Raw genomic sequence first — 57,479 nt, forward strand, 5'->3', positions numbered from 1 at the left:
GGGAGTTTTCATCATGAGCGAAAAAAACGAACAAGTATATGATCTGTCATTCTTTATGCCGGGAAAAACAGTCGAGGCTGAGGAGATTCGGGTTCCGCTTTCAAAGCGTTTTGTCGATAAAAAAGGAAACATCGTGCCTTTTATTTTTAAAGCAATTACGACGGAGCGCATTGATGAACTGGAGAAGGAAAGCACGACCTATAAAAATGTGAAAGGCAGAGGCCGGGTCAAAGACTTAGACAGCCAGCGCTTCTATGCACGGATCGCAGTTGAATCTACAATTTACCCTGATTTCCGGTCTAAGGAGCTCCGCGATGCCTACAAAACGGCAGATCCGGTCGAGGTGGCAAAACGCGTTCTTTCAGTCGGCGGTGAATATGCAAATTGGCTGAATAAAGCGATTGAGATCAACGGATTTGAAGATGAATTAGAAGACCTGGAGCAAGAAGCAAAAAACTGATAAAAGATGGGAATAAGGAAGCCGTGTATCTTTATTACGCGATGCACGAGCTTCATTATTCTCCATCAGAACTGAAAGAGTTATATGAAGCACCGAGACATTTTAAGGCGCTGCTGTACGGTTTAATCGGTTACAAGCTGGACATTCTTGAAAAACAAGCGAAGAAAGGGGGAGCGACATCATGGCAAAGCTGACCGCCCGTTTTGAATTGGAAGACCGGGTGTCGAAGAAAATAAGGAAAATCCAAAATGGCTTCAGAGCGCTTGAGAAATACAGGAAAATGACAAAACGCCAAAGTGAAATTGATATACGCAAAGAGAGTAAATCTGTTTTAAGAACAATTGACCGCATTCAGCGCTCTATGAAAAGAAAGCTGGGCGCACAAATGATCTCTATTTCAGCTGAAGACGGAGCCAGTGCCGTCATTAAAAAAGTGCAAGTCCGATCAGCGGGTCTGCCTGCGTCTTTAACCATTAAAATAGAAGCAAAAGATAGCGCGACAGCGGCATTTGAGAGATTGCGGAATCTGGCCGCCGGTTTCAAAGGATTTTCCGTTTCACTGTATGCGTCAGACGAAGTAACACCTGCCATGGAACGTATCAAACGCTATATGCAGTCTGCGTTAAAGAACGGGTACTCTGTCACTATACGCGTCATAGATCACGTCATGAAAACAGTCGGCCGAATCTCAGCGGGCATTGATTCACTGACGGGAAAAAACAATGTCATTCAATTATCGTTAAATGAAAAGGTGGCAGCACAGCTGGCTGCATTGCAAAAGAATATGCCGGACTTCGGAAAAGCACCTGCATCTGCTGCTCCTGCTTCGCCGAAAAACGATTTTTCAATGCTTGATTCCATTGCAGACACCTTCATGAAAAAAGTCAATGACATCGCATCCAAGTTCTATCCGGAAACGATTATAGCGGAATTGGACAAATTCGCCGCAAACTTTATGAAAAAAGCGGACGAAATCGCAAGCAAATTCAGTCCGGAAACAATTTTAACAGAGCTGGATAAATTCACGACCTCATTCATGGGGAAAGTGGACGAGATCGCAAGCAAATTCAGCCCGGAAACGATATTAACAGAGCTGGATAAATTCACGACCTCATTCATGGGGAAAGTGGATGAAATCGCGAGCAAATTCAGCCCGGAAACGATATTAGCAGAACTGGATAAGTTTACAACCTCATTCATGGGGAAAGTGGACGAGATCGCAAGCAAATTCAGCCCGGAAACGATATTAACAGAACTCGATAAGTTCACAACCTCATTCATGGGGAAAGTGGACGAGATCGCAAGCAAATTCAGCCCAGAAACGATATTAACAGAACTGGATAAATTCACGACCTCTTTCATGGGGAAAGTGGATGAGATCGCGAGCAAATTCAGCCCGGAAACGATATTAGCAGAACTGGATAAGTTCACAACCTCATTCATGGGGAAAGTGGACGAAATCGCAAGCAAATTCAGCCCGGAAACGATATTAGCAGAACTGGATAAGTTCACAACCTCATTCATGGGGAAAGTGGACGAAATCGCAAGCAAATTCAGCCCAGAAACGATATTAACCGAACTGGACAAGTTCACAACCTCATTCATGGGAAAAGTAGATGAAATCGCAAGTAAATTCAGTCCCGAAGCGATATTAGGCGAACTGGACAAGTTCACAACCTCATTCATGGGGAAAGTGGATGAAATCGCAAGCAAGTTCAGTCCGGAAACGATATTAACAGAGTTGGACAAATTCGCTGATTCATTTATGAAAAAGATAGACGGGATTGTTAGTAAATTCAGTCCCGAAGCGATATTGAAAGAGCTGGATAAATTCGCTGATTCATTTATGAAAAAGATAGACGGGATCGTGAGTAAATTCAGTCCCGAAACAATATTGAAAGAACTGGACAAATTCACTGATTCGTTTATGAAAAAGGTAGATGACCTTGTCAGCAAATTCAGTCCTGAAGCGATATTGAAAGAGCTTGATCATTTTACTGATTCGTTTATGAAGAAAGTCGACGACGTTGTCGGTAAATTCAGTCCTGATAAGCTAATCGACCGCGCCGAACAATTTGTAAATGACACGATCGACCGAATTTCTGAGAAATTCGATTTTCTCAATCCGGATAAGATTCTGGAAAAAGTAGATCAGTTTACATCCTCACTGTTTGGAGGCATTGATAAAAAGTTCGGCAAGTTCAGTCCTGATGCGATCATCGAAAAAGCTGAGGCATTTGTTGATAAAATAGTCGGGAAAATTGCAAAGAAATTTGAAAAATTCAGCCCGGATAAAATCATCGAAAAAGCCGGCGAATTGATCGAAAAAATAATATCAGGTATTGCTGAAAAATTAGGAAAACTCAATATCGGCGGATTATTAGGAGGCGGCACGAAAAAAGAAAAGAGTAAGGGAAGCATTTCTGCCGGCGGCTCCAACGGCCCGAAGCGTCCTGATCTGACAAAGGGTTCCCAGCGCACGGCAACAGCACCTAGATCTTCAGGAAAGTCAGCCAAAAAAACCGGCGGGGCTTTTGGGGGATGCTGCTGTTGTACTGGAGTGACGAGGGGCAAAAGCAGTAAAGTCGAAGAGCGGAATAAATCTTCAAAAAAAGGCTCATCCGTAAATGAAAGCAAACACGCATCTGTAAACACGCCGAAAGCAAAAGGGGCAGGTAAAGGAATCGGCGCCCTTTTGAAAGACTTAGGAGGTTCTAAGGCGCTTAAAGGCGGTATGAAAGGGTTAAAAGGTGCAGCTAAAGGAATTCCCGGCATAGGTGAATTGTTATCACTTACTGATTTAGTCGGCATTAATAAAGATAATGCAGGAGAGAAGGTCGGCTCAGCCGGAGGCGGTCTTGCCGGGGCCGCGGCCGGAGCGGCAATCGGCAGTGTTGTTCCCGGAGTGGGGACATTGATTGGCGGCGCGGTAGGCGGCATCGCCGGAAGTTTAGGCGGTTCCAGCTTAGGAGAGGCCTTTGATTCAGGGGCTTTGAAAGACACGTGGAATGATATATCCAAAGCAGCACAAAGTGCTTGGACAACGATACAAGATACTTGGGGAAGCGTTTCATCCTGGTTTATGGAAAATGTATGGACTCCGGTATCAACGGCTGTAGTCGGAGCGGCGACAAGCATCTGGTCAAATATCGTGAATGCGTGGACGACGATTCAAGGTGTCTTCAGCATAGTTTCATCCTGGTTTATGGAAAATGTATGGACTCCGGTTTCGACGGCTGTAGTCGGCGTGGCGACAAGCATCTGGTCAAATATCGTGAATGCGTGGACAACGATTCAAGGTGTCTTCAGCACAGTTTCATCCTGGTTTATGAGCACCGTCTGGGAGCCTGTAAAATCGGCTGTAGTCGGCGTGGCCTCTTCTATCTGGGGAAATATCACGGGAGCCTGGGATAAAATTAAGTCTGTTTTCAGTACGGTTTCCGGCTGGTTCATAGATACTGTCTGGAACCCGGTGAAGGACATGGTGAAAAATGTCGGCAAAGGAATATCAGACGCTTTCCAGACTGCTTTAGATACGGTAAAGGATATATGGAAAGGGTTAAGCGGCTGGTTTGAGAAAAACATAAAGGAACCTCTCGTAAAGGTAGGTACAGCCATATCAGATGCTTTTTCCGCAGCATTTGACTGGGTGAAAAAGATTTGGGATAAAACCGGCGGCGGCATGATCTCAGGCGTAATGAACTTTATCACAGGCGGCGGAGATAAAAAGAAAAAACCGGACAAACACGCTACAGGCGGCTACATTACAAAACCGACCATTTCCTGGATCGGTGAAGCCGGTAAAGAATTTGTCATTCCCGTTGACAACAACCGAGGCCGCGGGAAGATGCTGCTTTCACAGGCTGCGTCTAAGCTCGGCATGCGTGTTGTCGATGATATGGGCGCGGCTTCGGCTCAGTCTTCCGCTGCGCCCGCAGGAGCTGGCGGAGTTTCATCTTCGGCGTCTGTATCGGCCGCCGCGTCTGTGGATGCTTCCGGACTTGGCGGGACGGCTTCATCACTCGGAAAACAGTTTACAGCAGGCTTTGACAGCGGGATCAGCAAAAATGCGGTGGATATGGACGGCTGGAAAGAGAAGAATATCGGAACGCCGTTCAATGCTCTGATTTCTTCTTCACCCGATTACGGAAAGCAAGTCGTTACAGGATATGCTAAAGGACAAAATGCGGCGCAGACGGGAACCGATGCGTTTTTACAATCGAAAGTCAAAACGCCTTATCAATCTGCGGTCAATCAATCATCCTCTTGGGGCATCGGAACGGTCAAAGGATTTTCGGCCGGACAAAATGCGAAAGATACAGGAACGGCGCAATATGTGAGCACACATGTAGATAAGCCGTTTCTGCAATCGAGAGATTCTGCAAACGGATGGGGGTCAGGCTTAGTCGGCAGCTTCGTATCCGGCATGAATTCTAAAGGAAGCGAAGTCAAACAGGCAGCGAAAGATATGGCCAAAAAGGTTGAGGAGGCTTTCCGGGAAGAACTTGATATCCATTCTCCTTCCCGCGTCATGATGAGTCTCGGCCGCTTTGCTTCAGTCGGTGTCGTAAAGGGACTTGGTTCTGTTGATGTGAAAAAATACGCCGAAAAACAAGCAGGCTCGCTTGCGGCCGCTTTTTCAGGCATGGGCGCTGCCGGTGGAAACGTCAAGGAGTGGCTTTTGGCTGCAATGAGCGCTACACATACGCCATTAAGCTGGCTTCCGGGATTAATGACCATCGCTCAAAATGAATCCGGCGGCAATCCGAACGCCATTAACTTATGGGACAGCAATGCAAAAGCCGGCCACCCGTCACAGGGGCTCATGCAGACGATCCCGAGCACCTTTGAATCATTTAAAGCGCCGGGAATGAATAATATCAAAAACCCAATCCACAACGCCGCTGCCGCTATCGGCTATATTAAAAGCAGATACGGCTCGATCAACAATGTGCCCGGGATAAAGAGTATGGCCCGCGGCGGCCCTTACGTCGGTTATGCCAATGGCGGTCTCATTACCAAAGAGCAGATCGCCCGTGTCGGCGAAGGGAACAAACGGGAATGGATCATCCCTGAAGAGCGGGGCATCCGCGGCCGTTACCTGCTTCAACAAGCGGCTCAAGCGCTCGGCATGGAAGTGTCCGACCCGACACAGACGGAACCCGCGGCACTTTCAGCCGGCACGGTTTCCGCAGCCGTTAAAGGCGGCGGCCAAACCATTCAAAAAACGGGAACAAAAGAAATCAAAATCGAATTCAGCGGTGATCAGCATTTTCATAACGGACAGGACGCTGACACTCTCGCCGCCAAAATCAAGCAGGCGCTGATTGATGAACTGCAAAAAGATATTTATACCGGAGCAAAGGGGGCCGTTGCTTTTGACTAAATCTGTTTATGAATTTTGGCTGTCTCAGGGGAAGGACAAGCTCCGGCTTCCCGTTCTCCCTGAAGCGATTGATATCGCAAACAGCGTGCAGAATGATTCCGTGAAAGTCACCGGACTTGGAGAGGTGACGTTTATCGAAGAACCGGGGGCGAAAGAAATTTCGTTCTCTTCTTTTTTTCCGAAGCGATACAGCCCGATTGCCGAATATCAAAGTATTCCTTCGCCGGAAAAAGCCATTTCAGAAATTGAAACATGGATGAAAGCGAAAAAACCCGTTCAGTTTTTGATTACAGGAACAACAATCAATGTCACATGCAGCATTGAAAGCTTCAATTACAGCGAAGGTGACAATGAAATCGGCGACCGGAATTTTGACATCGTACTGAAAGAATATAAAACCGCTTCGCCAAGAAAAATCAAACAAAAGAAAAAAACGAAAGCGAAGCGCCCGTCCAAAGCCTCGCCCAAAACGTATACCGTGAAAAAGGGGGACACGCTTTGGGACATCGCCGGCAGGTTTTACGGAAACCATACAGAGTGGCGGAAAATCTGGAATGCGAATAAAACGGCCATGATAAAGCGCAGCAAACGGAATATCCGGCAGCCGGGACATTGGATCTTCCCGGGGCAGAAGCTGAAGATACCGCAATGAAACGGGTGAAAAGATGATTGAACTATTTGTCATAAAAGAAACGGAGTGGCTCGAGCTTGTAACAGAAAGCGTATCGCTGGAAGGCCACAGATATCAGGCGCCCCGCTCCATCGAAGCGACGATTGTCGTAAAGCAGGGCAGCCAGACGTATTACAGCGTGTCAGAGGGGGATACGGTTTTGTTCAAATGGGATGGAAAAGAACTGTTCCGCGGCATTGTCTTTGCAAGAACGCCGGATGAACATACCGTCGCCTTCACCGCATATGATATGCTCCAATATCTTGTGAAAAACCAGGATGTATACGTGTTTTCCAACCAGCGCGCCGATCAAATATTAAAAAGGATTGCCAGCGATTTTCAAATTCCCGTCACATCCATTGCCAATACAGGCCATACCATTAAATCACTCGTTTTTAAAAATGATACAAGCCTTTACGATATGATGTTAAAAGCGTTAAAGCAGACAAAAAGCCAGACGGGCCGCAATTATCAGCTCTATTCAGAAAAAGGCAGGCTCGGCTTGCGTGAATGGCCGGAGCCGTCTGACATATGGGTGCTGGAAACAGGCGTTAATATTACGGGGTATCAGTACAGCACCTCGATCGATGATACCGCAACCCGCGTCGTCATGCGGCTGCAAAAAGACAATAAAACGGTGAAGGCTACCGCCGCAGACAGCGCAGGCATGAAAACATTCGGCGTTTTGCAGTATACGGAAACGGTTTCTGATGATATTAACGAAGCCCAGCTGAAACAGCGCGCAAAAGTGAAGCAGGCTGAGAAAAAAGGCGTTAAGAAAGAGCTGAAAAATATACAGGCGATCGGTATTCCGGGGTTGGAAAGCGGATTGCCGGTGTATATCTCAATTCCGGAAATCGGATTGAAGAAAACCTATTACGTGGATACGGACCGCCATGAATTCCAAGGAACAAAACATACCATGACGATTGATGTCACAGAGAAAAACTCACTTCCGGAGGGAACATCCTGATGAGATTAAGCGATGCCATTAAACATTTAGCCGTCGGGGCGGTTGACGCCGAAGCGCCGGTGGAGCTGATGCCGGCTGAAGTGACCTCCGTTTCGCCGCTTGAGCTGAAGCTGAAAGATCACGATAAATTGTTGATTCCGTCTGATGCCCTCATTGTGCCGAAGCGGCTGAAGTCCGGGGGAGATGATCAGCTCCAGGCAGGAGACCGGGTGATGACCGCTGCATTAACAGGCGGACAGTCCTTCTTTGTGCTGGACAAAATTTAACCGCATTCCTGTATGATGAATGTCGGGAACGTGAAATGTTATCCGTTCCGCATGAGAGATCCGGATGGAAATGGAATAGAGAGAGAGGAAGCCGCTTCAGTCGCTGAAGAGGGCTTTTTTTAATGAACAATCAAAAAGGAGCGGGTGCAATGGCCCTGACACCGGAAATCGAATTTGAAGATTTGGAGGATGCGAGTGATGCCATTGAAACGTCACAAACCTACCGAATTGATTTTGAAAACAACAGGATTACCAATGAACTGATAAACGGACTGGACGCAATCAGACAATTTGTCTATATCGCTCTTCACACAGAACGGTATTCATACTCGGTTTTCAGTCATGATATCGGAAATGAACTGCAGGAAGTGCTTTCAGATCAGAACACGACGGATGCTTACAAAAAAATGGAGATTCCAAGATTGATAGAAGAAGCCTTGCTGTATGATGACCGTATTTTGGCCGTAACCAATTTTGAGATTGAGAAAAAAGATGATGCCTTCATCGTCTCTTTTACCGTTGAAGCCGATGAGGGCATGCTTGAGATTGAGGAGGTGCTGGGTGAGGATGTTTGAAGCTCAGACATTTGACAACATTATGGACAGAATGCTGGAGAAAATCACGGCAGATGTTGATACGAGAGAAGGCAGCGTCATTTACAATGCGCTCGCGCCTGCGGCCGCTGAGCTCGCAAAGTCTTATATTTGGCTTGATACCGTGCTGGAGCTTGTTTTTTCCGATACGGCTCAGGGCGAATTTCTGGACAGGCGGGCTGCTGAAGCAGGAATTGAACGAACGGCTGCCACAAAAGCGGTCAGAGCCGGAGAATTCACACCGGGAATCACCATTCCGCCAGGCTCCCGATTCTTCGTCGATAACCTGTATTTTCAATATACGGAGGATGGAACGCTTGAATGTGAAACGGCCGGTGATGCGGGCAATGCCGGCATTACAGGTCAAAACCTGCTGCCGCTTGATACGATTCCCGGGCTTGAGAAGGCTGTCATGCGCGATATTTTAATTCCCGGCCGTGAGGAAGAAGACGACAACAGTTTAAGAGCGCGTTATTTTACCCGTGTCCGCCGGGAGGCAGTCAGCGCGAATAAACTGCATTATAAACAGTGGGCCGAAGAAGTTGACGGTGTCGGCAGGGCGAAAATCTTCCCGCTATGGAACGGAGACGGAACGGTGAAGGTCGTTATCACAAACGCGAATTTGGAACCGGCATCAGATATTCTGATCAAGAAAGTAAAGGATTATATTGATCCGGATGAAGGACAGGGAGAAGGCCAGGCGCCGATCGGAGCCGCAGTAACGGTGGAAAGCGCGGTATGGAAAGAGATCGAAATTTCCGCTTCCGTGCTGCCTGAGCTGAACAGCTCGATCGATGATGTAAAAGCGGAGATTGAAAAAGGCGTCCTGAATTTATTTAAGAAAATAGCCTTCGAAGAAAACACCGTCCGTTTATCACAAATTAACAATATTGTTTATAACTCGGCATCCGTCAGTGACTACGCCGATATCAAAATGAACGGTGCGGCGGAAAATCTTGTGCTCAGTGACGTGGAAATTCCTACCCTCAAAGAGGTGATCATTCTTGAGCAGACTCGATGAGATGACGGCGTACCTCCCGCCTTTTTTAACCCGGCTAAAAGAGATGGCGGAAGTGCTTCAGGCGGAAGCTCCTGAGTTTGAGCGGCAGAATCACGATATTTTCGATTTGACAGATCAGCTCTTTATTACGACGGCGACGTGGGGGCTTGACCGCTGGGAAAAAATATTGAAAATACCGCGTGAATCAGGTGATACGGAGGACATGAGACGGCTCAGGCTGATCTCGAAGATGTCGAATATTCCGCCCATCACGCATCAAGCGATCGAACAGGCGTTAAACCGTTTTTTAAAACATCCGTCGGCTTACGTTCGGATGTTCCCGGGGGAATATCGTTTTTATGCCGATATAGAGCTTGACGACCTGCAGCACATGAACGAGCTGATTGAAACACTTGAAAAGATTAAACCCGCTCATTTGGCGTATATACTGAGAGCCGCATTAAACGAAACACTGGAAATCAAAGACCGGGTCATTCTCAACGATCGGAGATACCGAAAAGTCAGTGAACTGAAGGTCGGTTATTCCGTCACACTCAATAATAACGAGGTGGTCTTACCATGATATCAGCCGCATACAGACAGCGTGCCGCAGCCGATCTGAAAAACAGGATCACAAAAGTGCTGTTAAACGGCAAAGAAACACCGATTGCGGACATTTCTGTAAAAGAAGCCGCAGTCACTGTTCTCACACGCAGGGAAGAAGGCATCAAACATATTGAAACCGTGCAGATGCTTGACGAAACAGGAAGCGTCATCACAGAACGAAAAACAAATTTGGATCTCAGCAATAACAGAACGCTGGATTTAAGATTTACCTTTGAGGTGGTGTAACGATGGCTTACGAAGAAAAAACAGACTGGCTTCCGGACGATCCGATCAATGAAGACGACGTCAACCGCTGGGAAAAAGGCATAAAAGACGCCCACAAGGATCTGGCGGCCCATAAAAACGACATGAACAACCCGCACAAAACGACAAAGGCGCAAATCGGCCTCGGAAACGTGGACAACGTCCAGCAGGCAGCAAAAAAAGATTTCGATCAGCACAATCAAGATCAGGACCGGCACTTGACGAAAGAAGAGCGCCAGAAGTGGGATAACGGGCAGCTGTCTAAAATGACAAACGATAATGGCTCCGCTTTTATTAATATCTCTGAGGGACAGGATTTTCATCAGATTGCTGCCAGCCAAAATAAAACCTTTACTTTCTCGACAGCAACAACGGGAATAAATACTCCGCCTCAGCAGACAGACGGTATTTACCTATATTCTTCAAAGAATAACGGGGAGGCGGCCGCTTTTTCAAACGATGGAGGATTTTGGAGAAAAACACTGGAAAACGGCATTTGGACTGAATGGATACCGTATGAAACAGCTGCCGGAGCACAAGCAAAAGTAAACGAGCATGCCAAAAAAACAGACATTCATGTAACCAAGTCTGACAAAGACAAATGGAATGCAGGGCAGTTGATGAAATTGACGGCTGATAATGGAGCACCAACTATTTCTTTGGGCAGCGAAAGCGATATAAATTTGCTGGATGCCATTCAAAGTAAAGGCACTTCCATTGGAACTTTTTATGCTCATGGCACGAATTCGGGAGCACCTGATGGAGGAAAATCTATACGCGGATTATGGCAAATGACTAACCAAGATTCATCCGGTAAAGCTGTTTTTGGCTGGATTTACGCAACTGACTACGAGAATAATATCTATACTAATTATTTAAATAATAATTGGCTTGGCTGGCAAAAGCTCGGAACAGAAAGTGATGCTCAAAATAAAGCTGATCAGGCCCTGCAAAATGCCAAAACTTACGCGGATACTAATTTTTCAATTGAAAGATTGACTTGTTACCGTGATGGGGACGAAAAAACAATTGTTGATGCCAGAACACCTGGGACTGATTATCCAGAGGGAATCACTTTTATGGGGATTTATGAGGGAAACAGCACAGGATACCCTCTTGGATATGGCTTTGTGAAAAATGAAAATCTGAATAAATGGCGTTTCGTTCAATACTTTTACGGCAATGGTGATGAGAGAAACGGAAAGAATAATCAAACAGGTACTTGGATTCGTCAATGGTGGGATACTACCGGCTGGACAACATGGGAAAAAATATCGGGATTTGCTCACGCTAATATCGGTACAACAGGTCGGCAAGAGTTGAAAAAAGGTGAGGTTAATAAGATCCTTTTCAACCGTAAAATAAAAGATAGTGATAACTTATTTGACGTGAAAAATAGTAGATTTATCGCAAAGCATTCCGGTATGTACCTGGTCGGCGGCAGTATTTATATAGAAAACACACAGCAATATTCTAACTTTGAATTATACGTATATGTGAATGGAGAACAATACAAATTAATGGATCATTTTAGAATGCCTCCTCCGAAAGACAGTACAGATTCAAATGAATTCAATGCTACACTGACCGGAACAGTGACAGTGCCGCTTGATGCTGGTGATTATGCTGAAATATATGCTTATATCGGTTATAACGGCACCGTCACACGTTATGTAAAAGATGCCGATGGACGGAAAAATTATTTTGATATTTTGGAAATTGGCGGGAAGAATTACCCGACAGTATAGGGGGAATTTATATGGTTTTATTTGATGTAATCTTGTATAAGTATCCTGATGCAGTTCCGTTAAAAGACTTTGTTTTAAGAAATGACGGGAATGAATCTTATATTGAAAAATGGAACCTCAACGCTCCCATACCTACAAAGGAACAGCTTGAGGCGTGGTGGGAGGAGCTGCAAAAAAATCCGCCATATGATCCGCCTGATCACATAGAATTGCTTGCACAGGAGCTGTCAAGAGAAAAACTTGCGCGCAAGCAGCTGGAAGAGCTGAACGCTATGCTCGGAAATGAGCTGTCAGACGTTAAGCTTACACTTTTGTCATTGAAAGGAGAAAATGCATAATGAATTTTTGGGTGATTGCCCTTCATTATCAGTGGGCGACGGCAGATATGGTGAAACAAGCTCTGCATTATAAAGACTGTTCGATAGAAGATCTGCAAGAAGGGGTTCGTCAGTCGCTCATATCGTCCGATCAATACGAGGAGATTACAGGTAAAGCCATGTAAGGCTTTTTTATTTTGGTCTTTTTTGAAATAAGCAGAAAAAGGAGGAGGATTACCGTGAAATATCAATATGAGTTTCCCGCAGATCGGAGCGGAAAAGCAGGTGCGGTAAAGCCGTACAGAGGAGAAAAAACAGATTTTGTAACACCTGTATCCCATTTATCGGGAGTGGCTGAGCTCTTAACCAACTCGGCTTTGAAAGCGACAGAGGTCTACAATCAGTACGGACAGGACCGTCTTGGTGCAGTGCTTATTTCCAAAGTGAAAGGATTTGCCTATGCTGACCGGGGAGGCACGCTGTTTATTGAAGAAAGTGACAATAATTTTTCATGGTCAACCACTGTCGCAGTTAATGTTGCCCCTGGTGAGTTTTCTGCGTCTGAATGGGTGTATCTTACTAAAAGGTATTATCGTTTCCGATATGTGAATGGGAATTTGCAGCAATCTGAATTTGTCCTTTATCAATCACTTGGGGCGGGAGAAATCGATATTCACCTGCAAAAGACGAACCCTTTACCGGTAGACTTTATTCAAAGTCAGAGCGACTTTGTTTTTCATCATCAGACCGAAAGCGCCGCCGAAGGATCTGTTTTTTCTGTAACTAAAGAGAAAAAACTTCTCGTCGAAATCACCGGCACCGCCGAGTCAAGCGAAGTCGCGTTTTGGGGGAGATCCATCTCGGGGAAAAATGTGCCGATCAGAGGAATCAGATCTGACGACGGGACATCAGCAGCCGGCACGTCAGGCACAGAAGAAGTGTGGACTTTTGATATTGCTGGCTTTAAAGAAATCGTCATGGAAATCAAGAGCATTTCCGGCGGAAGCCTTTCTGTCAAAGGCACGGCATTTTCTTAAAAGAATCAAGCTTCCGAAGGGAGGTGAGAACAATGTAAGAGGAGGGAGCTGAAGTGCTTCTGGATGAACAAACGGTGCAAAAAGAATTCGCAGGCATCAAAGGTGAACAAAAGGTGCTTGAACAGCGGGTAGCCGCTTTAGAGCGGGTATCAGACCGGCAGGATCAGCAAATCATGACGCTGAATGAAAAGCTGAACAAAATTGAAGAGAATACAACATGGATTAAGCGGACCATTACAGGAGCCATCGTGACAGCAATCTGCACGGGCGTCATTGGCGGAGCCATCGCCATCATGTACAATCTGCTGCAAAAGTAAGGGGGAAACAAATATGAAATTCGCGGACAAAGGCACGGTCGTCAGGACGGTGCTTCTTTTGCTTGCTTTATTGAACCAAACACTGCTGATGTTCGGCAAATCGCCGCTGGATATTCAGGAGGATCAGGTCAATCAGCTTGCGGATACACTGTATGCCGCCGGGTCGGCTATTTTTACGATCGCAACGACTGCGGCCGCCTGGTTTAAAAACAATTACGTTACAGCAAAAGGGAAGAAACAGCAGGCTTTATTAAAAATAAACAATTTATCGAAATAGGAGAGATGAAAACATGGTGAAAATCACACAGGATTTCATTCCAGAGGGAAACAATAACCGCCCAGGCTATGCAATGACACCGATTTACATTACGGTGCATAATACGGCCAATACCGCAGCCGGCGCAAACGCCAAAAGTCACGCGAGCTATGTGAAAAATCCCGATACGCCGACAAGCTGGCATTTCACAGTCGATGATACGGAAATTTATCAGCATCTTCCGCTGAACGAAAACGGCTGGCATGCCGGAGACGGAAACGGGGACGGCAACCGTAAATCCATCGGTATTGAAATTTGTGAAAATTCAGACGGAAACTTTTCACAGGCTGTGGCAAACGCCCAATGGCTCATCCGCACATTAATGACGTCGCACGGCATCCCGCTTGCGAATGTCGTCGAGCACAAGCATTGGTCAGGAAAGCTTTGCCCGAGAAGACTGTTGGATACATGGGATGAGTTTAAAGCGGGAATCGGTTCTGAAAATAGACAGACGTATACTGTCCAAAAAGGAGATACGCTGTCGGCAATCGCACGAAAATTCGGCGTCAGTGTGGCCGATCTGCAAAAATGGAATAACATCGCTGATCCGAACTTGATTAAAGTCGGACAAGTGCTGATTGTCAGCCCGCCTGTTGAGGGATTGTATCCTCTTCCGGATGAGGTGATTCAGCTGACAGAGCCGTACACATCCGGTGAAAAGGTATACCAGGTGCAAAACGCGCTCGCCGCGCTTTATTTTTATCCTGAAAAAGGAGCTGCCAATAACGGCATTGACGGCATCTACGGACCGAAAACCGCAAATGCCGTTGCCCGCTTTCAATCTGTAAACGGACTGCCGTCAGACGGCATCTACGGCCCCGCAGTAAAAGCGAAAATTTTGCAGCAGCTTTAAGAAAAAAAGGCTGAGTCCCGAACATCCCGGGATTCAGCCTTTCTTCTTTTTTAATCGGTTTAATAGCCCGAGATTCCTCGCCCGCATCCTCAGCGAATAAGCGGAAAGCCCGAACCGTCCGTAATCCACAAACTTTACGCGCCTTACAATTTTCTTCACATCATCACCTGTCGCATCTCTTTGTTGGTATTATTATATGAAATATAAGGGAAAAAGGAATAAGGACAAGAGCCGTGTCTCCTGTCCTTAGTGTAATCAAGCTTTTTTTTGTTTATACTTGTCAATCAGCCGCTCATTTTCTTTGAAAATTCTGGCGGTGTGAGGGCTGACCTGGTAACTTGCGATACTTGTCATTGAGCGTTTTTTAAACATTTTGAACGGTTTCGCTCTTTGTTCCGGCTGCCCGTTTTGAAACGCCTGCTCCATTATCCGTCACCTTCCTCTTCTATTGGCAGCATTAAATCATAAATGCTCGTTAGCGATGTGAAAAGCAAATAATCGAATTCCGTCAACAGGTTTTCTGACGTGAGTTTGATCACATACTGGCGGTTCTGGACTGTAAACGGAATAAGCACAAGCCTTCCTTTTTGATCATAGTAGACGTCTTTCCGGTTAAGGCGGGACTGAACGTCTGCCGCATCAGGCATATGCTCTGTCAAGCGGTCCTTATCCGATTGTGCGGAATAGTCGCACAATGAAGCCGTGACATTCATTTTTTCTGCATAAGCGGCCAGCAGTCTGCTGATGCCTTCTGCATAAGCTTCTGTACTTCCATAATATACATGGATCGGTTCATTTTTCAACAGATATTGATAGGTTTTCAGTTTTTCAAGATAGGAGTGAAGCATTTCGTTATTTTCTTCCAATATTTCCCTCGTATCCGTCTCTAATTCATTGCCGGCGAGCTTTTTGATATACGCGCTCAAAAAGATAAACGCATCAATAAGGGCAAAGCAGACGGCAACAATCAAGTATTGCCTCCATGCGGCAAAGAGCGATTCGGGATCATATGTCCAATAGACCATGGCGCCTACTACAAATAGTAAATACCACGTTTTACGGATGGCAAACATTTTTTCTTTTACCTTTGCCTCATACCGCCAGGATGCATACACATATAAAATGAGTGCGGCCGCCATCGTCCACACCATGATTTGATAAAACAAAAGCATGAGCATCCCTCACAATTCGAAAAATGGTCTGCTATGTTCATTCTATGCTGTGGCATCATTTTCCTGTCACAAAAAAAACCGCTCCTGTAAAGAAGCGGATGCTGTAATCAGAAAAAGAGATCTAAGATAAAAAAGGCGATGGCGCCGAGTGTACCTGAAATCGGCAGGGTGATGACCCATGTAATGAGCATCCGTTTAGCCGTGCCCCAGTTTACGCCTTTTACGCGGTGGGAAGCGCCCACACCGAGAATGGAAGACGAGATGACGTGTGTCGTGCTGACAGGGAGATGGATAAACGTGGCCCCGAAAATAATGGCTGCGCCGGTTAAGTCGGCAGATACGCCGTTTACCGGACGGATTTTCATAATTTTTCCGCCGACGGTTTTAATGATTTTCCAGCCGCCGATGGATGTACCGAGACCCATTGCCAGAGCACAGGAGAGCTGCACCCAAAAAGGAATCGCATCACTTTTATGTAAATTGGCCGTCATAAGCGCCATCGTAATGATACCCATCGCTTTTTGCGCGTCGTTTGTTCCGTGTGTATAGGACTGAATGGCAGCAGTCAAAATCTGCACTCTGCGGAAGCGTTTATTTGTTTTCGCCAAATTGCTGTCTTTGAAAATCAGCTTCACGATCGAATATACGATAAAGCCGAGAACAAAGGCGATGATCGGTGAAAAAATAAGCGCTTCGATAATTTTAATAAACCCTTTATAATTCAGCGATGCAAAACCTGACGCTGCAATGGCCGCGCCGGCGATCGCTCCGATAATCGCATGTGAAGAGCTGCTCGGAATACCGAAGTACCATGTGATCAAGTTCCAGGCGATTGCGGCGATCAAAGCCGCCAGAATGACAACCGACCCGTTGTCTAATGTATAGGGATTCACAATATCTTTCGTAATGGTTTTCGCAACACCGGTAAATGTCATCGCTCCGAGAAAGTTCATGATGGCCGCCATGATAATCGCGTGCCGCGGCTTCAGCGCTTTTGTCGAAACTGAGGTGGCAATTGCGTTTGCAGTATCGTGAAATCCGTTGATGAAGTCAAATACCAAAGCGCATATGACAATTAATATCGTTAAAAGTAATAGAGTATCCATTATAACCCCTCGTTACGCGTTTTTCATAATGATGGTTTCAAGGTTATTGGCAACACTTTGGCAAGAGTCGGCAATTTCCTCAAGCGTTTCGTAAATCTCACGGTACTGAATCACTTTAATCGGATCGGTTTCTGTGCCGAACAGATTTTTTAATGATTTACGGTGCAGGTTATCACAGCTGTGCTCGTATTCCTTAATTTTAATGGCGTGAGGGTGAATGTCCTTTAATCGGTTTTCTGCAAGCAGTTCAATCGTGATTAAAATTTCTTTCGCGCACTCTCTGATGTATCCGCTGAACTTATCGATATGTTCGTCAGAAGAGGTGATCGAGAAAATTTCCATCATCGCTGAAAAATGTTCGATTCCGTCAAGCACGTCATCGAGGCTGTTTGTCAGCTCAAGGATGTCTTCACGTTCAATGGGAGTGATAAAAGCTTTGTTCAGCTCTTTGATCATGACATGAACATGATTATCTCCTTTTGTTTCAAACTCTTTTAACGTATCGGCAAATTCCTTTAAAGTCGTCTGGTTCGTCACTTTAAAGTTGACAAAATATTCTGCGGTTTCGTCTATGTTTTTTGCAATTTCTGTTAAAAGGAGTGAGAACTTATCTTTTTTTCTTTTTATCATTAAAAACCCTCCATTGTTTGAATGAGACAATGCACACATCAAATTATTATATAGCCTTTTGTCGAAAAAAAACAGATAAAGTCGAAAAAAACGCCTCTTGATTTTTTCGTAAAAACGTGTCTCATCCTGTTTTTCTTATGTTACCCACTTCGCCAAAAAAACGTAACATACTTCGAATTCAGACATCTTGCCTAAAAAGTATAACAAAAGATGTGAATTTGCTGTCAACTTTTACACGTGATTTTGCCGAAAAAAAACGGTTCCCGTAAAAGGAACCGTTTTTGTCAGTTTTTTCTATTGTTTTTCAGCCAAAAATAAAGCGGTAACCCGGCGAGGCCGATCAAGATCGACAGCCCGCAGCTCAGTGTATCTGTAATGATCGTGCTGATCAGTACAAACAGTGAACCCGCAATGGCCAAAACCGGAATGATCGGATACAGGGGCACGCTGTAGGCGCGCGGTTTTCCGCCGCTTTTTTTTCTGAGGATAAACACGGCGAAAAAGGCCATGACGTAAAAAATATAAATCATGAAAATAGAGATTTCAGACAGCTTATCGGGATTGCTGGCGATCATAAAAATGATGGCCAGCGCGATCTGAAATGACACGGCAATCCACGGAGTGCGAAATGTCGGATGCACTCGTGAAATCTGTCCGGCAAACGGAAGCTGTTTCCGTTCCGCCATTGCAAATGAGACACGCGGAAAAGCGAGAATCTTTCCGTTTAAACAGCCGAAGATGCTGACGATAATCCCGACGCTGATCAATTTCCCACCGATGTCGCCAAACAGCATTCCGGCAGCGGTGCCGGTCGCATTTTCACCGAGTTTCACAATATCGGTCGCGGGAAGAATGTGCAGCAGGGCAAAGTTAATGAAAAGATAAATAGCGGTGACGACCAACAGTCCGCCTGTCATCGCTTTCGGGAGCAGCTTTTCCGGATTTTTCATTTCCCCGCCGAGAGCCGCAAGAAGAATCCAGCCGTCATAGGCAAACAAAGTAGCCAGTATGGCAGCGCCGAAATTCATTTCCGACATGCTGCTTGTGACGGTTGTAAAAATATGCTGATCGCCTTTCCAAAGGCCGAACACAATCATGCAGATAATCGGAATTAATTTGCCGACAGTCGTAATTCCCTGAACGATGCCGCCGTATTTCGTTCCGATAATATTAATGATGCTTAAAAACAAAACGGCTGAAATCCCGATCAGTTTAGACCAGCCGGAATCCCAATTGAACAGATGGGCCATCAAGGAGCCGAAATACAAACCGATTGCTCCGATAATGGCGGGGCCGTAAATAATAATTTGAACCCAGCCGCACAAAAAGCCCCAAAATTCACCGTACACTTCTTCAAGATATGTATAAAGTCCGCCCGTTTTCGGAATCTGAGTGCCGATTTCCGCAACGGTCAAGCCGCCGGCAAGCGTCAAAATGCCTCCTAACAGCCACGCGATAAGCGCGGTTTTCGCATCACCGGAGTAGGCAAGCACGGCGCCGGGTTTCATAAATACGCCGGAACCGATGATGGTGCCGATAACAAGTGAGAGGGCGATGGTAAGGCCGATCTCTTTTTTTAGTCCGTTTTCTTCAATCTGCATATCCTTTCCCTCCAGATGTAAAATCGTCATGCTGAAAAAACTATTTTACATATTGTAAACCCTAATTGCTGAAACACGAATAAAATAAATTTTCTAATTTTAGTGTTTTTACCTGAAAAAGCAAGGTTTCTGCTTTTGAGAAGGAAAATATCCCGTTTTAAAAGCGAACATTAACGGATTTGTAACAACTATAGTTCGTTATTTTGAGGGGGGCAATCTGCTGACCGTCTGAGAAGCAGATGTATTGACTTTATGATCCGGATAACATAAATTGTATATAGAAAATATCTCGAAATCGAGATAATTGACTGGAGGATAACATAATGAAAGTTAACGGAATACACCATGTATCAGCATTGACAGCTGATGCACAGAAAAATTTAGATTTCTATCGGAATATTCTAGGGCTGAAGCTTGTGAAAAAATCCGTAAATCAGGATGAACCGACAATGTACCACTTGTTTTACGGTGATGAAACAGCCAATCCGGGATCTGAACTGACGTTTTTTGAAATCCCGCGGATTGCGCCGTTTCATGCGGGGACAAACAGTATTTCTTCGATCGGCCTGCGTGTCCCGGATACGCAAGCACTGCAATATTGGAAAAAACGATTTGAAGAGCATCAGGTCGCTCATGGTGACATCCGGAAGACAGCGGGCAGAGACACACTCGCTTTTCAGGATCATGAAGGACAGCGGCTTGTGCTGACGGCTGACGAAAAAGGAAAAGATATCGGTGAAGCGGTGAAGCAAAGCGGCATTCCGGAAGAATATTCTTTCCGCGGTCTTGGTCCCGTTGAATTAACCGTCCCGTATGCAGAGGCGACGCTGCGTGTGTTAACCGATGTGCTGGGCTTTACTGAAATCGGAAAAGAAACGCATGAAGACCGGGGCACTGTTACGGTGCTGGAATCCGGAAACGGAGGTGCGCGTACAGAAGTTCATCTGATTGAAAGAAACGACCTTCCGCGCGAGCGTCCGGGAAAAGGCAGCGTGCATCATGTGGCCTTCCGCGTTCAGAATGAGGAGGAGCTTGCTTTATGGCACCGCATAATCACGAAAGAAGGCTTCACCAACTCGGGCATTGTAGAGCGTTATTATTTCAAAGCGCTGTACTTCCGGGAACCGAACGGAATTCTGTTTGAATTGTCAACGGACGGTCCGGGATTTATGGTCGATGAAAAACCTGAGGAGCTCGGCAAAACAGTTGCGCTCCCGCCTTATCTCGAACACCGCCGTTCTGAAATAGAAGCGCGGCTGAAACCGATTCAGTAAATCAGAAATAAAGACAGATGCCTCCCGGCTTGACGGGGGCATCTTTTTTTTGCTTTTTTACCCGTTTTGTCATTCTTTTTACCTATTTGTAAACGGCAAAATAATTGTCTTTGTTTATTAATAAATTTTTCATATTTGGTTGTTACACTTGTTCAAAGTTAAAACAAAAGGAGTGAAAACACAGGTGAACATGAAAAAACGCGAGATAGACGCAGTCTTCATTCTCATTTTACTCGTTTCCGCATTCTTGAATATGTATAACATCTGGAATGACGATACGGTGAATCCATATTACACCGCGGCGGTAACGAGTATGCTTCAAAGCTTTCATAATTTCTTTTACGCTTCATTTGACGCAGCCGGGTTTATCACGGTGGATAAACCGCCTGTTACATACCAGATTCAAACGATCAGCGCGCTGATATTCGGTATGCACGGGTGGAGTGTCATCCTGCCTCAGGCATTGGCGGGTGTAGGCTCAGTTCTCTTTATGTATTTATTAATAAAGCCGACGTTCGGAAAAACGGCGGCGCGCATCGCCTCATTTGTCATGGCATGTACGCCGATCGCTGTAGCAGTCGCACGGACGAACAATGTTGATGCTTTACTGGTATTTTTCCTGTTGTTCGCCACATGGCTTCTCTTTAAAGCGATTCGAAAAGGCAGACTGATTTGGCTTCTGGCGGCGTTTTTTGTCGTCGGAGTAGGCTTTAATACAAAAATGCTTCAGGCTTATATGATTTTACCGGCCTTCTTGCTGTTCTATATGATTGCGGCAAACACGACCATTAAGAAAAAAATCATTTCATTGGTAAGCGCGCTGGCCGTATTAGCAGCCGTTTCATTGTCGTGGCCTCTCATTGTTGACAATATCCCGGCCGGCAAAAGGCCATATGTCGGAAGCAGCCAGACCAACTCCGTATTGGAATTGGCTTTCGGATATAACGGGATTCAGCGGCTGACAGGCCAAAATTCAGGCGGCGGCCAGGGCGGGCCGGACGGAAACGCTTCAAAAGGGATATCTTCTTCCGCCGGTTCTTCACGAATGCAAGCACCGCCCGGTCAGTCTTCAAGCAGCAGTTCATCAAGTGAAGGCAAATCACAAAACGGCAGCATGACGGCGCCTCCGTCTAACGGACAAATGCCAAGCGGAGGCGAAATGCCAGGCAGCGGTCAAGGAGGTCCTCCTAGCAGCGGAGGAAAAGGCGGTACAGGCACCGGCTCGAAAATGCAATCAGGTTCAGGAATGTTCGGGACAGGAACCCCTGGTCCGCTGCGGCTTTTCCAAACGGAATTATCTGATCAGATCAGCTGGCTCTTGCCGTTTGCGATTTTTGGAATGGCCGGTTTATTGATCGCCGGGGCGAGAGAAAGAAGAAGATTGTCAGAAGAACAGAAGGAAACGATTTTTTGGGCAGCATGGCTTGTGCCGATTGCCGGATTCTTCAGTGTGGCGGAATTTTTCCACCATTATTATCTCATTATGCTGGCGCCTCCGATTGCGGCACTTACCGGCGCGGGGTGGGTCGCCCTTGTTCATCTGTACCGCAAGCAGGCGGGATGGAAAACTTGGCTTCTGCCGGCAGCCATTCTTGCGACAACCGGATTTGAGCTGTTTATACTCAGAAACTACATTGATCAAATCGGTGCAGGCTGGAGCATCGGTATAGGCGTGATCGGCGCTGCGGCTGCAATCGCTCTGTTCGTGTTCAAACAGCGCCAAAAACCGCTCAGTTCTTATATTTCACTTGCAGCCCTTCTCGTCTTGCTGGTAATGCCGATTTATTGGGCGAGCACACCGCTTCTGTACGGAGGCAACAGCTCATTGCCTGAAACAGGCCCTCAGCTCGCCTCAACAAGCAAAAAAGGCATGGGGATGAATAACGCATCTGTAAATGAAAAACTGATCAACTATTTAGAGAAACATAACGCCGGAGCGGACTATCTGTTTGCAACAACCGATTCCAACACAGCGGCGCCTTACATTATAAAAACGAAAAAAGCCGTCATGGCGATCGGCGGATTCAGCGGATCTGACCCGGCCATCACGCTGACTCAATTTAAAAAGCTCGTAAAAGAAGGGAAAGTAAAATACTTCTTAACATCCGGAATGGGCAAAGGCGGAAACAATGATATTGTGCAATGGGTTGAGAAAAACGGCAAGAAAGTATCTTCAGATAAATGGCAATCAAGCAATGATCAGAAAACGAAAAATAATGATGCAGCTGATACTGAAACCAGTAAGGATTCAAGTGAAAACAACCGGATGGGCGGCGGCCCAGGCGGAATGAATCAGTCAGCCTCATTATACGAACTGCAATCTGATGAATAGGAGGAAAAAAACATGAGCAGACATATTCAATATTCAATTGTCGTCCCCGTTTATAATGAGGAACTCGTCATTCAGACAACCTATCAACGTTTGAAAGAAGTCATGGATCAAACAAAAGATCATTATGAATTGATCTTTGTCAATGACGGAAGCAAAGACCGCAGTATTGAGATATTAAGAGAGCACAGTCTGATTGATCCGAGAGTGAAAATTATTGATTTTTCCAGAAACTTCGGTCACCAGATCGCAATCACCGCAGGCATGGATTACGCAGAGGGGAATGCCGTCATCGTCATTGACGCCGATTTGCAGGACCCTCCTGAATTAATCCTTGATATGATTGAACAGTGGAAAGAAGGCTACGATGTGGTGTACGCCGTCAGAACGAAACGGAAAGGAGAAACCTTTTTCAAGAAACAGACGGCTTCTATGTTTTATCGGCTGCTGCGGAGCGTGACCGATATTGATATTCCGCTCGATACCGGAGATTTCCGCCTGCTGGACAGAAAAGTCTGTGACGAAATGAAAAGATTAAAAGAGAAAAATCCATTTGTCAGGGGACTCGTCAGCTGGGTCGGGTTTAAGCAGACTGCTGTTGAATATGAACGCGATGAAAGGCTTGCGGGAGAAACGAAATACCCGCTTAAAAAAATGCTGAAGCTTTCCATGGACGGTATAACAACGTTCTCCCATAAACCGCTCAAGGCGGCAAGCTATGCGGGAATGATTATGTCCGGAGCGGGTTTTCTTTATATGTTTGTCGTTTTATATATGAAACTTTTTACAGACAGCACCATTACAGGCTGGTCCTCACTGATTGTGATACAGCTTTTATTCAGCGGCATCGTTCTCTTAATTCTCGGTATGATCGGCGAATACATCGGAAGGATTTATGACGAAGCAAAAGACCGTCCGCTCTATATCGTGCAAAAAGCGTACGGCATTAAAAACGAAAAGGTTTATCGGGATCAGCATATGTCTTAACCGAAACACCCTGTCCTTCTAGCGGACAGGGTGCTTTTATGTCTGAAATAAAAAGCCGCCGGATCACTGAGTGTCCCGCGGCTTTTTCAATCATCTGCGGCTGGCTTGCATGTGCAAAGAGCGCATAATCAGTCCGGTTCCCGTCAGATTCAATAAAATGCTTGCACCCAGCGTCATGCCCCAAGCAATGTTTTGATGAGGAAGCTGAAAGCTCAGCTGCAGCAAGATCAGGCCGGTAACGACCAGCAAAAGTCCGGAATGTTTCATGTATGTATCCTCCTTTGTACACTATTCATACGGACGGTTTGCGCTGAAAGTTTCATTGATATAAAAAAATCCAAGGCCGCTGCCCTGGATTTTTGTTAAGAAGGTGTTTCTTCTTTTTGAGTCAATTTCATTTTTTTCGTCATTTCCTTGCCGTTTCTGATAATCTTCACGTCCACGGTGCTGCCGACCTTCGTATTCTTATAGAGAATATTGCGAAGTTCGCTGCCCGTGTCGGTTTCTTTCCCTTTTAAGCCGATAATGATGTCTTCTGCTTTTAATCCGGCTTTGGCGGCAGGCGATCCCTGCGCCACTTCGCGAATATAAACCCCTTTATTCAGCTGTTTGCCGAAGAGGCCGAGTGTGCCTTCCTGATAGTTTTGCGGCACTTGCTCCAAGTCGATCATGCTTACCCCGATATAAGGGCGCTCCACATGTCCTTTAGTGAGAAGCGCTTCAGCGATCGGTTTTACATCGTTGCTCGGGATTGCAAAGCCGATGCCTTCTACATCACTTTCACTGATTTTCATGCTGTTGATGCCGATGATTTTGCCGTCTGTATTTAAGAGCGGCCCGCCGCTGTTTCCGGGATTGATGGCGGCATCAGTCTGGATGACATTGATGCTTGACTCACCGGCTGATGTAGAAATCGAGACGGTTCTGTTTAAGCCGCTCACGATACCCTGAGTGACGGTGCGGGAAAGGTCTTTTCCGAGCGGATCACCGATGGCGATGACGGATTCACCCGTTCTGAGAGCGGATGAGCTGCCGAAGCTTGCCGTTTTTGTCACGTGTTTATCACTGATTTCTAAAACGGCCAAGTCCGTCAGAGAGTCTCTGCCGACGAGTTTAGCTGTTACATCAGTACCGTCATATAATGACACTTTAAGGGAAGAGGCGCCTTCGACCACGTGGTTATTCGTAATAATATACGCTTTGCCGTTTGCTTTCTTAAAAATAACGCCTGAACCCGACCCCGTTTCGGCATCTTCACCCGATGAATTTGAGTTCGAACCGGAACCGGATCCGAATCCGAATAAATCTGAACTGCTTTGCTGCTTTTGCAGATTGGTGATTCCGACGATCGCCGGTGAAATGTCTTCCACCATATTTGAAATGCTGCTTGAATTTGCTGATGAGCTGCTTGACGATTTGCTGCTGCCGGAATCAGAAGATGTCTGTTTAGCGGTTACAGATGACGTTTCCTGAGCGGGAGCCGGATTGGACGTATCTTGCGTCTGATGGTCTCCAAGCGGCGTAAATGTATAGATGCCAAGGGCGAGCCCTCCGCCGATCACCCCGCCGAGGAGCGGTCTGAACCAGCCGAAGCTTCGTTTTTTCTTGTCCTCGTCCGTCGCTGAATATCTGGCCGGCTGCGGATTTTCTTTTGCTAAAAGGACTTCCTGTTCTTTTTGGTCTGTCCGATTTTCATCACGATAGTTATCCATCATGTTCACTCCGTTTCTCTATTTCATCATAGCATGATTTGCCTATTATTACTGACTCCATCTTACACAAAAAGTGTGGGATAATAATGAAAAGATTGTGGGAAATTGTGAAAAAGACGTAATTGGACGGGGCGCTTTATATTGACAATTTCGATCGGATTTGAAATAATAAATGATAGATTATGCTCAATCCTTCACATGAAAAGATATGAAAATTCTGTCAAGCTAATGGGGGAAATCTGTTAGCTTTTTTACGTTGTCAAATTTAAGAAAGGAGCTGTCAAATGAAAGAAAAACATCACTGGATTATTTCTCTGCTTGCTGTGTTGGCGGTCGGGCCGGGACTGATGTCGAACACCGCTCTTTCGGCTGTCCAAAGCCTTGTCCGGCAGACGGTCGGCGGAGGAAACTATGATTCTTTTCATCCGATTATTATCGGTAATATGGCATTTGCCTTATTCGTGCCGGCTGGGCCGTATTTAAGAAAAAGGTTCGGCTCCCGGCCTGTCTATATGATTTCTATGGCAGCGGCTGTCATCGGAGCGCTGCTAGCTTTTTGTACGAATGATATTTACCCGCTCGCTGCGGGCCGTTTTTTACAGGGAGCCGCTGCGGGCACTATGCTGATGATTATGATTCCGATGCTGGTGCTTTCGTTTCCGATTGAGCGCCGCAATTACGCCTTATTTGTGTTAATCGGCGGCTTTTACGGGTCCGTCATTATGGGGACCGTATTAGGCACGGCCGCGGCAAGCGCCGGCCATTGGCATTGGCTGTTCGGCATTTTTGGTCTGCTGTCTTTTTGCGGCTTCATTTTCAGCTATATGTGGCTGCGGGATGATGCTCATAAAGGCGCAGAAAGATCTCCATTTGACGGCTTCGGTTTTCTGTTAGCGGGTGTATCAGCCGTGCTGGCTGCCTTTACATTTATTCATCTGCCGAAATGGGGTTTCTCGTCATGGCATACGTTGGCGGGATTTGGAGGAAGCTTCGTCATTCTGCTGATCTTGCTGATTATGCAGTACAGAAACGAACATGCGCTGATTTCGATTAAACTTATGCTGATTCCAAAGCCGATTCTGGGAGTTTTTATGATCGCTGCAGGCAGTATCTCAATAGCGGTCAGCCTTTCTGCATTTCGCGGGGAGCTTCAGGCGGCGTATCATATGTCACAAACTCATTTGATATTTTTATATGCGAGCCTTTTGGCAGGCGTGGCCATTGCCGCTGTCATCAGTGCATTAGCATATGATAAAGTCGGCCCGGGCATGCTCGGGATAACAGGCTCTATTATACTTGTGTTCGTGAATTTTCAATGGATGACGACGGATCATCATATGCCTATTATTCTATTTGCGGGGCTTTTCGTAATGCTGGCGGCCGGAACAGGGCTTATCGTGGCAGCCGGACTGATGGGAGCCGCGTTAGGAGGACCGCTTCCGGAACTGGTGAAACGCATGACGGCAGTTCAGTTTTTGCGGCTGTTCATTTATATGGGCGCCCCTGTATTAATAGGGTATTTTACCAAAAGAGATGCTTCCGGCATGCTTTGGGGCGCGCACGGCACACAATCGCCGCATGAGTTGCTGATGGGGACATACAGCGATCTGTTCCTTATTGCTTTCATCTTAAGCCTGCTTTTAGTGTGTTTATCATTTGTCATGAATGCGACCGGCATGGGACATAAGCTGGCGCATAAACCGCACGCCGTCCGTAACCAGGAGGCTGAACAGCCTCCGCGGAAAACTACTGAACCGATCAGGCATCAGGTCATTCCCGATAGTGAATACAGAAGTGCGGTCAGACAGTTTCAGCGTCACCCCGAAAACAGTATGTAACTTTTTCTATCAGCAAACCCTTTTCCCGGTGAAAAGGGTTTGTTTTTTCCTATAATGGCAGAATGGTATATTGCATGTTTCATCCTTTTTTAATATAATTTGTTAGAATATTCATAATTTAATATCGAAATTTTAAATAAAAAAGGAGGTATTACATGAAACTGTATCTATCTGTAGATATGGAAGGGATATCTGGACTGCCGGATGAAACATTTGTCAATTCCCGCATGCACAATTATGAGCGCGGCAGGGTTCTGATGACCGAGGAAGCAAACTGGTGCATCGCAGAAGCGTTTAATAACGGGTGCACGGAAGTGACCGTAAATGACAGCCATTCAAAGATGAATAATCTGCTCGCAGAAAAACTTCATCCTGAGGCAGAGCTGATCACAGGGGACGTCAAGCCGTTTTCTATGATGCAGGGGCTTGATGAATCCTATTCTGGCGCAATGTTTATCGGCTACCATGCGAGAGCCTCAATGCCGGGAGTCATGTCGCACAGCATGATATTCGGCGTGCGTCACTTTTACATAAATGATAAGCCGGTCGGTGAACTGGGGTTAAATGCCTATCTCGCCGGATTTTACGATGTCCCGGTGATTATGGCTGCCGGGGATGATTGCGCCGCAAAAGAAGCGGAGGAGCTGATACCGAATGTGACGACAGCCGCCGTCAAGCAAACCATTTCAAGAACCGCGGTTAAATGCCTGTCTCCTCTGAAAGCCGGGCAGCTCCTGACGGAAAAAACAGCTTATGCGCTCAAAAATAAAGATAAGGTCAAGCCGCTCACTCCGCCTGAAAGACCGGTCTTAGGCATTGAATTTGCCAACTACGGACAGGCTGAATGGGCCCATTTAATGCCGGGCACAGAAATCATACCGGGAACGACAATCGTTCAATTTCAGGCAAAAGACATGCCGGAAGCCTATCAGGCCATGCTCGTCATGACAGAACTCGCCATGAGAACAACATTCTGTTAAAGGGGTGAACGGCATTGCTTCGGTATTTTATCAAACGTTTTATCGCAATGATTATGACCGTCCTCGTCATCACCACTCTGACATTTGTCATGATGAAAGTGATACCCGGCTCGCCTTTTAACGAAGAGCGGGGCACAAACGAAGCGGTTCAGCGAAATCTCGAATCCTACTACCATCTGAACGAACCTCTTATCACTCAATACGCCATCTATCTAAAATCCATTCTAACCTTTGATTTCGGTCCTTCAATTAAAAAACCGTCAGACAGTGTAAACGCCATGCTTGAACGGGGGTTTCCCGTTTCATTTGAGCTTGGCATAACGGCGATTATCATCGCTGTTATTTCAGGACTCGCGCTCGGCATAACGGCCGCTCTGAGGCGCGGCGGATTTCTCGATTATGCGGCCATGAGCCTTGCGGTGCTGGGGATTTCCATTCCGAATTTTATTATGGCGACACTGCTGATTCAGCAATTTGCGGTTCATCTGAAATGGTTTCCGGCTGCTACGTGGACGAGTCCAGTTCACATGGTCCTGCCGACTGCAGCACTTGCCGTCGGACCTATGGCCATCATCGCGAGGCTGACAAGATCAAGCATGGCTGAAGTGCTCACTCAGGATTATATCCGCACGGCAAAAGCAAAAGGCCTTTCTCCTGTCAAAATTATCATCAAACACGCCTTGAAAAACGCTCTTATGCCTGTTGTGACAGTACTTGGCACGCTTGCCGCAAGTATCCTGACGGGCAGTTTCGTCATCGAGAAAATCTTTGCCATTCCGGGAATGGGCAAATATTTCGTGGAAAGCATCAATCAGCGTGACTACCCGGTGATTATGGGGACGACCGTATTTTACAGTGTGATTCTGATCGTCATGCTGTTTCTGGTTGATTTGGCATACGGCCTGTTAGACCCGCGCATAAAACTTCATAAGAAAGGGTGATCCCGATGAATCTCCCGCAGGAAACGGTAAAACACACAGAAGTGCCTGATGAATGGTTTCAGCCGGGCATGGAAAGAAAGGGTGAAGCCGAGTCGGTCAAGCGTCCGAGCCTGTCTTACACTCAGGATGCGTGGCGGCGGCTTAAAAAGAACAAATTGGCGATGGCCGGCCTTGTGATTTTATTTTGCCTGTTTCTATTAGCTGTGTTCGGTCCGGTGATATCACCGCACAGTGTGACAAGGCAGACGCTCGCCGAGCAGAATCTTCCGCCGTCTTCTTCACATTGGTTCGGAACCGATGAGCTTGGACGGGACGTATTTACAAGAACGTGGTACGGAGCGAGGATATCTTTATTTGTCGGTGTGATGGCGGCCTTGATCGACTTTTTGATCGGCGTCATTTACGGAGGCATCGCCGGCTACAAAGGGGGACGGACAGACAGCGCCATGATGAGAATCATCGAGGTTCTCTACGGATTGCCGTATCTGCTCGTTGTCATTTTGTTAATGGTGCTGATGGGACCGGGGCTCGGTTCTATTATCGTCGCTCTGACCGTGACGGGGTGGGTCGGCATGGCGCGGATTGTCAGAGGACAGGTATTGAGGATGAAGCATGATGAACACGTGCTTGCTTCGAAAACGTTTGGGGCGAAAACATTTCGGATCATTAAGAAAAATCTGCTGCCGAATACGATGGGGGCCATTATTGTCCAAATGACGCTTACGGTGCCGGCGGCGATTTTTGCGGAATCATTTCTAAGTTTTTTAGGACTCGGCATTCAAGCGCCGTTTGCAAGCTGGGGAGTCATGGCAAACGACGGGCTCCCGGCGATTTTATCAGGCCATTGGTGGCGGCTGTTTTTTCCCGCCTTTTTCATTTCCTTAACGATGTACGCGTTTAACGTGCTTGGAGACGGCTTGCAGGACGCGTTAGACCCGAAATTGAGGAGGTAGGAAAAATGGCGCAGCAAGTTCTTTCAGTTCAAAATCTGCATGTTACTTTTTCAACATACGGAGGCACCGTAAAAGCCGTCAGAGGCGTCAGCTTCGATTTATATAAAGGTGAAACGTTTGCGATCGTCGGTGAATCGGGCTGCGGAAAAAGCGTGACGTTACAAGCCGTGATGGGCCTTCTTCCGAAACATTCGGCAAAGATTGAATCCGGAAGCATACAATTTAAACAGAAAGACCTTTGTCAAATGACGGAACGGGAAATGCGGGGAATACGGGGACGTGACATTTCTATGATCTTTCAGGACCCGATGACGGCGCTCAATCCGACTTTGACTGTAGGAGATCAGCTTTCAGAAGCGCTTTTGGAACACCGAGACATGACCAGAAAACAAGCTGAATCCGAGGTTCTCGCCATGCTGGACCTTGTCGGCATCCCTGACTCGAAATCCCGCCTGAAGCAGTATCCCCACCAATTAAGCGGGGGCATGCGACAGCGGATCGTGATCGCGATGGCTCTGATCTGCGAGCCGGAAATCATGATTGCCGATGAACCGACGACTGCTCTTGATGTAACAATTCAAGCACAGATCCTTGAATTATTTAAAAAGATTCAAAGAAAAACAGGCGTATCTATTGTTCTGATTACGCATGATCTCGGCGTTGTCGCTCAGACCGCTGACAGGGTCGCCGTCATGTACGCGGGAAAAATCGCCGAAATCGGCACGAGGCATGATATTTTTTACCGGCCCGCTCATCCCTACACAAAGGGGCTGCTCTTCTCAGTGCCGCGGCTGGATATGGAGGATAGTGAGCTTTCGCCGATTGACGGGACGCCGCCTGATTTATTCGATCCGCCGCCGGGCTGCCCGTTTGCCGCCCGCTGCCCGGACAGGATGATCGTCTGTGAAAAGGTATATCCGGAAACAACCGTGAAATCCAAAAGCCATTTCGTCAATTGTTGGCTTCAGGATGACCGTGCAGAGAGGCAAAAGCACAAACAGCTGAAGGCAGCAGAGGAAAAAGGGGGATTCAAATGAAAAAGAAATGGGCAATCGGAGTGATTGCTGTTGTGTCGTTTGCTTTGATGGGCTGTACGGCCAATGAGCAGGCGGGAACAGAAACCGGCAAAGCAAAAGAACAGGGGGATGAAACAGTGCTCCGGCTCAATAACGAAAATGAGCCGACCTCACTTGATCCGCCGATCGGGTTTAATAATGTTTCCTGGCAGCCGCTGAATAACATAATGGAAGGTTTAACAAGGCTCGGAAAAGATAATAAGCCCGAACCGGCCATGGCAAAAAGCTGGAAGGTGTCCGCTGATAAGCTGACATATACCTTCAGTCTCCGTGATGACGCCAAATGGACCAATGGCGATCCCGTCACGGCGGAAGACTTCGTGTACGCCTGGAAACGGATGCTCGATCCGAAAACGGGAGCGTCTTCCGCATTTCTCGGCTATATGATCAAAGGCGGGGAAGAATTTAACAGCGGAAAAGGCAAAAAAGAAGACGTGAAAGTTACGGCAAAAGATAAAAAAACATTGGTCGTCACATTGGCGGCACCGCAGGATTATTTTCTGAGCGTCGTGTCCAATCCGGCGTATTTCCCGATTAATGAAAAGGTCGCTAAGGCTGATCCGAAATGGTTCACTGAAGCGAAAACCTTTGTCGGCAACGGGCCGTTCAAGCTGACGGAATGGAAGCATGACGACAGCATGACGATGGTCAAAAACGAGACGTATTGGGATAAAAAGACGGTGAAACTTGATAAAGTCACATGGGCGATGGTCAGTGACCGAAATACCGACTACCAGATGTTCCAGTCGGGAGATTTGGATACCGCTTTTGTGCCGGCAGAGCTGAGCGAGCAGCTGATGGGCGGAAAAAATGTCCGCACGTGGGATCAGGCCGGACTTTATTTCTATCGCTTTAACGTTAAAATGGAGCCGTTCCAAAATGAAAAGATCAGAAAAGCGTTTGCTGCGGCTATTGATCAGAAAGAAATCACGGATTATGTGACCAAAAACAGTGAAAAGCCGGCACATGCCTTTGTATCCCCGGGGTTTCCGCAGCCTGACGGGAAAGATTTCCGCGAAGCAGGCGGCAGTTTATTAACTCCGGATGAATCAGAAGCCAAAAAACTGCTGGAAAAAGGCATGGCAGAAGAGCATTATGACAAACTGCCTGCCGTCACACTGACATACAGCACAAAGCCGGAGCATAAAAAAATAGCGGAAGCGGTACAGCAGAAGCTCAAAAGTGTGCTCGGTATAGACGTTAAGCTCGCCAATATGGAATGGAATGTCTTTTTAGAGGAGCAAAAAGGGCTGAAGTTTCAGTTCTCTCAAAGTTCATTTTTACCGGATTACGCAGATCCGATCAGTTTTCTTGAGGCTTTCCAGACGGGCAATTCCATGAACCGCACCGGCTGGGGCAGCGAGACATACGACAGCTATATCAAGCAGGCAAAACAGGAAGCCGATGCAAAAAAACGTTTTGCGCTCATGCATAAAGCGGAGAAGCTGCTCATGAACGAGGCTCCGATCATTCCGATTTATTTTTACAATCAGGTGCATCTGCAAAACAGCGGCGTGAAGGGCATTGTCCGGCACCCCGTCGGTTACGTTGATCTGAAGTGGGCGGAAAAGTCCTGATATCACCTCGGAAACGACATACCGCTCTTTTGCCGTTAAAGGAGCGGTATGTTTCACTTTTCAATCCATGGGAGAGGAGATTGAAAAAGCCATGAACCATAAACCAAAAGCACTGCAAAAAGGCGACACGGTCGGTGTGATTGCGCCCGCAAGCCCCCCTGAGAGCGGGACTTTACAAAACGCGCTGCTTTTTTTAGAGAATGAGCTTGGCCTTCAAGTGAAACTCGGCCGGTCGCTGAAGACCCGCCACGGCTATTTGGCGGGAGAAGACAGGGCGCGTCTCGATGATCTCCATGACATGTTCAGTGATCAGAATGTCAAAGCAGTGATATGCGCGTGCGGAGGATTCGGCACGGGCCGCATTGCCGCTGACATTGATTTCGGCTTAATCCGCAGCAATCCGAAAATTTTCTGGGGATACAGCGATATTACATTTTTACATACCGCCATTCATCAAAATACGGGACTCGTCACATTTCACGGCCCGATGCTGAGCACGGATGTGGGACTTGAAGATGCTGATCCGCTGACAAAGGCATCGTATCATCAGCTTTTCGAAGAAACGGAATTCACCTATACGGAGGATATTTCTCCGCTGGAGGTGCTGACAGACGGAAGAGCCGAGGGAGAGCTTGCGGGCGGCAATCTGTCGCTTATTACATCCACACTCGGTACGCCGTTTGAAATTGATACGAAAGACAAACTGCTGTTTATCGAGGATATTGATGAGGAGCCGTATCAAATCGACAGAATGCTGAATCAATTGAAAATGGCCGGCAAACTATCAGACGCAGCAGGAATTCTAGTCTGTGATTTTCACAAATGCGAACCGAAGAATAAAGAAAAGTCCCTCACATTAGAGCAAGTGCTGAACGATTACATTGTCAAATCAGGGAAGCCCGCGCTCAAAGGCTTTAAAATCGGCCATTGTTCGCCGAGCTTCGCCGTTCCGATCGGAGTCCGCGCGGTTATGGATACGGCGGCCAAAGCGGTAACAATTGAATCGGGGATTTCGGGAAGGGAGTGACCGGACGTGAGGATAACAGATATTCAAACAGGACGGATATCCGTGCCGCTGAAAAAACCGTTTAAGACCGCTTTGCGCACGGTTTACAATGCTGAATCGGTCATTGTGAAGATTACATTTGACAACGGTCTGACCGGCTGGGGCGAGGCGCCGCCGACGGTTGTTATAACAGGCGACAGCGCAGCAAGTATCGAAAGCGCCGTTTGCGATGTACTGAAGCCCGCTCTTTTAGGCCGGAACATTTCTGACAGGGAAGCAGTTTTGTATGACATCAGCCGGCTTTTGGTAAGAAATCAAAGCGCAAAGGCCGCGGTAGATATGGCTGTATATGACGGATGGGCGCAAATGCACGGGCAGCCGCTTTATCAGCTTCTCGGAGGTTATCGGAATACGATGGAAACAGATTTTACCGTCAGCGTCAATTCTCCTGAGGAGATGGCAGGGGATGCAGACCGTTATGTGAACAAAGGATTTCATATTTTAAAAATAAAAGTCGGCATAGGTGACATATCAGACGATATCGCGCGGATTCAGGCGGTCAGATCACGTGTCGGCGCAACCGTCAAACTGAGACTGGACGCGAACCAAGGCTGGACGCCGAAAGAAGCCGTGACCGCGATCCGAAAGATGGAAGACGCCGGACTTGGCATTGAGCTGGTCGAACAGCCTGTTCATAAAGACGATATCGCCGGGCTGAAACGGGTCACAGATGCCGTAGACACACCGATTATGGCGGACGAGAGCGTCTTTACGCCCCGTCAGGCCTTTCACGTACTGCAAACGAGAAGCGCCGATTTAATCAATATTAAGCTGATGAAAGCGGGCGGCATAAAGCAGGCGGAAACCATCAATGCGATGGCGGAAACGTGCGGCGTGGAATGCATGGTCGGCAGCATGATTGAGACGAAGCTCGGCATTACCGCCGCAGCCCATTTTGCAGCGGGCAAACGGAATGTTACAAGGTTTGATTTTGATGCGCCGCTTATGCTGAAAAATGACTTCATAAAAGGCGGCATCACATACAGCGGCAGTCAGATTACGATCCCGGATGAACCGGGTCTGGGCATTACCGGCGTGTCGATACAAGAGGAGGCGAAACAATGAGAGCAGCCGTTACAGCGGCGGCAGCCAATGTATGGACGCTGCCGTCATCTCCCCGCCCGTATGATGCACCGGTGCTCGAAAACCCGCCGCAAATCAGAAAATGGCTGGCGTCTATGGGATATGAAGAGCGGCTTCAACTATGCACAGACAACCTTGTCCAAACGCAAGTGCTTTTCGGGGAAGAAGTGATCATTCTCAAAGAGGAGGGTGAATGGGCTTTTGTTGCCGTTCCCGGCCAGCCTTCAAAAAAGGACGCGCGCGGATATCCTGGCTGGGTGAAAAAAAGCCAGCTTTCAAAAAACAGCTTTCCCACATCTTCTCCTGCCGTATGGATTACCAAACCGACATCTTTTTTATATCACTCAAACGGCGAACCGGATCTTGAAGTGAGTTTCTTAACGCGTCTTCCGGCAGCCGGACGTGAAAATGGCTTTTTCCGGGTGGCGACGCCGCTCGGAGAACGATTCGTAAAGGAAGCTGACGCAGACGAATTCCGGCATAGGAAAGGGCGGGCAATAGATATCATCGAAACAGGCATGATGTTTCTCGGGCTTCCTTATTTATGGGGTGGACTGAGCGGTTTCGGGTTTGACTGCTCCGGATTTATGTATTCGGTATTTAAAGCAAACGGTTATGCCCTTCCCCGTGATGCGCAGGACCAAGCAAAAGCTGGATTCGGCGCTGCGGTAAACGATATCCGGCCGGCTGATCTTTTGTTTTTCGCCTATGATGAAGGACAAGGCGCGATCCACCATGTCGGTTTGGCGCTGGGAGACGGCCGGATGCTGCACTCCCCGAAAACGGGAAAAACAATCGAAGTGCTGCCTTTGGAAGGAACCGTCTATGAAAAGGAATTATGCATCGTACGCCGCTGTATCAGCGAAAAGGGGGAATGAATATGACAGCGTCTCCGCTCCTTGAAGTCAGCGGGCTGAAAATGCATTTTGACGCAGGAAGAAAGAAAGCCGTAAAAGCAGTCGACGGTGTCAGTTTTCACATTCAAAGAGGGGAAACATTCGGACTCGTCGGAGAATCGGGGTGCGGTAAATCGACGCTCGGAAGGGTTATTCTTCGTCTGTACGACCCGACGGCCGGTTCGGTATCATATGAAGGGACGGACATACACCGTGCCGCGCCAGATCAGCGGTCGGTCTTATTCCGCAAGCTGCAGATGATTTTTCAAGACCCTTACGCCTCGTTAAATCCGCGCCTGACCGTACGGGAAATTATTATGGAGCCGATGGAAATCCACAATCTTTACAATACCCGTAAAGCCCGTCTGATGATGGCGGATGAACTGCTTGAAGCTGTCGGACTCCATCCGGATTTCGGCAGCCGGTACCCCCACGAATTCAGTGGCGGACAGAGACAGAGAATCGGGATTGCCAGAGCACTTTCTCTGCACCCCGAGTTTATCGTGGCGGATGAGCCGATTTCTGCGCTTGACGTGTCCGTACAGGCACAGGTCGTCAACCTTTTAAAAAGGCTTCAGAAGGAGAAAGGGCTGACATTTTTATTTATCGCTCACGATTTATCAATGGTCAAGCATATCAGCGATAGGATCGGCGTGATGTATTTGGGGCGCATGATGGAAATCACAGAAAGCGCTGCGCTTTACAAGGAACCGCTTCACCCTTATACGAAGGCGCTTTTATCTTCAATTCCGATCCCTGATCCGCTTCTTGAGGACAAGCGTGAACGGATTATTCTGAAAGGGGAGCTGCCGAGCCCAGTTAACCCGCCGAGCGGCTGTGTTTTCAGGACGCGGTGCCCTGAAGCGATGGAGCTCTGCGGTAAAGTTACGCCTGAGCTTGAGGAAGTGAAGACGGGACGTTTTGTCGCCTGTCACTTATACAAAAAAGAAAGCTGACTTTAAATCGTCAGCTTTCTTTGTGATTAAACCTGATGCAGAAATGACACGCAGACCGGATACGGAACCGGTACGTCAGATTGAAGCAGAGTCAGTCTGCCCGTTTCCGGATCGCGTTCAAACAAAACCAGATTTCCCGTTTCTTCATTTGACGCGATAAGGAATGTTTCGGATGGATCAAACGCGAAATCACGCGGCCAGTTTCCTTCTGTCGGCACCCATTCAACAAGAGACAATTCCCCGGAATATTGATTGATCTTAAAGATGGCGATGCTGTCATGCCCGCGGTTGGCGGCATAAAGAAATCTGCCGTCTTTAGATATGCGGATCGCGCTGCCCTGAGATTTGTCAGTAAAGCCTTCAGGCAAAGCGGAAATGACCTGAAGCTCTCTGAATTCACCTAAGGTCGGATTGTATTCAAGCGCGATGACTTCATTGCTGATCTCCGTCATGACATAGGCGTATTTTTCCGCCGGATGGAAAACGATATGGCGCGGCCCTGAACCGGGTGCGAAAGAATGGGTTTTTACCTCTGTGAGCGCGCCGTTTTGCATTTGGTAAGTATACAGCGTATCCGTCCCTAAATCGACGGCTGCAATGTAATTATGCTCAGGTGTAAAGCCTGCGAAATGAGTATGCGGTTTCTCCTGTCTTTCATGAGGACCGGTCCCCGTATGAGCTGCTTCAGCTGCAGGCTCCTGCAGGCTGCCGTCCTGATTGACAGGGAAGGCGTGCACTTTTCCGCTGTGGTAATTAGCGGTTAAAACATATTCATGTTTACTATCAATGCTGACGTGGCATGGAGACGGGCCTTCAATCAGCTGGTGGTTCACAAAAGTTAATTCGCCGGTGTTCTGATTGATTTGATAGGCTGCGACGCCGCCTTTTCCGTCTGCTTTTTCAATGGAATACAGCATGCTGTTATCAGAGTTCGGTGTGACGTATGTCGGGTTGCCGAGCTTTGCAGCAAGCTTCGGCTGGCTGAGCTGTTTCGCTTCTGTATCAAGTTCAAAACAATAAATGCCTTCGCTGCCGCCTTTTGTATATGTTCCCGCGTATCCTATGTACTTAGCCATTCGGTTTCCCCCTTTAAGTCTTGTCTTCTCTATATTAACGTATCTTGAAGGAAACTGCCTTGTAAATGTTTAAGATGTTCTGACAAGCGGGAGGGTGCAGCAGCGGAAGGAACCGCCCGATTTGATAATTTCGGAAAACTCGGTTTCAATGACTTTATATCCCCTTTTTCTGAGCTCTCGGTTCGTATGACGGTGCTGCGGCAGGCTGATAATTGTCTGATTGCCGATGGACAGGATATTCGGTCCGAGCGTAAATTGTTCTTCTTCAGGCACTTCTATCATCTCAAAACGTTCGGCAAGAAGATCAATTTCTTTCTGCCGTAAGCCATTTTTGCAGTATAGCGCCTCCGTTTCCGAGATCATATTAAACACACAGTCCAAATGTAAGAAATCCTCCTTAAGAGGGATCGGCACGACGGTCATTTCCGGCAGCGCCTCCTGCAGCTCCCGGACAGCCGCTTTATCCGTGCGCTCGCTCAGCCCGGCATAAACGGTGCCGTCTGCGATCATGACGTCGCCGCCTTCAATGTTCGCTTTGCTGATTCGCGTATAAGGGATTTTCTCATCATCAAGCAGGTGTTGAAACACCTTTTCTTCTCCCTGCCGGACTGAAGCCGCCATGCTTGAAATAAACGCTGTTTCTCCTAAGACAAATCCGATATCCCGGGTGAATACCTGCTCAGGCAATTCGGGATCGGCAGGCAGCAGGACGACTTCAATCTGATGGGATTTTAAAATGTCAATAAACTCATTATGCTGTTTGAGGGCGGTGGAGATGTCAATATTTTCTTGTTTAAAATGTTTTTGTGTTCCGTTAATAATATCTTTGATGGCCATGTGTTCCGGCCGGCATAAAATGACTGTCTTCAAAGCATCATATTCACTGCGGCATGCCGGTTTTGGCGTGGATTTGGGAATGGATACGTGCATGTGATAGCCTCCTATCGATATTCAATGTGCGTTTATTATTCCCGGATGTGATGAATAATGAAACATTTCTGACAGAATATCTAACCAACTTAACATTTAAAATTTTAGACAAAACGGTAAAAGTATTGTTTAATAGGTGGTAGCAGATGAATGAGTCGAAACGACCAGACACCAAAGGGGAGTTTGAATAATGAAGTTGCCAGAATCAAGATTTTGCAAAGAAACAAGGGTAGTCAAAACAAGCAGGGTTTTTCCGCTTGATACCAATAACCACAATACGCTGTTTGGCGGAAAGCTGATGAGCTACATTGATGATATCGCTTCAATTTCCGCGGCCCGCCACTGCCGGTGTGAAACCGTCACGGCCTCAATGGACTCTGTAGATTTTTTGCGCCCGATCGGCCAGCAGGATTCCGTATGCCTTGAATCCTACGTCACATGGGTCGGAACATCGTCTATGGAGGTGTTTGTCAAAGTCATTAAAGAGCATCTGATGACTGGGGAACGCGAGCTTGCGGCAACGTCATTTCTGACCTTCGTCGCGCTCGATTCAAACGGGAAATCGGTGCCCGTTCCGCGGATCGTGCCGGAAACCGAGGAAGAAATCATGCTTCACAATACGGCCGTTCAGCGCGCCGGAGAACGAAAAAACCGTTTAAAACACAGCAAGGCCCTGGCCGAGGCGCTCGGGACAGATAAGCCTTGGTAATCGTCAAACCGCTTTTTTAAAAAAGCGGTTTTTTTACGCTGAAAAAGGACTTTTCCTGCCGGATCCATAATCTAATACAGGGAAAGGAGACGTGGCGTGTATGATGAAGCATAAGTCTTCCGGCACCATCCTGACAACCAGGCGTATCCGCCTGCGCACCATGCGGGATGACGATGAAGAGAATTTGTACGGGCTGTTTACCGATAGAGAGGTCATGAAATATTATCCTTCTCTTAAAAGCAGACGGGAAACGAAGGAATGGATTGCCTGGAACAAACGATTGGCCAAAGGATACGGCGTGAGTCTTTGGATCGCAGAAGATAAAGAGACGGGTGCATTTCTCGGTCAATGCGGAATCGTTCCGCAGACGGTAAACGGAACCGCGATGATGGAAATCGGTTATATGTTTGCCCGCCGCCATTGGGGCTGCGGCTATGCGACAGAGGCTGCGAAAGCCTGTCTGACATACGGTTTTCAAACAAAGCAATACGGACGCATAGCGGCGCTGATCGATCCGGAAAACCTTGCTTCCGTCCGCGTCGCGGAAAAAATCGGCATGGCAGCCGGCGAGACCGTTAACAAATGGGAGAGGCAGCTGACGGTTTTTGACATCACATCTGACATTGAACGTTTCAGCGAAATGTAGTATGATACGAACAGACATGTTTTCTAGGGTTCCGCATGTTCACACATGGCCTGGTCCGAGAGAAAACACATATGCGGACATATTCCCGCATATGCACACGGAGGGAAAAAAGCCCGGGAGAGTCAATCTCATGTGAGACGACTATCCGGGCTTTTTTGTATTGTCCGAAAACAGAAAGGGTGAAGAACATGAAATGGGGTTTAGTGGTCTTAGCGGCCGTATTTGAGGTTGTATGGGTCATCGGCCTGAAACATGCAGATTCGGCGCTGACGTGGAGCTCCACAATTGTGGGCATCATCATCAGTTTTTATCTATTAATCAAGGCGACTAACAGCCTGCCCGTAGGAACGGTATATGCGGTCTTTACCGGTCTCGGGACAGCGGGCACCGTGCTGAGTGAAATCTTGCTTTTCAAAGAGCAGGCCGATCCGGTGAAAATCGTGCTGATCGGCGTTTTGCTGATCGGTGTCATCGGATTAAAGCTGGTCACACAGGATACGCCTGAGACGAAGGAGGAGAAGTCGTAATGCATTGGATCAGTCTGATAGCCGCGGGTCTTTGTGAAATGCTCGGGGTCATTTTGATGAATCAATTTCAAAAAGAAAAGAAAGTCAAATGGATTCTCTTCATTATCGTCGGTTTTGCGGCTTCATTTTCGCTGCTTTCTTATGCGATGGAAACGATCGCGATGGGAACGGCCTATGCAATCTGGACGGGTATCGGCACGGCGGGCGGCGCGTTAGCCGGTATTCTTTTCTACGGAGAGCAGAAGGATGCGAAGCGCATCTTTTTCATTGCGCTTATTTTATGCGCTGCCGTAGGATTGAAAATTCTTTCGTAAATTGATTTTTAACAAATCTTCAGTATAATCTATAATAAGTTACGAATTATGAAGATACGAGGGATTAAAACATATGAATTCATATATGACACAGCGGCTGAATGACTACCGCGAAGGGAATGAGGAAAAAGGGCGCCTGCTCGTCAGCTGCCCCGACCAGCCGGGAATTGTATCGGCTGTGTCCGCGTTTTTGTTTGAACATGGCGCAAATATTATTGAATCAAATCAATATACGACTGATCCTGAAGGCGGCCGGTTTTTTCTTAGAATTGAATTCGACTGCAAAGGCATTCGGGAGAAAAAAGAGGACTTAAAGCAGGCGTTCGCTTTAATCGCCCAAACATTCGGCATGACATGGAGCCTGTCTCTGGCAAGTGAGCTGAAGCGCGTGGCGATCTTTGTATCGAAGGAGCTGCACTGTCTTCATGAACTCATTTGGGAATGGCAAAGCGGCAATATGATGGCCGAAATTGCGGTTGTCATCAGCAACCATGAAGAGGCGAAAGAAGTGGTTGAACCGCTGAATATTCCGTTCCATTACATGAAGGCTAACAAAGACATCCGCGCGGAAGTTGAGCGGCGCCAGCTTGAGCTTCTGGAGCAGTATGAGATTGATGTGATCGTTCTTGCCCGCTACATGCAGATTTTGACGTCTGACTTTGTATCCGCACACCCGAATCGGATTATTAACATCCACCATTCATTCCTGCCGGCCTTTATCGGAGCTAATCCGTATAAACGGGCTTATGAGCGCGGAGTAAAATTAATCGGCGCGACATCTCACTATGTGACGGACGACCTTGACGAAGGCCCGATTATTGAACAGGATATTGAACGCGTCGATCACAGAGATCACGCAGAGGATCTGAAGAATATCGGCAGAACCATTGAGCGCAGCGTATTGGCAAGAGCCGTAAAATGGCACTTGGAAGATCGCGTCATCGTTCACGAAAACAAAACGATCGTATTTAATTAATAGCGGTCCGCCGGGGAGGCGGGCCGTTTTTTATGGATGAAAATGTCTTGACAAGAACTCGTTTTCTTTGCATAATATAAAAAAATCATTGAGCGTTGAAGAGGATCAGTACGCAGAACTTTCTGTGACAGAGAGCAAAATGGCCCGCTGAAACATTTTGCCGCATGAAACCTGCCGAACCTGCCTTGGAGTCCTGAGGGGAAAACTCAGGCGCGATAACCTGGCGTTACAGGAAAGCGGGACGCGTGCAAAACGCGTTCAAACAAGGTGGTACCACGGAAAGCCCATTTCGTCCTTATTTTTCAGGATGGAATGGGCTTTTTTATTTGATGAGCCGGTTTGGATTGATTGCCACGGAGGAGAAACTATGAAAAAGCAGAGAATTGTTGTGAAAATCGGGAGCAGCTCGCTCACAAACAGTAACGGAAGTATTGATGAAGCCAAAATCAAGGAGCATACGGAAGCCATTTCATTATTAAAAGAAAACGGGCATGAAGTAATCCTTATTACCTCAGGCGCGGTGGCAGCGGGTTTTTCCGCTCTCGGCTATCCGTCGCGCCCCGTTACAATAAAAGGAAAGCAGGCAGCCGCCGCGGTCGGCCAGACGCTTTTAATGCAGCAATATATGGACCATTTAAAAAGATACGGTCTGACGCCGGCGCAAATTTTATTAACAAGAAATGATTTCTCAAAAAGAGAGCGGTACAGAAATGCGTATGCCACGGTAATGGAATTGCTGGAGCGGGGAGTCGTGCCGATTATTAATGAGAATGATTCCACATCAGTCGAAGAGCTGACGTTCGGAGATAATGACATGCTGTCGGCGCTTGTGAGCGGCCTGATTCATGCAGACCAATTAATGATTCTCACAGACATTAACGGCCTGTACGATGCCAATCCGAATGAAAATCCTGACGCAAAGCGGTTTGATTATTTGACTGACATTACACCTGAATTGCTCGGGTATGCCGGTTCAGCAGGCTCGAAAGTCGGCACCGGAGGCATGAAGTCAAAACTTCTCGCTGCCCAGACCGCGTTGTCGCTCGGAGTTAAGGTGTTTATCGGGACCGGTGCCGGACGGGAAAAACTGAAGCTGATTTTAGATGGTAAAGGCGACGGTACATATATCGGTGATAAAGAGCTGTCCTCCGTTAATAATACACGGCAATGGATCATGTTTCATTCTCCGATATCAGGGGAAATCATCATTGATGGGGGAGCGGAGCAGGCGATGATCCATAACGGCTCAAGTCTCCTTCCGGCCGGTGTCGCCGATGTCTGCGGCAGTTTTCCGAAAGGGGCCGTAGTGGAAGTCAGAGGTCCCGGCGGCATCATCGGCAAAGGGCAGACGCATTACTCATCCGATGAGATTTTGGAAGCCAAAGGGAAGCGGAGCGATCAGCTTCCGGGCGCGAAGCAGGTGGAAGTGATTCACAGAAATGATTGGGTGAATTTATTTGACGAGGGGGAAAACAAATGAGTGAAGTATTGCAAAAAGCTGCCTTGGCAAAAGAAGCGGCTGCCGAAATGGTCATGAAAACGACCGCTGAAAAAAACGAAGCGCTCCAATGTATTGCAGACGGGCTCAGAAATGAACGCCAGCTGATTTTAACAGAGAATCAGAAAGATATTGAAGCGGGACAGAAAAGAGGACTGACGCCTGACATTATTGACAGGCTGACTCTTGACGAAAAACGCCTGCTCGATATCGCGGATGCTGTAGAACTATTAATCGGTCTGAAAGATCCCGTCGGCGAATCTTTGGAGACCATTCAAAAAGAGAATGGATTATCCATTGAAAAAATCCGCGTGCCCCTCGGAGTAGTGGGCATGATCTATGAAGCCAGACCGAATGTTACAGTAGATGCTGCCACACTTTGCCTGAAAACCGGAAACGCGGTTGTGCTCAGAGGAAGTTCGTCAGCTATCCACAGCAACAAAGCACTTGTCAGTGTGATGAAACGCGCACTGGGACTGTCAAAGCTTCCGATTGATGCCGTTCAGCTCATAGAAGATACAAGCAAAGAAACCGCGAAACAGCTCTTCACATTAAATGACGGGCTGGATGTATTGATCCCGCGCGGCGGCAAAAATTTGATTGATCTGGTGGTCAGGGAATCAACCGTACCCGTGTTAGAAACCGGAGCGGGCAATTGCCACGTGTACATAGATGAGTCAGCAGATCCTGATATGGCCAGAGATGTCGTCATCAACGCCAAAACACAGCGGCCTTCCGTCTGCAATGCGATTGAATCTCTTTTGATCCATGAAAAATGGGCGGAAGAACACGGACGAAAGCTGCTGAATCAGCTGACAGAAAAAGGGGTGGAGCTTCGCGGAGATCAGATGATTTGCGAGCTGGAGCCTAATGCGAAACAAGCCGAAGAGGCCGATTGGGGAGCTGAATACCTGGCGCCGATTCTCAGTGTAAAAACGGTGCATGACGTACAGGAGGCGGTCCGTCACATTCAGCAGTACGGCACAAACCATTCAGAAGCCATTCTGACGGAAAACGGTGAGAATGCCGCTTACTTCCAGACAGCCGTTGACGCCGCCGCCGTGTATCATAATGCTTCCACACGGTTTACAGACGGCTTTGAATTCGGGTACGGAGCCGAAATCGGCATCAGCACGCAAAAGCTTCACGCGAGAGGACCGATGGGGCTTCCGGCGTTAACATCTACAAAAATCATTATCAAAGGAAACGGACAAATCCGCGTATAGTCTTTTTAAGCTTATCCTTGAAAAAGGGTAGGCTTTTTTTGTGCGGGGAGATTGACGATTCACATTATATTGTGTACAATTAAATTGTAAACAATATGATAGAGGTGAATTCACATGACAAAACCATTATTTACAGCTACAGTATCAGCCGCCGGCGGACGGGAGGGAAAAGTCTCGTCTTCTGACGGTGTGCTGAACCTTGATGTTGCCATGCCGGGAACGCCAAGAGCAAAACGGCTCGAACATGCCACAAACCCTGAACAGCTGTTTGCTGCAGGATACTCTGCCTGCTTTGACAGCGCCCTTCAGCTCGTAGCGAGAAAAGAGCGCCTGAGTATTGAAACAGAGGTCACAGCGCATGTCAGTCTGCTGAAAGATGAAGCAGACCAAGGATATAAACTCGGCGTTACCCTCGAGGTCAAAGCATCCGGCATTAATAAAGAGGAGCTTTAAGCACTTATTCAAAAAGCGCACGGTGTCTGCCCGTATTCAAAAGCGACAGCGGGAAATATTGAAGTAAATCTTCTAGCAGCAGAATAAAAACAAGGATGCCCATTCGGGGCATCCTTATTTTACGTCGTGCAATGTTTTCAAAACCTCATAAAGCGCCTGCTTTACCTGCTTTAATTCCTCTTTTGACAGTCCCGTCTGTTCCAGCATCGCAATGGGAATATCCGCCGCCGTTTTCTGCAAGGCGCATCCTTCATCTGTCAATCTGATCGTCACAGAGCGCTCGTCTTCAGGCGACCGCTTTCTCATAATGATTCCGCGCTGCTCCATCCGTTTCAGCATCGGTGTCAGCGTTCCGGAGTCCAAGTGCAAAAGTTCACCCATCCGTTTTACATTCAGTTCTTCGTGCTCCCATAATAAGAGAAGCGCCAAGTATTGCGGATAGGTCACATTGAGCTTATCAAGCAGCGGTTTGTACCGTTTCGTCATTTCTCTGGAGCTTGCATACAACAAAAAACAAAGCTGATTCTCCAGTTTCATATGTTCAAATTCTTTTTCTGCCATAATTTCTTTCACCAACTCTTTGTTTGTTAACGTTACCCCTATTGTAGCCGAAAAAAGGCACATTTCCTATTCCAATCATGTTTAAAAATATGAGCAGGGGCAATATATACAATAAGCACAATGAGGAGGCTGATAATTATGGCATTATTTACTTCAAAAGCGACCGCAGTCGGCGGACGGTCAGGACATATTAAATCCGAAGACGGAGTGTTGGATTTTGACATCATCATGCCGAATGCAAAAAAAGACGGTGAAACCGGCACAAACCCTGAACAGCTGTTTGCGGCAGGATATGCCGCCTGCTTCGGGGGAGCGCTTGAGCTCGCCGCCAAAAAACAGAACATCGACATGACCTCTGAAATTGAAGGACAGGTCAGTCTTTTAAAAGATGAGAGCGACGGCGGATACAAAATCGGCGTAACGCTCGTCATCGATACAAAAGACCTTGATAAAGAAACGGCGGAGAAGCTTGTACACGCCGCTCACGAGTTCTGTCCGTATTCAAAAGCAACAAGAGGAAATGTTGACGTCAAACTTGAACTCAAATAATGCACGAACGAATATCCCGGATCTTATATCCGGGATATTTTATTAACGAAAACATCAGTAATGATCTCTTCTCTCCCGGAATAAGAATACGATATAGCACTTTAGCATAATGACACCAAGAGAAACGAGGGAGAAATCGATGTCTCTTCCAAACATACCGAACATCACCCCCGACATTACACTCTCCAGATGTGAGACTTTGAACCTCCTTCTTTCATCCGTGGCTCTGGAAGAAATCGGATTATCCCATATTCTGCAGGCGGAAGCAGAAAGAATTCAAACCTTTCTCGGCGCTTCCGGCGATCCCTCTTTAGGGGAATTGTCAGCAATCAATAGAAGCACCGAACGGCTTCTGCGCACCGTCATGAAATCCCAGCTCCTTTTGCAGACGAAACTCGAGGACATTATCTACTTACAGGATTCTGAGGCCTGTATGGATCCGAGCGACCCAAGTCATCCGAGTGACCCGGGCGATCCGGACGACCCAGATGACCCGTGGGATCCGGATGATCCCTGCGAACCGGATGATCCGTGCGACGATTCAAGCGGCCCATGTGATCCGTGTTTTCCGAATCCTTCACCTGAAGATCCGTGTGACGGCCTGTTCTACGGCCGCATTGGCTGCTGTGAGTGCGAGGATTGTGAGGAATGCGGATGGAAGAGGAAAGGCGGGGAGCGTTCATAAAGAAAGAGACGGGTGAAGCATATGCCGTATCCAAGCATCGCAAAAGCGAAACAGACATCTTTTGAAGCCATGCATTGTCTCACGATTGCGCTGTTAAATATATTATCTGTGACCGTTGATAAAAGAAGGGGTTCAAATTACAAGGAAGAAATCAGGCTGTTCTCCGCATTGTGCCGCTGGCAGATGGAAACAGGCGGGCGGCTGTTTTTAATGATCAGCCTGGAAAGAGAGCAGGAGCGGATGTATGAGCGGCACTTTCATGAAATGAAAACAGTGACAGAACGAACAAAAAAATTCATTTCTGAAAGCCCGCGCGAATTCCGGGCGCATCCCATTACGAAGCGGGCGGTCAGGCAGCTTCAGGAATGGCAGGAATGGAATACAGCTTCATCTGCCGAACCTGCCGTCAGATGGGTGAGACCTGTCATCGTAACGATGAACGGCACTCCTGAACGGCCTTGGTTCAATCGACAACTCCAAAAGCGGGAAAGGTGAGAAAATGAGCGGAAATGCTGAATGTAAACTGACGCTTTGCATGATTGTAAAAAACGAGGAGAGATATATCTCCCGCTGTTTATCAAGTGTACAAGATATTGCTGATGAGATTGTTATCGTAGACACCGGATCACAAGATAATACAAAAGATATCTGCAAAAGCTTTCAAGCCAGAGTGTTTGATTTAGAATGGGAGAATGATTTCGCAAAGGCGAGAAATTACGGTCTGCAGCATGCCGAAGGGGATTGGATTTTAATGCTTGACGCGGATGAAGAGCTCGATCAGGAGACGGGCCGCTTTTTAACTTCGCTGCTTCATGACGAATTACCGAGCCGGGGCCTTTTGAAGATTATCAATTATACGGGAAAACAGCTGGATGAAAATGAAGCCTTTGAAAGCATGCAGCCGAGACTGTTCCGCAATCATGAAGGCCTTTTGTATCAAGGCAGAATTCACGAAAATATCATGTCTTCCAATGAGGAAGAAAACAATACTTTTTTTACGCTTCCTTGTGTGATTCATCACTACGGCTATTTGGAGCAGGAAGAAAAGATCAAACAAAAACATAAACGGAATATCAGCATTTTAAATGAAGAGCTTTCAGAGGAAACTCCTGATCCGTGGCTTATTTATCATTTGGCAAGTGAATGTTACAGAATAAAAGACTATGAAAAAGCATTACATCTTGTAAACGGCTCAATTTTTCAATTTTTAAGTGAAAACCGAATGCCTCCGTCTCTCTTGTATAATTTAAAATATACAATATTGCTTGAGCTCAAACGGTATGAAGAAGCCGAGCAGGGGATTGAAAAGGTGCTCAGGCTTTATCCTGATTACAGTAATCTTCATTATTATAAAGGTCTTGTATTATATCATCTGGAGAAGTACAGAGCGGCAATCAAAGCATTTGAAAACGGGACACGGATTGAAGAGGAAAACCCTGATCACTTAATTTTAAAAGGAGCCGCCGATTTCAGAGCTTTTTATTATATGGCGAAATGTCATGCTGAATTAAACCATGATATGACGGCCATCGCTTACGCCAAAAAATCTGTGAAATCTAATCCTCAATATAAACCCGCACAAGAACTTCTGTCTCAATTAAAAAAGGATCAGCGGACAAACGCCTGATCCTTTTTTTGCATGTTCCATTAAGATAATCGAATGATGTTTAATGCTGCACCGACACTCCCTCCAAGCAATGTCGCCGCACCCAATAATCCGAACAGCTGGAGCTGGATGGTGCTGTCTGCTGCCAAAGTCACAATGAAGGAGTTATTGAAGTTTGCCAATGACGCGACCGGTGCAATAATTGAACTTGTAAATGGAGTGCCGTTAATCAAGACCCGTGAACTGACAAGCAGGCCGGCCGTTAAATTAATATGGTAGGAGATATAGTATCGTCCTGCCGGAGCAACGGTAAACACAGTATTTGCAGCATTAGCCGTAATATCTGCGGAAAGGTTTTGATCATTCGGCAAGGAAATGGTTGTGCCGCCGACAACAACTGCGACAATACCGCCGCCCGTAACGCCAGTAATCCCGGTCGGTCCAGTGGCTCCGGTAACGCCGGTGATCCCGGTCGGCCCGGAGCCTCCGGTAGCGCCAGTAAATCCAGTCGGTCCAGTGGCTCCGGTAACGCCAGTGCCTCCAGTCGGCCCGGTGGCTCCGGTAGCACCAGTGATTCCAGTCGGCCCAGTGTCACCAGTAACGCCAGTAATCCCGGTCGGTCCAGTGTCACCAGTAACGCCGGTGATTCCAGTTGGCCCGGTGGCTCCGGTAGCACCGGTGATTCCAGTCGGCCCGGTGACACCCGTAGCACCAGTGGCTCCGGTCGACCCAGTGTCACCAGTAACGCCGGTGACTCCAGTCGGTCCGGTGGCTCCAGCAGCACCAGTGATTCCGGTCGGCCCAGTGGTTCCGGTAACGCCAGTGCCTCCGGTCGGTCCAGTGGCTCCGGTAACGCCGGTGACTCCAGTCGGTCCGGTGGTTCCTGTAACACCAGTAATCCCGGTCGGCCCGGAGCCTCCGGTAGCACCAGCTGTTCCTGTCGCGGCTAAAAGTGTATAGTCAGCTGAAGCTCCAGGGGTTCCCGCCGGGCTGTTTACGTTTGCGACGTAAGAGCTGCCGTTGAACGTAACGGTCTGTCCGGCAGTATACGAAGGAGCGGCGAGGGGATCAAACGGCACGATGCCCTGCAGTCCGGCGCCGGTAACACCAGTTGGCCCGGTCGGCCCTGCGGCGGCAAGCAGTGTATAGTCCGGCGATATCCCGGGGATGCCTGAGGGGTTATCGATATTTACGACATAAGAAGCACCCTCATACAATACAACCTGCCCCGCCGTATAAAAAGGTGCAGCCGCAGGGTCAAAAGCTGTCAGTCCTGTCAATCCGGCTCCTGTAGCGCCCGTTGGTCCAGTCGGCCCGGTCGGCCCTGCGGCAGCTAAAAGCGTATAATCGGCAGACGTATCCGGAACCCCGGCAGGCGAAGCTGTGTTCACGACATAGGAGCTGCCGTTATACAGGACAACCTGCCCGGGTGTATAAGTAGGGGCAATTAACGGATTAAAAGCGATAATCCCTTGAAGACCCGCACCGGTGACCCCTGTCGGCCCGGTCGGCCCGGTTGGCCCCGTAGCTCCGGCCGGCCCGATTGCTCCAGTCGGGCCAGTGGGTCCGCCGGCTGGTCCCGTCGGTCCCGTAGCCCCTGTCGGCCCCGCCAGTGTAGGAATATTTGAGATACTGTCCAATTTTGAACCGAGAAGAAGCTCCTGTTTCATTAAGCTGTCAAGCGTATCACGGACGCTCTCGTTCAAGTTCAGAATATCCGCAAGACTTGACGGCGGCCCAGTTAAGCCGGGAATCGTTCCGAGCGCGTATTGGATTTTTTCCCCTTCCGCATTCAGAATATGTGCCATTCCCAGTTCTTCCATAGCAATTGCCGACAGAAGAAGATTAATGGTATCGTCTCTGGAAAGTGTAACGACAGGGGTGATATTCGGTAAATTAGGCTGTGACACAACGTCCCTCCTTATGAGTTGGTTGAAAATTTCTTCATTACGTACAAAGTTTCCCGAAAAAAAGCGTAAAGCAGTACGGTATCAATATATTCACTTGTTCTGTCCAAGTTTCTGAGCCGATTACTTTAATTAGACAATTGCAAACAAAAAAATAAACCTGCGCGCTTTGAGCAGGTTTTTCTAAGGGCACGGTTCACAGCTTGTGTAAATCACACAATCGTCAAGCTGATCTGTTTGAAGCGTCCGGCACGCATCCCGGATCGCTGCTTGATGTCCAATTGTTCACGCTCTCAACTCCAAGTGTGACCGCCCGTTTTAAAAATGAAGTATGCTGATTCATCCCATGTTCCTCCGAGTTGATCGAATGCAGGAAATTAGATCAAATATATACAGAAAGCTTTGGCTATATATCTTGTGCGTTTCCGATAAAAACTTTCTTTTTCATTTCCAGTTTCCTGTATAAAAGTGCAAGAAGCATAGAAGGGATCGTACAAACAATCATTCCGATAAAGGCATACCTAGGTTCGATTTCGTATAGAAAACCTCCGAAAATGGTAAATACCGCTGTGCTCCAGCTGAGCGCCAGCGCGGAATACATGCCTTGGGCTTTCGGGATTTGCGCAGGTGAAATATTCTTAATTAAGTATTTCATAAATGCATAGTGTCCCATCGCGAATGAACATGCATGCAGCGTCTGCGCAATACAGAAAATGATGACATGCGGGAAGGCAAATACCAGTATCCAGCGTACGGTTGCACCAAGCGCCGCCATGGCGAGCAAAGAGCCTGCCGAAAATTGATGAAAGCATCGGTCAGCGATTGCAAAGAAGATGATCTCCGCGATAACGGCGATGTTGATGATGATCCCTATTGCATATGCGGGTGCATGGATTTCTTGCAAAAAGAGATAACCGTAATTGTAGTAAGATGCATGTGCCGCCTGCAATAAGATGACGATTGCGAGCACCAGACCGAAATGTTTGACGCGAAATAAGGAAAGCATGCCCTCTTTTTTTGCGCGGTCTGTTTCCGGCCGTTTTGAAAGAACAGCAGGGGCATGCATAAAGCCGAGGCATACGAATATCAGAGTGCCTAAAAGCAGTGCCCATAAAATCACTTGATCCCCAAACATGCCTGTAAAGACGGACAGGATAATGCCGGCTGACACGAATCCGGCGGACCCCCACTGGCGGCTGGTCCCGTAATCCTTTAACTCGTTATGCTGTACAAGGACGCCGCAAGCGCTGTCTAAAGCAGGCATCAAAGCCGGGTAAAACACATGCAGTCCTAATGTGACAAGAAGCAGGCTTGGGAAAGAATCAGCCGGAATATAACATAAAAGTGCAAGAAACGTACCGATTCTGGCGCCATTCAGTAAGGCTTTGCTGCTGAATTTCCCTGATAAATAAGGAAAGAAAAGTAATGTGGAAATTCCTCTTGCTGTCAGGCCTAAGCTCATAATGAAACTGGCTTCGGATACGGAAATCCCTTTTATATGCACCATCCATCCCGTCCAATAGGGAAGGAAAACTCCCCATGTCATAAAAAAACTAAAAAAATGCAGACTCATCCAGCGATATGCGTTCATTCCCGTTCCTCCTTTAATTGGCATGTTATCATGTAAAGACGTAAAGACAATATGAGATATCTCATATTTTTGGGGTGGAAGATGGAAATTTATAAAGGTGAGAAAAAGCGGCACCACTTAGAAAAACACTCAATCGCGCATTTATTTTCTTTTCCGGCGGAAGAGTATATGGAAGTGCGCGAATATCAGCGGGATGAATGGATGATTCAAGAGGGCATGAGGCCGGATTTCCTGTTTTACGTGATTGAAGGAAAAGCGAAAATATATGTAACCCATCAAAACGGGAAAGTATCGTTAATTAATTTTATCAACAAAAATGATTATATCGGAGAAATGGAACTATTACATGAAGTGTATTACACAAAAGGAATTCAGGCCTCAGCGAAGACTGTTTGTTTTGCTCTGCCGATTGACCGCTGCCGCACGCAATTGCTTCAGGATGCGAAATTCCTGCGTGAATTGGCTAAGTTTTTAAGTATAAAGGCGACACTTATGGCTTCAAAGTATTCACAAAGTCTGGCGTTCCCGCTTGAAAACCGGCTTGCCGATTTTATTTTGCAAACGGCTTATGAAGGATTTTATAAAGAGAAGCACATAACGGTTTGTGATTATTTAGGTGTATCTTACCGTCATCTTTTACATGTACTGACGCAATTCTGCCAAAAAGGGTATTTGCAGAAAGAAGGGCGGGGCTATCAAATTAAGCGGCATGATTCGCTGTATGAACTTGCAGAGGCGCTGAAAAATAAGTAACGAGGCAAAAAAAACAGCCATCCGCAAATCAGGGATGGCTGTTTTTTATTATACAAGCTGAGCTTGTTTTTTTCGTGCCTGTTTCGCAGCGTCGACCATATTTTTCAATGCCGCAACGGTTTCTTCCTGCTGTCTTGTTTTCAGTCCGCAGTCCGGGTTTACCCAGAAGCGGTCTGTAGGACACACTTCAAGCGCGTCATCGATAATTTGATAGATTTCTTCAGTAGCCGGCACACGCGGGCTGTGAATGTCGTATACACCGAGTCCGAGGCCTTTTACGTATGGATGTTCTTTCAGGTACTCTAAAAATCCTCCGTGGCTTCTGCTGTGTTCGATTGTAATGACATCCGCGTCAAGATCATTGATCGTATCTACGATATCTTCAAAGTTGCTGTAACACATATGCGTATGAATCTGCGTCTCATTTTTCACAGAAGACGTCGTTAATCGGAATGCTTCTGCGGCCCAAGTTAAATATTCATCCCAATCCTGCGTTTTTAACGGCAGCCCTTCGCGGAGCGCAGGTTCATCGACTTGGATAATCTGAATACCTGCATCTTCAAGCGCTTTAACTTCTTTTCTGAGGGCAAGCCCGATCTGGAAGGCGATTTCTTTTCTTGAAATATCCACGCGCGGGAATGACCAGTTTAAAATGGTGACAGGTCCAGTCAGCATGCCTTTCATATGCTTTTCCGTCAGCGATTGGGCGTAGAGCGTATCTTTTACCGTCATCGGTTCGATAAATTCGACATCTCCGAAAATGACAGGCGGACGTACGCAGCGTGAACCGTAAGACTGCACCCATGCATATTTCGTAAAGGCGAATCCGGCCAGTTTTTCACCGAAGTATTCTACCATGTCCGTCCGTTCAAATTCTCCGTGAACGAGCACATCTAACCCGATTTCTTCCTGAATGTCAACCCAGCGCTTCGTTTCCGCATTAATAAAGGCTTGGTATTGTTCGTCCGTCCACTCTTTTTTTCGCCATTTTTGGCGTGCGCTCCGCACTTCAGCAGATTGAGGGAAGCTTCCGATTGTCGTCGTCGGCAGAAGGGGAAGACCGAGTGATTCATTTTGCAGCGCCAATCGTTCCTCAAAGCTTGCAGGACGGGAGAAATCTTTTTCCGTCAGCTGATTCAGTTCTTCTTTTTGAGCTGAGTTCGCCCCTGTTGCGAAAGCTTTCAGTGCTTTCAGTGCCGCTTTGGACTCTTCGATCTGCGCACTGACGGCCGCTTTGCCGGACAGGAGGCCTTCTTTTAAGACACCGAGTTCCGCCAACTTTTCTTTAGCGTATGACAGGCCGTTCAGCAGATCTTTTTCAAGATGTTCGTCAGGGTGTTTTGCCACCGGGACGTGCAGAAGGCTGCTTGAAGGCTGAATCCATAATTCCTCTATGTCAGCGTGGCTGAGGATATCAAGAGTCGCATCAAGGCGTTCTTCAGCATCGATTTTCCAAATATTGCGGCCGTCAATCACACCCGCTGCCAGCACTTTATCTTTCGGGAAGCCGTGTTTTTTCAATTGCTCCAGGTTTCTGCCTTTATCATGCACGAAATCAAGCCCGATTCCCTGTACAGGATAAGAAACAAGTTCTTCATACGCATCGACCGAATCAAAGTATGTCTGTAAAAGGACGTTCAGCCCTGAAAGCTCTTTTGTGATCGATTCATAGAGTTCTTTTGCGGCGCGGACATCTTCAGAAGAAGCTGTCACAAGGGCTGGCTCATCAATCTGAACCCATTTGACGCCTTCTGCTTCAAGCTCTTTCAGCAGCTGAACATAAAGAGGGACAAGGCGCTTTTGAATCGCTTTTGCTTCTGATTCTTCGTAACCTTTCGCAAGCGTGACAAATGTGTACGGACCGACAATGACGGGTTTCGTTTCCACTCCGAATTCTTCTTTGATCCGGCGGTAGTCGTCAAGCTGTTTGTTTCTCGTCAGACGGAATTCAATGCTTTCGTCATATTCAGGAACGATGTAATGGTAGTTGGTATTAAACCATTTCGTCATTTCACTGGAAACGGCGTCTTTTACACCGCGGGCAATCGCGAAATATGTATCAATGGGGTCCGTAATGCTGCGGAATCTTTTCGGAATCCAGTTAAAGCTGACGGCTGTATCGAGCACATGGTCATAATGGGTGAAATCAGAGACCGGCACAATATCAATATTTTGGTCAAGCTGTGTTTTGACAGCTGATAAGAATAAACCGTCAAGCTCTTTAAGAAACGTTTCTTTATCAGTTTTTCCTTTCCAATAAGCTTCAAGCGCTTTTTTCCATTCTCTGTTCAAGCCGATTCTCGGAAAACCAAGATTCGAAGTTTTAATAGTTGTCATTAAGTCTCCTCCTTTAAGTGAGATGTAACAAAAAAGCCTCTTTCTCATGAGAGAAAGAGGCTTTAACATCAAAATGTAAGCCTCTCTTATCTCTCAGATCACGTCTGATGGAATTAGCACCGTGCCTTAAGAGACAATCGTCTCGGCGCAAAAATCACGCGCCCCATTTCACAATGGAATTACGGTCGGTTGCTGTTGGGGTCAAAAGGCCAATCCCTCGCCCAACTCTCGATAAGAGAAAATATTTCAATTTTTTTGAAAAGTTACATCATTTGTTGGTTATCTTATCAGCTTATTCAGATCACTGTCAATAGAAAATCTCACATTTTAAAAAATTGATGATGTGACAAGCTGATCAATCATTATATGAGAAACATATCAGAAAGACAGCAGCTGTGCCTGTTCGGCTTTTTCCATCAGCACATCAGGCGCGTCTAAATACAGAAATCCGTTCCCGGCCAATGTTTTGGCGATATCCAAGGGAAGGGTCCGCCGCACAAGTTGGGCGTAAACTTCTGCCTCAGAAAGCGTCCGCTGAAACGAGGCCTGTTCAAGCCCTTTTATTAAGGCAAGCGCTCCGCTCACATGCGGGGCGGCCATCGAAGTGCCCGTCAGCTTCCCGTATTTATGGTTGGGAAGGGTGGAGAGAATGTTTTCGCCGGGAGCCACCAGGTCAATCTCTTTATTTGCGTTTGAAAATTCTGACGATTTTCGCGCGACTGAGACTGATCCGACGGCAATTACTTCGTTGTAAGCGGCCGGATACGACAGTTCCTCTGTCCGCTCGTCTCCGTCGCCTTCGTTTCCTGCTGCGCAAACGACCAGTACACCGCTTTTTACCGCATTTGTGACGGCTTCTTTCAGTTCAGGCACATCGCTCGGCCCGCCGAGTGACATAGAAATGATATCAGCCTTTTGTTCAACAGCGTAGTTGATGCCGTTAATGATCCATTCGTATTTTCCGCTGCCGTTTTGACCGCCGAGAACTTTCACGATTAAAAGGCTCGCTTCCGGCGCAACTCCCGAAATTCCGCCGTTTGAATCATTGGCGGCAATCGTTCCGGAAACATGTGTCCCGTGTCCGTTGTAATCGGAAAACGCGTCTTCTTTGCCTCCGTCATCATCGGTGAAGTTTTTCCCGCCGATAATCCGGTCTTTCAAATCAGGATGATTAACGTCACAGCCTGTGTCAAGCACTGCGATTTTAATATCCTTGCCTTTAAACCCTTTTGCCCACAATTCTGGCGCCTTAATCACTTTAATACCCTCAGGAAGCTCGTTCACATCCATGATTTGCTCATCCGTGACATAAGGAATCAACCGCATTTCACCATTCATAAAAAAGCCCTCCTTTTTTATGCTTGCGAGTGGATTCAAGGGTGTTGCTACTATTTTATGGCAGAGCCTGCCGCGCGGAAAGAGTCATTTGAAGCATTTTCATAAAAAAGGCGCAATCTATCGCACTAAAAAATTTCAAATAAATGGATAGTTTAACAGCTTTCATTTTGATTCATCACCCGGTAACGCTATAATTGGAAAATGGGAAAGGAGAAGAGGTATGAAGATAAGTGAAGCATTATACGACTATTTTTCAGGACAGGTTGATCAAATTACGGAAGATTGGATCGAAACGATGGAAGATTCGGATCCGAATTCAATTTATTCTTTGACAAATCCCGTCATCAGAGAAGAACTGAAGGAGCAGGATAAAGAATTTTATCGGCATATTAATAACATGTATATCATGCCGGAAAAAGAATTTTTAGAAGAGTTCGAGCAGTGGGTGATTGAGCTTGCGAAAGACCAGAAGCATCTGGATACTCCCGTCCAGTACGTTGTCCGTGAATTCATGAGAAACCGGAGGCTGTATATCAGTTATTATGACGCGTTTGCCGATGAACATGAATCCGCGTTTGCTGAGGGAGAAAGGAAGAGATGGGAGGATTTAATTGTCCAAGTATTTGATTTTACAATATACAAGTTTGTCGATCATGCCGAGCATAATTCAAAAATGCAGCTGAATGCGCAAAGAGAAATGATTTTAGAGTTAAGCTCGCCGGTTATTACACTGAGCAAACGGACGGCGCTTCTGCCGCTTGTCGGAGATATTGACACGGAGCGCGCCAAATTCATTCTGGAAAATACGCTGAGC

General features: G+C 47.1%; 58 protein-coding genes, 1 pseudogene, 2 riboswitches and 1 other annotated feature (1 of these 62 only partly in view). Of the genes and pseudogenes, 44 read left to right on the forward strand and 15 right to left on the reverse strand.

The window, feature by feature from the left end; genetic code table 11:
* Positions 1–13 precede the first annotated feature (13 nt).
* From MHH91_RS06615 to MHH91_RS06695, 17 genes are all read left to right on the forward strand, one after another.
* Positions 14–460, forward strand: a complete 447-nt coding sequence (locus MHH91_RS06615) for a phage tail assembly chaperone (RefSeq protein ID WP_003154836.1) — start codon at positions 14–16, stop codon at positions 458–460.
* Between the two features lie 41 nt (positions 461–501).
* Positions 502–654, forward strand: a complete 153-nt coding sequence (locus tag MHH91_RS06620) for a hypothetical protein (RefSeq protein ID WP_015239684.1) — start codon at positions 502–504, stop codon at positions 652–654.
* Positions 642–5,846, forward strand: a complete 5,205-nt coding sequence (locus MHH91_RS06625; protein ID WP_118977604.1) for a transglycosylase SLT domain-containing protein — start codon at positions 642–644, stop codon at positions 5,844–5,846. Before MHH91_RS06620 ends, MHH91_RS06625 begins: the two co-directional genes overlap by 13 nt.
* A complete protein-coding gene (locus tag MHH91_RS06630) occupies positions 5,839–6,498 on the forward strand; it encodes a LysM peptidoglycan-binding domain-containing protein (RefSeq protein ID WP_013351953.1) in 660 nt (219 codons plus the stop codon). Before MHH91_RS06625 ends, MHH91_RS06630 begins: the two co-directional genes overlap by 8 nt.
* 13 nt (positions 6,499–6,511) lie before the next feature.
* The gene (locus tag MHH91_RS06635) at positions 6,512–7,489 is read left to right on the forward strand and encodes an XkdQ/YqbQ family protein (RefSeq protein WP_013351954.1); all 978 of its coding nucleotides are present in this window, start codon (positions 6,512–6,514) and stop codon (positions 7,487–7,489) included.
* Positions 7,489–7,755, forward strand: coding sequence for a DUF2577 family protein (locus MHH91_RS06640; protein ID WP_013351955.1), 267 nt, complete (start codon positions 7,489–7,491; stop codon positions 7,753–7,755). Before MHH91_RS06635 ends, MHH91_RS06640 begins: the two co-directional genes overlap by 1 nt.
* A gap of 149 nt (positions 7,756–7,904) precedes the next feature.
* On the forward strand, positions 7,905–8,330 hold the full coding sequence (locus MHH91_RS06645) for a DUF2634 domain-containing protein (RefSeq protein WP_014470499.1): 426 nt from the start codon (positions 7,905–7,907) through the stop codon (positions 8,328–8,330).
* Positions 8,323–9,369, forward strand: a complete 1,047-nt coding sequence (locus MHH91_RS06650; RefSeq protein WP_014471720.1) for a baseplate J/gp47 family protein — start codon at positions 8,323–8,325, stop codon at positions 9,367–9,369. The genes MHH91_RS06645 and MHH91_RS06650 overlap by 8 nt, the downstream gene beginning before the upstream one ends.
* The gene (locus tag MHH91_RS06655) at positions 9,353–9,931 is read left to right on the forward strand and encodes a YmfQ family protein (protein ID WP_014470497.1); all 579 of its coding nucleotides are present in this window, start codon (positions 9,353–9,355) and stop codon (positions 9,929–9,931) included. Before MHH91_RS06650 ends, MHH91_RS06655 begins: the two co-directional genes overlap by 17 nt.
* A complete protein-coding gene (locus MHH91_RS06660) occupies positions 9,928–10,200 on the forward strand; it encodes a hypothetical protein (RefSeq protein WP_013351959.1) in 273 nt (90 codons plus the stop codon). The genes MHH91_RS06655 and MHH91_RS06660 overlap by 4 nt, the downstream gene beginning before the upstream one ends.
* A gap of 2 nt (positions 10,201–10,202) precedes the next feature.
* A complete protein-coding gene (locus MHH91_RS06665) occupies positions 10,203–11,966 on the forward strand; it encodes a hypothetical protein (protein WP_014470496.1) in 1,764 nt (587 codons plus the stop codon).
* A gap of 11 nt (positions 11,967–11,977) precedes the next feature.
* Positions 11,978–12,304, forward strand: coding sequence for an XkdW family protein (locus tag MHH91_RS06670; RefSeq protein WP_014470495.1), 327 nt, complete (start codon positions 11,978–11,980; stop codon positions 12,302–12,304).
* Positions 12,304–12,468 carry an XkdX family protein gene (locus tag MHH91_RS06675; protein ID WP_014470494.1) on the forward strand — a complete coding sequence of 55 codons (165 nt, stop codon included), beginning with the start codon at positions 12,304–12,306 and terminating at the stop codon, positions 12,466–12,468. Before MHH91_RS06670 ends, MHH91_RS06675 begins: the two co-directional genes overlap by 1 nt.
* Before the next feature lie 54 nt (positions 12,469–12,522).
* A complete protein-coding gene (gene xepA / locus MHH91_RS06680) occupies positions 12,523–13,320 on the forward strand; it encodes a phage-like element PBSX protein XepA (protein ID WP_014470493.1) in 798 nt (265 codons plus the stop codon).
* A gap of 53 nt (positions 13,321–13,373) precedes the next feature.
* Positions 13,374–13,637 carry a hemolysin XhlA family protein gene (locus MHH91_RS06685; RefSeq protein WP_013351964.1) on the forward strand — a complete coding sequence of 88 codons (264 nt, stop codon included), beginning with the start codon at positions 13,374–13,376 and terminating at the stop codon, positions 13,635–13,637.
* 13 nt (positions 13,638–13,650) lie between these two features.
* Positions 13,651–13,914 carry a phage holin gene (locus MHH91_RS06690; protein WP_014470492.1) on the forward strand — a complete coding sequence of 88 codons (264 nt, stop codon included), beginning with the start codon at positions 13,651–13,653 and terminating at the stop codon, positions 13,912–13,914.
* Positions 13,915–13,927: 13 nt separating this feature from the next.
* The gene (locus MHH91_RS06695) at positions 13,928–14,806 is read left to right on the forward strand and encodes an N-acetylmuramoyl-L-alanine amidase (protein WP_014470491.1); all 879 of its coding nucleotides are present in this window, start codon (positions 13,928–13,930) and stop codon (positions 14,804–14,806) included.
* A 33-nt stretch (positions 14,807–14,839) separates the two neighbouring features.
* Here the strand turns inward: MHH91_RS06695 and MHH91_RS06700 are convergent, their stop codons facing one another.
* The 6 genes from MHH91_RS06700 to MHH91_RS06725 all read right to left on the reverse strand — a co-directional run bounded on the left by MHH91_RS06700 (position 14,840) and on the right by MHH91_RS06725 (position 19,315).
* A complete protein-coding gene (locus MHH91_RS06700; RefSeq protein WP_003154809.1) occupies positions 14,840–14,965 on the reverse strand; it encodes a hypothetical protein in 126 nt (41 codons plus the stop codon).
* 96 nt (positions 14,966–15,061) lie between these two features.
* Entirely contained in the window at positions 15,062–15,232 is a 171-nt protein-coding gene (locus MHH91_RS06705) for a type II toxin-antitoxin system SpoIISB family antitoxin (protein ID WP_003154807.1), read from the reverse strand.
* Positions 15,232–15,978, reverse strand: coding sequence for a type II toxin-antitoxin system SpoIISA family toxin (locus MHH91_RS06710; RefSeq protein WP_013351967.1), 747 nt, complete (start codon positions 15,976–15,978; stop codon positions 15,232–15,234). The genes MHH91_RS06705 and MHH91_RS06710 overlap by 1 nt, the downstream gene beginning before the upstream one ends.
* 107 nt (positions 15,979–16,085) lie before the next feature.
* On the reverse strand, positions 16,086–17,084 hold the full coding sequence (locus tag MHH91_RS06715; protein ID WP_013351968.1) for an inorganic phosphate transporter: 999 nt from the start codon (positions 17,082–17,084) through the stop codon (positions 16,086–16,088).
* Between the two features lie 12 nt (positions 17,085–17,096).
* A complete protein-coding gene (locus MHH91_RS06720) occupies positions 17,097–17,714 on the reverse strand; it encodes a DUF47 domain-containing protein (RefSeq protein ID WP_003154804.1) in 618 nt (205 codons plus the stop codon).
* 284 nt (positions 17,715–17,998) lie between these two features.
* The gene (locus tag MHH91_RS06725) at positions 17,999–19,315 is read right to left on the reverse strand and encodes an APC family permease (RefSeq protein ID WP_013351969.1); all 1,317 of its coding nucleotides are present in this window, start codon (positions 19,313–19,315) and stop codon (positions 17,999–18,001) included.
* A gap of 323 nt (positions 19,316–19,638) precedes the next feature.
* Between MHH91_RS06725 and MHH91_RS06730 the strand changes: the two genes are divergently transcribed.
* The 3 genes from MHH91_RS06730 to MHH91_RS06740 all read left to right on the forward strand — a co-directional run bounded on the left by MHH91_RS06730 (position 19,639) and on the right by MHH91_RS06740 (position 23,905).
* Positions 19,639–20,589, forward strand: coding sequence for a ring-cleaving dioxygenase (locus MHH91_RS06730; RefSeq protein ID WP_013351970.1), 951 nt, complete (start codon positions 19,639–19,641; stop codon positions 20,587–20,589).
* 184 nt (positions 20,590–20,773) lie between these two features.
* Positions 20,774–22,921, forward strand: a complete 2,148-nt coding sequence (locus MHH91_RS06735) for a glycosyltransferase family 39 protein (RefSeq protein ID WP_013351971.1) — start codon at positions 20,774–20,776, stop codon at positions 22,919–22,921.
* A 12-nt stretch (positions 22,922–22,933) separates the two neighbouring features.
* Positions 22,934–23,905 (forward strand): glycosyltransferase family 2 protein, encoded by a 972-nt coding sequence (locus tag MHH91_RS06740; RefSeq protein WP_013351972.1) that lies wholly within the window; start codon positions 22,934–22,936, stop codon positions 23,903–23,905.
* A 90-nt stretch (positions 23,906–23,995) separates the two neighbouring features.
* Here MHH91_RS06740 and MHH91_RS06745 read toward each other — a convergent pair whose 3' ends face one another.
* Both MHH91_RS06745 and htrA read right to left on the reverse strand, forming a co-directional pair.
* On the reverse strand, positions 23,996–24,172 hold the full coding sequence (locus MHH91_RS06745; protein WP_014470490.1) for a hypothetical protein: 177 nt from the start codon (positions 24,170–24,172) through the stop codon (positions 23,996–23,998).
* A 95-nt stretch (positions 24,173–24,267) separates the two neighbouring features.
* Positions 24,268–25,617 carry a serine protease HtrA gene (gene htrA / locus MHH91_RS06750; RefSeq protein ID WP_014470489.1) on the reverse strand — a complete coding sequence of 450 codons (1,350 nt, stop codon included), beginning with the start codon at positions 25,615–25,617 and terminating at the stop codon, positions 24,268–24,270.
* Positions 25,618–25,901: 284 nt separating this feature from the next.
* Here htrA and MHH91_RS06755 point away from each other — a divergent pair, with 284 nt between their 5' ends.
* The 10 genes from MHH91_RS06755 (at position 25,902) to MHH91_RS06800 (ending at position 36,983) form a co-directional block, all read left to right on the forward strand.
* A complete protein-coding gene (locus tag MHH91_RS06755; protein ID WP_013351974.1) occupies positions 25,902–27,455 on the forward strand; it encodes an MFS transporter in 1,554 nt (517 codons plus the stop codon).
* A gap of 155 nt (positions 27,456–27,610) precedes the next feature.
* On the forward strand, positions 27,611–28,435 hold the full coding sequence (locus MHH91_RS06760; protein ID WP_013351975.1) for a M55 family metallopeptidase: 825 nt from the start codon (positions 27,611–27,613) through the stop codon (positions 28,433–28,435).
* Positions 28,436–28,449: 14 nt separating this feature from the next.
* Positions 28,450–29,376: an ABC transporter permease gene (locus tag MHH91_RS06765; protein WP_013351976.1), complete on the forward strand. Its 927-nt coding sequence runs from the start codon at positions 28,450–28,452 to the stop codon at positions 29,374–29,376.
* 5 nt (positions 29,377–29,381) lie between these two features.
* Positions 29,382–30,329: an ABC transporter permease gene (locus MHH91_RS06770; protein WP_013351977.1), complete on the forward strand. Its 948-nt coding sequence runs from the start codon at positions 29,382–29,384 to the stop codon at positions 30,327–30,329.
* Positions 30,330–30,334: 5 nt separating this feature from the next.
* Positions 30,335–31,366: an ABC transporter ATP-binding protein gene (locus MHH91_RS06775; protein WP_013351978.1), complete on the forward strand. Its 1,032-nt coding sequence runs from the start codon at positions 30,335–30,337 to the stop codon at positions 31,364–31,366.
* Positions 31,363–32,982, forward strand: coding sequence for a peptide ABC transporter substrate-binding protein (locus MHH91_RS06780; RefSeq protein WP_013351979.1), 1,620 nt, complete (start codon positions 31,363–31,365; stop codon positions 32,980–32,982). The genes MHH91_RS06775 and MHH91_RS06780 overlap by 4 nt, the downstream gene beginning before the upstream one ends.
* 67 nt (positions 32,983–33,049) lie before the next feature.
* On the forward strand, positions 33,050–34,009 hold the full coding sequence (locus MHH91_RS06785) for a S66 peptidase family protein (protein ID WP_014471722.1): 960 nt from the start codon (positions 33,050–33,052) through the stop codon (positions 34,007–34,009).
* Positions 34,010–34,015: 6 nt separating this feature from the next.
* Entirely contained in the window at positions 34,016–35,113 is a 1,098-nt protein-coding gene (locus MHH91_RS06790; protein WP_013351981.1) for a mandelate racemase/muconate lactonizing enzyme family protein, read from the forward strand.
* A complete protein-coding gene (locus MHH91_RS06795) occupies positions 35,110–36,009 on the forward strand; it encodes a C40 family peptidase (protein WP_013351982.1) in 900 nt (299 codons plus the stop codon). The genes MHH91_RS06790 and MHH91_RS06795 overlap by 4 nt, the downstream gene beginning before the upstream one ends.
* Positions 36,010–36,011: 2 nt before the next feature.
* Entirely contained in the window at positions 36,012–36,983 is a 972-nt protein-coding gene (locus tag MHH91_RS06800) for an ABC transporter ATP-binding protein (RefSeq protein ID WP_013351983.1), read from the forward strand.
* Positions 36,984–37,009: 26 nt separating this feature from the next.
* Here MHH91_RS06800 and MHH91_RS06805 read toward each other — a convergent pair whose 3' ends face one another.
* Both MHH91_RS06805 and MHH91_RS06810 read right to left on the reverse strand, forming a co-directional pair.
* A complete protein-coding gene (locus MHH91_RS06805; protein ID WP_013351984.1) occupies positions 37,010–38,059 on the reverse strand; it encodes a lactonase family protein in 1,050 nt (349 codons plus the stop codon).
* Between the two features lie 69 nt (positions 38,060–38,128).
* Complete coding sequence (locus MHH91_RS06810) at positions 38,129–38,989, reverse strand: dimethylarginine dimethylaminohydrolase family protein (RefSeq protein ID WP_013351985.1); 861 nt, start codon at positions 38,987–38,989, stop codon at positions 38,129–38,131.
* Positions 38,990–39,179: 190 nt separating this feature from the next.
* Here MHH91_RS06810 and MHH91_RS06815 point away from each other — a divergent pair, with 190 nt between their 5' ends.
* The 8 genes and pseudogenes from MHH91_RS06815 to MHH91_RS06850 all read left to right on the forward strand — a co-directional run bounded on the left by MHH91_RS06815 (position 39,180) and on the right by MHH91_RS06850 (position 45,425).
* Positions 39,180–39,698, forward strand: a complete 519-nt coding sequence (locus MHH91_RS06815; RefSeq protein ID WP_003154772.1) for an acyl-CoA thioesterase — start codon at positions 39,180–39,182, stop codon at positions 39,696–39,698.
* A gap of 100 nt (positions 39,699–39,798) precedes the next feature.
* Complete coding sequence (locus MHH91_RS06820) at positions 39,799–40,344, forward strand: GNAT family N-acetyltransferase (RefSeq protein WP_013351986.1); 546 nt, start codon at positions 39,799–39,801, stop codon at positions 40,342–40,344.
* A gap of 12 nt (positions 40,345–40,356) precedes the next feature.
* A riboswitch (guanidine-I (ykkC/yxkD leader) is annotated at positions 40,357–40,466 on the forward strand.
* Positions 40,467–40,532: 66 nt separating this feature from the next.
* Positions 40,533–40,871, forward strand: a complete 339-nt coding sequence (locus MHH91_RS06825) for a DMT family transporter (RefSeq protein WP_014472577.1) — start codon at positions 40,533–40,535, stop codon at positions 40,869–40,871.
* Positions 40,871–41,185 (forward strand): DMT family transporter, encoded by a 315-nt coding sequence (locus tag MHH91_RS06830; protein ID WP_003154765.1) that lies wholly within the window; start codon positions 40,871–40,873, stop codon positions 41,183–41,185. Before MHH91_RS06825 ends, MHH91_RS06830 begins: the two co-directional genes overlap by 1 nt.
* A 73-nt stretch (positions 41,186–41,258) precedes the next feature.
* Positions 41,259–42,161 carry a formyltetrahydrofolate deformylase gene (purU, locus tag MHH91_RS06835; RefSeq protein WP_013351988.1) on the forward strand — a complete coding sequence of 301 codons (903 nt, stop codon included), beginning with the start codon at positions 41,259–41,261 and terminating at the stop codon, positions 42,159–42,161.
* A gap of 86 nt (positions 42,162–42,247) precedes the next feature.
* Positions 42,248–42,461 (forward strand) — a binding site (T-box leader).
* 67 nt (positions 42,462–42,528) lie between these two features.
* Positions 42,529–43,641, forward strand: a complete 1,113-nt coding sequence (proB, locus tag MHH91_RS06840) for a glutamate 5-kinase (protein ID WP_013351989.1) — start codon at positions 42,529–42,531, stop codon at positions 43,639–43,641.
* On the forward strand, positions 43,638–44,885 hold the full coding sequence (gene proA / locus MHH91_RS06845; protein ID WP_013351990.1) for a glutamate-5-semialdehyde dehydrogenase: 1,248 nt from the start codon (positions 43,638–43,640) through the stop codon (positions 44,883–44,885). The genes proB and proA overlap by 4 nt, the downstream gene beginning before the upstream one ends.
* A 114-nt stretch (positions 44,886–44,999) precedes the next feature.
* A pseudogene (locus tag MHH91_RS06850) lies at positions 45,000–45,425 on the forward strand (organic hydroperoxide resistance protein).
* Positions 45,426–45,452: 27 nt separating this feature from the next.
* On the opposite strand, the gene MHH91_RS06855 reads toward MHH91_RS06850, so the two are convergent.
* A complete protein-coding gene (locus tag MHH91_RS06855) occupies positions 45,453–45,962 on the reverse strand; it encodes a MarR family winged helix-turn-helix transcriptional regulator (protein ID WP_013351992.1) in 510 nt (169 codons plus the stop codon).
* Between the two features lie 75 nt (positions 45,963–46,037).
* Between MHH91_RS06855 and MHH91_RS06860 the strand changes: the two genes are divergently transcribed.
* The 4 genes from MHH91_RS06860 (at position 46,038) to MHH91_RS06875 (ending at position 48,760) form a co-directional block, all read left to right on the forward strand.
* The gene (locus MHH91_RS06860) at positions 46,038–46,448 is read left to right on the forward strand and encodes an organic hydroperoxide resistance protein (RefSeq protein WP_013351993.1); all 411 of its coding nucleotides are present in this window, start codon (positions 46,038–46,040) and stop codon (positions 46,446–46,448) included.
* Between the two features lie 139 nt (positions 46,449–46,587).
* Positions 46,588–47,133, forward strand: a complete 546-nt coding sequence (locus MHH91_RS06865) for a hypothetical protein (RefSeq protein ID WP_013351994.1) — start codon at positions 46,588–46,590, stop codon at positions 47,131–47,133.
* A gap of 21 nt (positions 47,134–47,154) precedes the next feature.
* A complete protein-coding gene (locus tag MHH91_RS06870; RefSeq protein ID WP_013351995.1) occupies positions 47,155–47,628 on the forward strand; it encodes a hypothetical protein in 474 nt (157 codons plus the stop codon).
* Positions 47,629–47,632: 4 nt separating this feature from the next.
* Positions 47,633–48,760 (forward strand): glycosyltransferase, encoded by a 1,128-nt coding sequence (locus tag MHH91_RS06875; RefSeq protein ID WP_013351996.1) that lies wholly within the window; start codon positions 47,633–47,635, stop codon positions 48,758–48,760.
* Between the two features lie 20 nt (positions 48,761–48,780).
* Here MHH91_RS06875 and MHH91_RS06880 read toward each other — a convergent pair whose 3' ends face one another.
* Both MHH91_RS06880 and MHH91_RS06890 read right to left on the reverse strand, forming a co-directional pair.
* Positions 48,781–50,649, reverse strand: a complete 1,869-nt coding sequence (locus tag MHH91_RS06880) for a BclA C-terminal domain-containing protein (protein WP_013351997.1) — start codon at positions 50,647–50,649, stop codon at positions 48,781–48,783.
* 403 nt (positions 50,650–51,052) lie between these two features.
* Positions 51,053–52,237 (reverse strand): MFS transporter, encoded by a 1,185-nt coding sequence (locus tag MHH91_RS06890; protein WP_013351998.1) that lies wholly within the window; start codon positions 52,235–52,237, stop codon positions 51,053–51,055.
* 81 nt (positions 52,238–52,318) lie between these two features.
* Here MHH91_RS06890 and yeiL point away from each other — a divergent pair, with 81 nt between their 5' ends.
* Complete coding sequence (gene yeiL, locus MHH91_RS06895) at positions 52,319–52,990, forward strand: transcriptional regulator YeiL (protein WP_013351999.1); 672 nt, start codon at positions 52,319–52,321, stop codon at positions 52,988–52,990.
* A 48-nt stretch (positions 52,991–53,038) separates the two neighbouring features.
* On the opposite strand, the gene metE is transcribed toward yeiL, so the two are convergent.
* Positions 53,039–55,327: a 5-methyltetrahydropteroyltriglutamate--homocysteine S-methyltransferase gene (gene metE / locus MHH91_RS06900; protein ID WP_014470481.1), complete on the reverse strand. Its 2,289-nt coding sequence runs from the start codon at positions 55,325–55,327 to the stop codon at positions 53,039–53,041.
* 83 nt (positions 55,328–55,410) lie between these two features.
* Positions 55,411–55,565, reverse strand: a riboswitch (SAM riboswitch).
* A gap of 140 nt (positions 55,566–55,705) precedes the next feature.
* Positions 55,706–56,665: a S8 family peptidase gene (locus tag MHH91_RS06905; protein WP_013352001.1), complete on the reverse strand. Its 960-nt coding sequence runs from the start codon at positions 56,663–56,665 to the stop codon at positions 55,706–55,708.
* Positions 56,666–56,885: 220 nt separating this feature from the next.
* Between MHH91_RS06905 and MHH91_RS06910 the strand changes: the two genes are divergently transcribed.
* Positions 56,886–57,479: the 5' portion of an STAS domain-containing protein gene (locus MHH91_RS06910; RefSeq protein WP_014471726.1), read on the forward strand. It continues 240 nt past the right edge of the window; the window shows 594 of its 834 coding nt (coding positions 1–594); its start codon is at positions 56,886–56,888; the stop codon falls past the right edge of the window.

Source organism: Bacillus sp. FSL K6-2819 (assembly GCF_038008305.1).
Lineage (GTDB): Bacteria > Bacillota > Bacilli > Bacillales > Bacillaceae > Bacillus > Bacillus amyloliquefaciens.

What these genes read in the sequence shown, in the direction of transcription:
- MHH91_RS06615 (WP_003154836.1), top strand. Translation starts at nt 14, where the DNA reads ATGAGCGAAAAAAACGAACAAGTATATGATCTGTCATTCTTTATGCCG.
- MHH91_RS06620 (WP_015239684.1), top strand. Translation starts at nt 502, where the DNA reads ATGCACGAGCTTCATTATTCTCCATCAGAACTGAAAGAGTTATATGAA.
- MHH91_RS06625 (WP_118977604.1), top strand. Translation starts at nt 642, where the DNA reads ATGGCAAAGCTGACCGCCCGTTTTGAATTGGAAGACCGGGTGTCGAAG.
- MHH91_RS06635 (WP_013351954.1), top strand. Translation starts at nt 6,512, where the DNA reads ATGATTGAACTATTTGTCATAAAAGAAACGGAGTGGCTCGAGCTTGTA.
- MHH91_RS06640 (WP_013351955.1), top strand. Translation starts at nt 7,489, where the DNA reads ATGAGATTAAGCGATGCCATTAAACATTTAGCCGTCGGGGCGGTTGAC.
- MHH91_RS06645 (WP_014470499.1), top strand. Translation starts at nt 7,905, where the DNA reads ATGGCCCTGACACCGGAAATCGAATTTGAAGATTTGGAGGATGCGAGT.
- MHH91_RS06650 (WP_014471720.1), top strand. Translation starts at nt 8,323, where the DNA reads ATGTTTGAAGCTCAGACATTTGACAACATTATGGACAGAATGCTGGAG.
- MHH91_RS06660 (WP_013351959.1), top strand. Translation starts at nt 9,928, where the DNA reads ATGATATCAGCCGCATACAGACAGCGTGCCGCAGCCGATCTGAAAAAC.
- MHH91_RS06665 (WP_014470496.1), top strand. Translation starts at nt 10,203, where the DNA reads ATGGCTTACGAAGAAAAAACAGACTGGCTTCCGGACGATCCGATCAAT.
- MHH91_RS06670 (WP_014470495.1), top strand. Translation starts at nt 11,978, where the DNA reads ATGGTTTTATTTGATGTAATCTTGTATAAGTATCCTGATGCAGTTCCG.
- MHH91_RS06675 (WP_014470494.1), top strand. Translation starts at nt 12,304, where the DNA reads ATGAATTTTTGGGTGATTGCCCTTCATTATCAGTGGGCGACGGCAGAT.
- MHH91_RS06690 (WP_014470492.1), top strand. Translation starts at nt 13,651, where the DNA reads ATGAAATTCGCGGACAAAGGCACGGTCGTCAGGACGGTGCTTCTTTTG.
- MHH91_RS06695 (WP_014470491.1), top strand. Translation starts at nt 13,928, where the DNA reads ATGGTGAAAATCACACAGGATTTCATTCCAGAGGGAAACAATAACCGC.
- MHH91_RS06705 (WP_003154807.1), bottom strand. Translation starts at nt 15,232, where the DNA reads ATGGAGCAGGCGTTTCAAAACGGGCAGCCGGAACAAAGAGCGAAACCG.
- MHH91_RS06710 (WP_013351967.1), bottom strand. Translation starts at nt 15,978, where the DNA reads ATGCTTTTGTTTTATCAAATCATGGTGTGGACGATGGCGGCCGCACTC.
- MHH91_RS06715 (WP_013351968.1), bottom strand. Translation starts at nt 17,084, where the DNA reads ATGGATACTCTATTACTTTTAACGATATTAATTGTCATATGCGCTTTG.
- MHH91_RS06720 (WP_003154804.1), bottom strand. Translation starts at nt 17,714, where the DNA reads ATGATAAAAAGAAAAAAAGATAAGTTCTCACTCCTTTTAACAGAAATT.
- MHH91_RS06725 (WP_013351969.1), bottom strand. Translation starts at nt 19,315, where the DNA reads ATGCAGATTGAAGAAAACGGACTAAAAAAAGAGATCGGCCTTACCATC.
- MHH91_RS06730 (WP_013351970.1), top strand. Translation starts at nt 19,639, where the DNA reads ATGAAAGTTAACGGAATACACCATGTATCAGCATTGACAGCTGATGCA.
- MHH91_RS06740 (WP_013351972.1), top strand. Translation starts at nt 22,934, where the DNA reads ATGAGCAGACATATTCAATATTCAATTGTCGTCCCCGTTTATAATGAG.
- MHH91_RS06745 (WP_014470490.1), bottom strand. Translation starts at nt 24,172, where the DNA reads ATGAAACATTCCGGACTTTTGCTGGTCGTTACCGGCCTGATCTTGCTG.
- htrA (WP_014470489.1), bottom strand. Translation starts at nt 25,617, where the DNA reads ATGGATAACTATCGTGATGAAAATCGGACAGACCAAAAAGAACAGGAA.
- MHH91_RS06755 (WP_013351974.1), top strand. Translation starts at nt 25,902, where the DNA reads ATGAAAGAAAAACATCACTGGATTATTTCTCTGCTTGCTGTGTTGGCG.
- MHH91_RS06760 (WP_013351975.1), top strand. Translation starts at nt 27,611, where the DNA reads ATGAAACTGTATCTATCTGTAGATATGGAAGGGATATCTGGACTGCCG.
- MHH91_RS06770 (WP_013351977.1), top strand. Translation starts at nt 29,382, where the DNA reads ATGAATCTCCCGCAGGAAACGGTAAAACACACAGAAGTGCCTGATGAA.
- MHH91_RS06775 (WP_013351978.1), top strand. Translation starts at nt 30,335, where the DNA reads ATGGCGCAGCAAGTTCTTTCAGTTCAAAATCTGCATGTTACTTTTTCA.
- MHH91_RS06780 (WP_013351979.1), top strand. Translation starts at nt 31,363, where the DNA reads ATGAAAAAGAAATGGGCAATCGGAGTGATTGCTGTTGTGTCGTTTGCT.
- MHH91_RS06785 (WP_014471722.1), top strand. Translation starts at nt 33,050, where the DNA reads ATGGGAGAGGAGATTGAAAAAGCCATGAACCATAAACCAAAAGCACTG.
- MHH91_RS06795 (WP_013351982.1), top strand. Translation starts at nt 35,110, where the DNA reads ATGAGAGCAGCCGTTACAGCGGCGGCAGCCAATGTATGGACGCTGCCG.
- MHH91_RS06800 (WP_013351983.1), top strand. Translation starts at nt 36,012, where the DNA reads ATGACAGCGTCTCCGCTCCTTGAAGTCAGCGGGCTGAAAATGCATTTT.
- MHH91_RS06805 (WP_013351984.1), bottom strand. Translation starts at nt 38,059, where the DNA reads ATGGCTAAGTACATAGGATACGCGGGAACATATACAAAAGGCGGCAGC.
- MHH91_RS06810 (WP_013351985.1), bottom strand. Translation starts at nt 38,989, where the DNA reads ATGCACGTATCCATTCCCAAATCCACGCCAAAACCGGCATGCCGCAGT.
- MHH91_RS06815 (WP_003154772.1), top strand. Translation starts at nt 39,180, where the DNA reads ATGAAGTTGCCAGAATCAAGATTTTGCAAAGAAACAAGGGTAGTCAAA.
- MHH91_RS06820 (WP_013351986.1), top strand. Translation starts at nt 39,799, where the DNA reads ATGATGAAGCATAAGTCTTCCGGCACCATCCTGACAACCAGGCGTATC.
- MHH91_RS06825 (WP_014472577.1), top strand. Translation starts at nt 40,533, where the DNA reads ATGAAATGGGGTTTAGTGGTCTTAGCGGCCGTATTTGAGGTTGTATGG.
- MHH91_RS06830 (WP_003154765.1), top strand. Translation starts at nt 40,871, where the DNA reads ATGCATTGGATCAGTCTGATAGCCGCGGGTCTTTGTGAAATGCTCGGG.
- purU (WP_013351988.1), top strand. Translation starts at nt 41,259, where the DNA reads ATGAATTCATATATGACACAGCGGCTGAATGACTACCGCGAAGGGAAT.
- proB (WP_013351989.1), top strand. Translation starts at nt 42,529, where the DNA reads ATGAAAAAGCAGAGAATTGTTGTGAAAATCGGGAGCAGCTCGCTCACA.
- proA (WP_013351990.1), top strand. Translation starts at nt 43,638, where the DNA reads ATGAGTGAAGTATTGCAAAAAGCTGCCTTGGCAAAAGAAGCGGCTGCC.
- MHH91_RS06855 (WP_013351992.1), bottom strand. Translation starts at nt 45,962, where the DNA reads ATGTGCCTTTTTTCGGCTACAATAGGGGTAACGTTAACAAACAAAGAG.
- MHH91_RS06860 (WP_013351993.1), top strand. Translation starts at nt 46,038, where the DNA reads ATGGCATTATTTACTTCAAAAGCGACCGCAGTCGGCGGACGGTCAGGA.
- MHH91_RS06865 (WP_013351994.1), top strand. Translation starts at nt 46,588, where the DNA reads ATGTCTCTTCCAAACATACCGAACATCACCCCCGACATTACACTCTCC.
- MHH91_RS06870 (WP_013351995.1), top strand. Translation starts at nt 47,155, where the DNA reads ATGCCGTATCCAAGCATCGCAAAAGCGAAACAGACATCTTTTGAAGCC.
- MHH91_RS06875 (WP_013351996.1), top strand. Translation starts at nt 47,633, where the DNA reads ATGAGCGGAAATGCTGAATGTAAACTGACGCTTTGCATGATTGTAAAA.
- MHH91_RS06890 (WP_013351998.1), bottom strand. Translation starts at nt 52,237, where the DNA reads ATGAACGCATATCGCTGGATGAGTCTGCATTTTTTTAGTTTTTTTATG.
- yeiL (WP_013351999.1), top strand. Translation starts at nt 52,319, where the DNA reads ATGGAAATTTATAAAGGTGAGAAAAAGCGGCACCACTTAGAAAAACAC.
- metE (WP_014470481.1), bottom strand. Translation starts at nt 55,327, where the DNA reads ATGACAACTATTAAAACTTCGAATCTTGGTTTTCCGAGAATCGGCTTG.
- MHH91_RS06905 (WP_013352001.1), bottom strand. Translation starts at nt 56,665, where the DNA reads ATGAATGGTGAAATGCGGTTGATTCCTTATGTCACGGATGAGCAAATC.